The following is a 54460-nucleotide window of genomic DNA, read 5'->3' on the forward strand; positions in this document are numbered from 1 at the left end:
GTCAACGCCACAAAATCGAAAACATGTTCGGCAAACTGAAGGACTGGCGCCGCATCCACACCCGTTACGATAGATGCGCCCACACCTTCATGTCCGCTATCTGCATCGCCGCAACCGTGATCTTCTGGTTGTGATCAATGAGTCCTGAGCCTAGGTCTTGCGATATTGCTTAATGAAGTAATGTAGCGTCACTGATGCCAGCACGAGAATGGACTATGGCTAAAGCTCAATTCGCCGTCATGTTCGGCGATCGTTTCGTTCGGGCCATGGCGGCCTGATGTTCAACCGCCACCCCGCACACGAAATTCCTGACACTGCCGTATCGAGCCGATCTGCCGCGAACTGGCGGTCGCCCCTTCGTCGTACCACGAACACGCCGCCCGGCTTGCCGACCCCGCCAAACGGTCGGCCCGTGCCCGGCGCGATGACGAGATCAAGCAGCAGATCGGTCAAGTCCATGAAGCCAGCTCGGGTCTCTATGGCACGCGCAAGGTCTGGCGTCAGATGCTCCGCGAGGGAAACAAAGTGGCCAAGTGCACGGTCGAGCGGCTAATGCGGACCATGGGCTTGGCAGGGGTAAGGCGCGGAAAGACAACGATTACAACCGTCAGCAATCCGAACGCTGCATGCCCGCTCGACAAGGTGAACCGCAAATTCCGGGTCAGCCGGCCCAACGCGCTGTGGGTGGTCGATTTTACCTACGTCCACACCTGGGCGGGCTTTGTATATGTGGCGTTTGTGATCGATGCCTACGCCCGGCGGATTGTTGGTTGGAAAGTCAGCACGGCACCCACAGCCAGTTTCGTCCTGGACGCCTTGGAACAGGCAATTCATGCCCGTAGGCCCGGACCTGAAGACGGCCTGATCCACCACAGCGACCGGGGTGTGCAATACCTCGCCATGAACTACACCCAGCGCCTGGCCGAGGCCAAACTGGTGCCATCTGTTGGCAGCGTCGGCGACAGTTATGACAACGCCTTGGCCGAGACGATCAACGGCCTCTACAAAGCCGAGGTGATCTGGCGGCAACGATCGTGGCCGACGGCATCGGCAGTCGAGATGGCAACCCTGCGCTGGGTCGACTGGTTCAACAACCATCGCCTGTTCGGCCCAATCGGATACATCCCACCCGCCGAGGCCGAAGCCAATTACTATGCAGCCATTGAGAACCTCGATATGGTCGCATGACTCAAACCAAATAGCCTCCAGGAAACCCGGGACGCTTCATTTCCGCATTGAGAGCGTCAACTCTAAGACTTATTGCCGCCTTCTGGACTTCAAGTTTCGCGATCTCGACGCGCGCGCTGTTACCAAACGCCATCAGCAACCTGAAAACAATCACGAAGACTGTCCACATGACTGCCACCAGCCCGATAGAAATCACAGGCAACCAAAAGCGCACAGGCACGACAGCCCGAAAGCCTAACACAAGCGCGCACGCGCTACTTATCCCCGCCCACAGGACCCAAGTTGGGAGCGTACCATTCCTTTTTGCTGCAATGGCCAAAGGCATACTCCAAGTAGCTGTGTGAACCCACATGGTCGAAAATGCCTCAAGAGTATCCTTCAATCAAGCATGAACCATCGCATTATAACGTCGATCCTGGCAAAAAATGGAAATAATCTCAATGTGATATGACCGATCGGAGGTGCGCACTCGTGCAAGGAGATGCGGGCTATGCCCGACGCCATTGCCAAGCATAGCGCAAAATATATCGTTCTCTTCAGAATTCAGCGCGAATAATAAACCATCTTGTCGCCAGGCTACACAGCTAACGGGCCGAAACCCGGGTAATTTCGACGATCGCCTGTCTCATTCGCAACTGGGCACTATTACTATCGGACAGCAGGGCGCGGTGCAGCAGTGCCAGCCGATTCAGCAGTCGTTCAAGCTTTGCACCCCGCCATTTGTGCAACTGCACCATGAGATCGGGCTTGTCGCGAAAGAACACGCGACGTGCCTGAATTTCGGCATCAAGAAAGCCGTTCAGATTGCCGCCCGTGCCAGCCCGGGCCGCCAATTGCGCCAGTTGCACCGCGCGGCGTTCGAAAGCCAGCAGCAGCCCGACCGGATTGATATCGCCCGAGGCCAGCCGACCCAATTCATCGCCAAGCCGGTCGACCATCCCACCCAGTGCAGCATTGACCAGCGGTCCCATGCTGTCATCGATGGTGGCGGTGCCTATGGCCGCGAGATCGGCGGGAGTCGCAGTGCGCGGGCTTTCGGGGCTGGCATCGAGATAGAGCGCCAGCTTGTCGATTTCACTGCGCACGATGCGGGTGTCGAGCCCGGCGGCCAGCGCGATGGTTTCCACCATGGCACCGCCCAGCCGAACGCCGGCCGCATCGGCCATTGTGCGCACGGCCTCACTCGCACTGCGCAAGTCGGGCGGATAGAACACGCTGACCAGCGCATCATCGCGATCGGCGAGCAGCTTGGCCACGCGCGACTTGTCGGTGGCACCGCTGGCGATGACCAGCACCGGCCACCCGGCTACGGGATCGGCAATCAGCGTTGCGATCGCCTCGTAGGCCTCGTCGCCCGACATCGTGACGACAATCAGGCGCTTGTCGCCAAACAGCGATGTCGAACGAGCCTCGTCCGCCAGCCGGATCGGATCACGTTTCAGGTCTGCGCCGGTGAAGTCCTGGCGTTCGGCAGCGCCCAACCGCGCCGCAACCAGCGCCGCCGCATCGGCCGCCCCGGCCTCATCCGCGCCGCAGAAATAGAACACCCTGGCCTGTTGCAGCACACGACCCAGCATCCCGGCAAAGGTCTTTTGCGTGGCCTTCATGGGTGCGGCCCGGAAGCTCCCTGTCGCAGCCGCGTGGCGATCCGGGTCACGATCTGGTTGGCAATGTCGCGGGCCAGGTTTTCCTGCGCGGTCTGTTCGGCCGCGATCACGGCATATTCGCTCGATACGATATCGATGCCGGCATCGGCATCGGCCGTGGCATCGAGCAGGATCGCGCCGGTCGACAGATCGACAAGCTGGTAGCGCGCGCGCATCACACTGCGTTCGCGGCTGACCGCGTTGTCGGGCGTGACGATCATTCCCGTCAGCTTTTCATCCAGCCGCACGTCGAGCCGATAGCGCGCGGTGGTGCGCGCGGCCTCGCCCAACCGGTCGGTCAGGGCGCTGTGCACCAGATAGCCGGCCTTGCCTTCGATCGATGACACAGTGACCGCGCCGACATCGCGCGCAACCACGCCCGCACTGCCGCCGGCATAGAGCGGCTGAAGCCCGCAGCCCGACACCAGCCCGATGGCGCTGACCATGCCGCAAGCCAGCGCCACCAGCGCGGCGCGGCGCAGGATGCGCGGATCAGGCGACAACATTGACCAGCCGGTCGGGCACAACGATCACTTTCTTCACAGCCGCCCCGTCAAGCGCACGCTGCACTTTTTCCGATGCCAGGGCCAGCTGTTCCAGGTCTTCGCGCGACGTGCCCTTGGCAACCGTCAGCGTGTCGCGCAGCTTGCCCTTGACCTGCACCGCAACGGTGACCTCGTCATCGATGAGCAGTGCCGGATCGACAGCCGGCCACGCGGCATCGGCAATCAGCCCGCCCGATGCGGTGCGGATGGTTGCCCAGGCCTCTTCGGCCAGGTGCGGCATCATCGGTGCGACGAGCAGCAGGATGGTATGGATCGCGCGGGTGCGATCGGCAGATGAGGCGGCCTTTTCGGTTGCACCGGTCAGTTCGTAGATCCGCGCGACGGCCTTGTTGAAGCTCAAGGCTTCGATATCGGCGGCGACCGCGTGCACTGTCTGGTGTGTCTTGCGCGCCAGCGCCGTGTCTTCACCAGTGGCGCTGGCATCATAATGGGCAAACAGGCGCCACAGCCGCTGAACAAAGCGTGCGCAGCCTTCGATGCCAGCCTCGGACCATGGCAAATCGCGTTCGGGCGGGCTGTCAGACAGCATGAACCAGCGGATCGCATCGGCACCGTGGCGCGCCACGATGTCGTCGGGATCAACCACGTTCTTCTTCGACTTCGACATCTTGATCACGCGGCCGATCCTGAGCGGCTGATCGGTGCCTTTGACGAACACCTGTCCGTCGCTTCGCTCCACGTCGGCGGGCGAGAAGTATTCGGTAACCGACGATGTCGACCCATCGGCTGCGGTGTGCAGTTTCAGTCGCTCGTAGGTCTCGTGCGTGACCATGCCCTGGGTAAACAGGCTGGCAAACGGTTCGGTCAGGTCGATCAGGCCGATATGCGCAAGCGCGCGGGTCCAGAACCGGGCATAGAGCAAGTGCAGGATCGCATGTTCGATCCCGCCGATATACTGTTCTACCGGCAGCCATTGCGCCACCACCGCCGGATCAAACGGACGATCGGCGGGCTGGCTGGCAAAGCGCAGGAAATACCACGACGAATCGACGAACGTGTCGAGCGTGTCGGTCTCGCGCCGCGCGGGCACGCCGCATTGCGGGCAGGGCACATGTTTCCACGTGGGGTGGCGGGCAAGCGGATTGCCCGGCACCGAAAAATCGACATCGTCGGGCAACACCACGGGCAGCTGCTTTTTGGGCACCGGCACCACGCCGCACACTTCGCAATGCACAAACGGAATCGGCGTGCCCCAATACCGCTGGCGCGAAACGCCCCAGTCGCGCAGCCGCCAAACGGTCTTGCCCTGGCCCCAGCCTGCGGCTTCGGCACGCGCGATCACCAGCGCCTTGGCCTCGTTTACGCCCAGGCCATCGAGGAACCGCGAATTGACCAAGATGCCATCGCCGGTTTCGGCTTCGCCGGCGAACGGCCGGTCGGCCTCCTGCGCGCAGGGTGCGACGACCCGGGTAATGGCCAGGCCATATTTGGTGGCAAATTCGAAATCGCGCTGGTCGTGCCCCGGCACGCCCATGACCGCACCGGTGCCATAGTCCATCAGCACGAAATTGGCGATGTAGACCGGCAGCGTCCAGCCGCTGTCAAACGGATGCAGCACTTCAAAGCCGGTGTCAAAGCCCAGCTTTTCGGCGGTTTCCAGCTCGGCCGCGGTGGTCCCGCCCTGCTTGCACAGCGCGATGAAGGCGGCTGCCTCGGCATTGGAGGCGGCCAGGGCTTGCGCAACCGGATGATCGGCGGCGATGGCGACAAAGCTTGCGCCAAAGATCGTGTCGGGGCGCGTGGAATAGACCGCGATCGGGTCTTGCAGCGGCGCCAGCGGGGCAAAGCTGAATTGCAGCCCTTGCGATTTGCCGATCCAGTTTTCCTGCATCAGGCGAACTTTTTCGGGCCACTTGTCGAGCGCGCCAAGGCCGCTCAGCAGTTCATCGGCAAATTGCGTGATTTTCAGGAACCACTGGTTCAGCTTGCGCTTTTCCACCAGCGCGCCCGAACGCCAGCCGCGCCCGTCGATGACCTGTTCGTTGGCCAGCACGGTCTGGTCGACCGGGTCCCAGTTCACCGCCGATTCGCGGCGATAGACCAGGCCTGCGGCATAAAGGTCGAGGAACAGCGCCTGTTCCTGCCCGTAATAGTCGGGATCGCACGTGGCGAGTTCGCGGCTCCAGTCGAGCGCGAAGCCCAGCCGTTTGAGCTGCGCCTTCATGTTGGCGATATTGTCTCGGGTCCAGCCGCCGGGGTGGACGCCCTTTTCCATCGCGGCGTTTTCCGCGGGCATGCCGAAGGCGTCCCACCCCATCGGGTGCAGCACTTCGTGGCCGATCATCCGCTTGTAGCGGGCCAGCACATCGCCCATCGTGTAATTGCGCACATGCCCGATGTGAATGCGCCCCGAAGGATAGGGAAACATTTCCAGCACATAGCTGCGCGGCTTGGCCGAGGCATCGTCGGCGCGAAAGGTCTGGGCGTCGTCCCAGGCTTTTTGCCAGCGGAGATCGGCGCTGGCCGGATCAAAACGGTCTGAAGTCATTACAACCCTCTACGCGAGACGTGCGTCAGGACGCAACCGGGGCGTTCCCGGTTGATAATGGTCCGGCATTGCGGTGTTGAGGCGCGCGCGCTTAGCCTCGGATCGTCTTGCGGCGCAGGTCGCGCGCGCGGGTCAGGATCACGTCTTCCAGTTTCTGCACGGTGGCGGCTTCGACCGGGGCATCGACCCACACCGAACCCTGCAGCACCTGCCGGCTGGCGGCAACGCGCACTGCATCGGCGCGCAGATCCTGATCGAGGATCGACACCGTCACTTTCATGCGTTCGCCCGGATTCTTCGGGTTGGCGTACCAGTCGGTCACGATCACCCCGCCATTGCTGTCGGTCTGCAGCAGCGGCATGAACGACAGCGTATCGAGCGAGGCGCGCCACAGATAGGCGTTGACGCCGATCTGGGTCACCTTGCTGGGGGCAAGGACCGCAGCTTCGCGCAGCTTCTTCTTGTGCCGATCGTGATGAGCGCAGGCGCCAAGCGAAACGACAAGCGCACCGATAACCAGACCGCGCAGCGCGGTCGATGCGGTGGAACCGAGGGTCTTGGGGCTGGCGCTCAACGTCACTGTCAATCCTGTCCTTCGCTGGTGCGGCGCTTGCAGAGAACTGCGAAGGCCGGCCATAAACCGCAAACGGGCCAAGATGCGCCTGCCCTTTGCGGTGAACCGGGCGCACGACGCACACGATCACCGGGGCAAGGGCGGCACCTGGCCGTTCCTGAATTGGCCTCTAACACCCTGTCGCGCATCGCGGCAAGCGCATTGCGGCAAGTGACGGATCGAGCCGGCTGTGGACTGGCTGCAACAGTGGCGACACGAACCGCCACGCCATGCGCACAGAACTGGAAACATACCGGCTTTAAGACTATATACAGATTCGAAACGGTGCGCCTGGGGCGGATCGGCCTTGTCTGGCAACCATTTGCGGGATCGGGCCGGAACGCGGGCGCAACATCGCAGGGTGAGCAGGATACAATGCGTGCAGCAGGCGGCAAAGCGGGGAAAAACGGCGGGTTCCGCCGGTTTTTGCGCGCGCCCGTCATCAGCGCGGTTTGTGTTCTGGCTTCGGCGATTGTGGCGCCCACGGTGGTCAAGGCTTTTGCCAGTCATGGCGAATCGCTGTCGGTCAGTCTGGCCGCGCGCGGCGCGCTGGGTTCATTTACCCCGGCCTCGGTTGATCCGCGACTGATCGGGCAAAGTTCCTTGCAAGCGTTGTCGCACGGTCATCTGTTCCGGTTTACCCCTGCGGGGATGGACAACCGCCGTGATCGGTCGGTTACCGTGGCGGTGCGCGTTCCCGATCTGCACGGTCGTCTGATCGCATCGCGCGCCCCGCAAGCCGAACCCGGTGCGGGCTTTGCCGCAGTGCGGATCACGCCTGTTGCCTATAACCTGGGTCTGGCGCGCGGATACCAGAGCTTTGCGCTGCCGGCCAACAGCCCGGTGCACGATCTGGCCCGCGACGGCAGCGAATTGCGCGCGTTCTCGCTTGCCACGACGGGCACTGCTTCGGCCTCGGTATCGTCTTCGCCGCGGCTTTCGCCCGATATCGCGCTCGATGAACAATCGGCGCCTGGCCGTACCCCGCGCACATTGGGCACGCAAAGCGATTATCAGGTCAAGATGGGCGGCAGCTATCGCCTGGTGGGCAATCTCGATGTCACGGCGGGCTTGCGCTATGCCTCGGATCGCGAACGCCTGCGTGCATTGACAGACCATCGCCAGGACAGCCAGGCGATCTACGTCGGAACCCAGATCCGGTTCTGACCGCGTCCGTCGTGCTGCGGACACATTTTTTCACGCCAGCGCCGGATAGATGTGCACCGTGTCGTGCAATGCTGTCCCCGTGGCGGCGTTTTTTGCCTGTCCGGAATTGATCTCGACCAAAGCGCGCATTGCCGCATTCGTATAGTTGCCCCAAGGGTTTGGGCGTGGCTTGCCGCAACACCGGCATGGTCGTAGCCTGTTGCGGTGTCGAACCGGGCACAATCGATCGGGGAAAGGATCTGACATGGCGCGTGTGGCGATTGTGACGGGTGGGACACGTGGGATTGGTGCGGCGATCAGCATCGCGCTTCATGCCCAGGGGCGCACCGTGGTGGCGAACTATACCGGGAACGCGGCGCGGGCCCGCGCCTTTACCGAGGCCACCGGCATTCCCACCGCGCGCTGGGACGTAGGCGATCATGAAGCGACACTGGCCGCGGTGACAGCCGTTGCCGAGACGCACGGGCCCATCGACATCGTCGTCAACAACGCCGGGATCACCCGCGATGGCGTGCTGCACCGGATGAGCTTTGACGACTGGAACGAAGTCATGCGCGTGAATCTGGGGGGCTGCTTCAATATGGCCAAAGCCACGTTTTCAGGCATGCGCGAACGCGGCTGGGGCCGCATCGTCAATATCGGATCGATCAACGGCCAGGCCGGGCAATATGGCCAGGTCAACTATGCCGCAGCCAAATCGGGCATCCATGGCTTTACCAAGGCGCTGGCGCAGGAAGGCGCGAAATACGGCGTGACCGTCAACGCCATCGCGCCGGGTTATATCGACACCGATATGGTCGCGGCGGTGCCCGCGCCGGTGCTGGACAAGATCGTCGCGAAAATTCCGGTCGGACGGCTTGGCGAAGCAGACGAAATCGCACGCGGCGTTGCGTTTCTGACTTCGGAGGAGGCCGGTTTTGTGACCGGCTCGACCATGTCGATCAACGGCGGGCAGCACATGTACTGAGTGGCCGCAATGCCGGATCTGTTCCACCCCCCGGTCAAGCGCTCGGTCGAGATCGCCGGGCACAAGACGTCGATCAGTCTTGAACCGCTGTTCTGGGACTGGCTGCGTGCGGCCGCCGTCGAACAGGGGGTGCCGATCAATGCGCTGGTCGCGCGCATCGACGCCGAACGGATCAAGGCCGCAACGCCGCCTGGCCTGGCCGGCGCCATCCGCCTGTGGCTGGCGGCACGCGCCCTGCCGGCGGGGGATTAATCCCCGCCGGTGCGTTCCACGTCTGCGCCCAGCAGCACCAGCTTTTCCTCAAGCCGTTCATAGCCCCGGTCAAGGTGATAGACGCGGTGAACACGGGTTTCGCCTTCGGCGGCAAGCCCGGCGATGATCAGGCTCATCGAAGCGCGCAGGTCGGTGGCCATGACATCGGCGCCGGCCATGCGGTCAACCCCGTGGACAATCGCGGTCCGCCCCTTGGCATCGATATGCGCGCCCATGCGGTTCAGTTCGGGCACATGCATGTAGCGGTTTTCAAAGATCGTTTCGGTCAACACCGAGGATCCCTTGGCCATGCACAGCATCGCCATCAGCTGCGCCTGCATGTCGGTGGCAAAGCCCGGGTAAGGCGCGGTGGACAAGGTGACGGGGCGCAACGGGCCATTGGCGGCAACATGAACGCCTGCGCGCGTCGCTTCGACATGCACCCCCGCCTCGGTCAGCGCCTGGATCGTGGCCGCCATGTCATCGATCCGCGCACCCGCGAGCGTGACTTCGCCGCCGGTGATCGCCGCGGCACAGGCATAAGAACCGGCCTCGATGCGATCGGGCATGACCATATAGGTCGCCCCGTGCAGGCGCGGCACCCCGTGGATAATCAGATCGGACGATCCGATACCTTCGATCTGGGCACCCATCGCCACCAGCAGATTGCACAAATCGACGATTTCGGGTTCGCGCGCGGCATTGTGCAGCAACGACGTGCCGTTGGCCAGCACCGCTGCCATCAGCGCGTTTTCGGTGGCGCCGACCGACACCACCGGAAAGGTGTACGACCCGCCGGGCAATCCGCCATCAGGGGCATGCGCACGCACATAGCCGGCCGCCAGTTCGATGATCGCGCCAAATGCTTCCAGCGCTTTCAGATGCAGGTCGATCGGGCGATTGCCGATCGCACAGCCACCGGGCAAGGACACCGTCGCTTCGCCCGCGCGCGCCAGCATCGGCCCCAGCACCAGGATCGAAGCGCGCATCTTGCGCACCAGGTCATAGGGCGCCACGGTCGAAGTCAGGCGGGTGGCCTGCAAAGTCATGACCCGGCCGAAATCCTCGGGCCGCGCGCCGGCGATCGAGGTCGATACCCCGAACTGGTTGAGCAGGTGTTGAAAGCTGTCGATATCCGCCAGCCGCGGCAGATTGCGCAGCGTCAGCGGCTCGTCGGTCAGCAGCGCGCAGGGCAGCAGGGTCAGCGCTGCGTTCTTGGCGCCCGAAACCGGCACGGTGCCCGAAAGGCGGTGGCCGCCACGAATGATGATCTTGTCCATCGGCGCGATTTACCGAGATTTGACGGCGGCGCAATATCGGCGTGGCGTGTCGCCATCAAGGAAATCGCAGCCGAGGCGGGTAATCAAACCAAAACAGGCACAAAACAGATGTTGCATCACAAGTTTGCCGTCGCATAACGAGCCCGCAACATTTCCAGGGGTATCATCGGGCATGACTGACGCGACCAACCGCAAGCCCATCCGCAAGGCGGTATTCCCTGTCGCCGGACTGGGCACCCGCTTTCTGCCCGCGACCAAGGCCATCCCCAAGGAAATGCTGCCGATCATCGATCGCCCGTTGATCCAGTATGCGGTGGACGAGGCGCGCGAGGCGGGCATTGAACAGCTGATCTTCGTGACCGGGCGCGGCAAAGTTTCGATCGTCGAACATTTCGACACGGCCTTCGAGCTTGAAGCGACGATGAGCGGGCGCGGCAAACAGCTTGACGTGCTCGACGCAACGCGCATCCAGCCGGGCAATCTGGTGACCGTGCGCCAGCAGGTGCCGCTGGGGCTGGGGCATGCCATCTGGTGCGCCCGCGCGATTGTCGGCGATGAACCCTTTGCCATTTTCCTGCCCGACGAACTGATGATCGGCGTGCCCGGCTGCATGAAGCAGATGGTCGAGGCCTATAACCGGGTTGGCGGCAATGTGATTTCGGTGCTCGAAGTGCCGCGCGAAGATGTGTCGAGCTATGGCGTGATCCAGCCGGGCGCGCAGGTGGCGCATGGCCTGACCGAGGTGCTGGGTCTGGTCGAAAAGCCGCGGCTGGAAGACGCCCCATCAAACCTGATCATTTCGGGCCGCTATATCCTGCAACCCGAAGTCATGCGCACACTCGAGGGCCAAGGCAAGGGCGCCGGTGGCGAGATCCAGTTGACCGATGCCATGGCGCGGATGATCGGCCACCAGCCGTTTCACGCGGTGACATTTGCCGGGCGCCGGTATGATTGCGGCAGCAAGTCCGGCTTTGTCGAGGCCACGCTCGAACTGGCGCTGGCGCGCGAAGACATGGCGGCCGATATGACCGCGCTGATCAAGCGGCTAGCGGCCACGCTGGACTGAGCAGGGGGAACCCGGCGCTTGGACCATCGTGCAACCAGGCGGGCACCGTTTTTTGCAACAAACGATGCGCGTCAGGCCGCCTTCCACCGCAGTGGCAGGCGCTTCAGTCCGCCGACAAAGGTTGATTTGGCGCGTGCCGGTTCGCCCGCCAGTTCGATCCTGTCGATCCGGTCTAGCAGCACTTCGAACAGGATGCGCATTTCCAGCCGGGCCAGGTGCAGGCCCAGGCACTGGTGCGCGCCGGCGCCGAAGGCGACGTGGCGATTGGCTTCGCGCGTGGCGTCAAACCGGCGCGGATCGGGAAATTGCGCCGGATCGTGGTTGGCCGCGACATAGTTGATCATCAGCCAGTCGCCCGCGGCGATACGCTGCCCGCCCAATTCGCTATCGGTGGCGGCGGTGCGCATGAAATGCTGCACCGGGGTGGTCCAGCGGATCGCCTCTTCGACAATGCCCGACAACAGCGCGCGGTTGGCCTTGACCAGCGCAAACTGCGCCGGATCCTGTGCCAGCGCCAGCATCGCGCCCGCGGTCGAGGCCGAGGTGGTGTCGTGCCCCGCGCTGGCGGCAATGATGTAATATCCGGCGGTGTCGCGATCGCTGATCGGTGCGCCGTCGATCGTGCCATTGGCAATGACCGAGGCCAGATCGTCCACCGGGCACTTGCGGCGTTCGGCGGCCAGGGCTGCGAAATAGGCTTCGAAATCCTTGACCGCGCCCGCCACGATCTGGGTAATCATCTCTGGCGGCAGGTTCTTGATGCCCGACTGGTTCAGCTCTTCATCCTGCCCGCCGAACATCTGCTGGGTCAAAACCAGCATGCGCTGTTCATCGGATTCGGGCACGCCCAGGATCTGCATGACGACATGCAGCGGATATGGGCTCGACACCAGTTTGGTAAAATCGCCTTCTCCCCCGGCGTCGAGCATGCGCGCCACGCTCGCCTCGGCAATCGTGCGGATCTGTGCCTCAACATTGCGCAGGTTCTTGGGCATGAACCAGTCCTGGGTCAGGCGGCGCAGCTTGGGATGTTTGGGTGCGTCCATCTGCACCAGCGATTCGACAAGATGCGGGCTGCCCCCGGTGATCGCCTTGGCCAGCGCCTCGGTGCTGCGCAGCGCAAACACCGCGCTTTTGGGGTTGTTGAGATAAGTCTGGTTGTCCTTGCTGACCTTCATCACCTCATCGAAACCCGCGATGTGCCAAAACGGTTCGTGGCTGTCATCGGGCGCGACAACTTTGCCAACGCGCAGGCCGTTGTCGCGCAACCAGTCGAACTGGTCGAGCAGCGGGCTCCACGCGGCATAGGCATTGGGATCGATGACGGCGGCACCGATGTGCGGCGGGATCAGGGCTTGGGTGGTGGCCATGGTGGGACGGTCCTTGAATGGATCAGGCGCTGGCGGTTGCGGCGGTCTTGTATTCGTCGCGCAACAGCCGCTTGAACAATTTGCCGGTGGGTTCGCGCGGCAGATCGGCGCGAAAATCGATCTGGCGCGGCATCTTTACCCGGCTCAGTTGCGGTGCCAGCCAGGCCTGCAATTCCTCGGCCAGCGCAGGGCCTGCGGCCTTGAAATCCACCGGCTGCACCACCGCCACCACGCGTTCGCCCATGTCTGCATCGGGCGCACCGATCACCGCGACATCGGCGACCTTGGGGTGCGTCACCAGCAGGTTTTCGATCTCTTGCGGATAGATATTGACCCCCCCTGATATGATCATGAAGCTTTTGCGGTCGGTCAGGAACAGATAGCCGTCGTCATCCTGCCAGCCGACATCGCCCAGGCTGGTCCAGCCGTGCCGGTTGGTGGCATCGCGGGTCTTTTCGGGATCGTTGTGATAGGAAAAGGTGCTGGCGCCTTCGAAGAACACCTGCCCCTCGGTGCCGCGTGGCACTTCGTCACCGTGGTCATCACACACGCGCACAATGCCCAGCAGCGCGCGCCCGACCGAACCCGGCCGTTGCAGCCATTCCTCGCTGGAAATAAAAGTAAAACCGTTGCCCTCGGTGCCGGCGTAATATTCGCGCAGGATCGGGCCCCACCAGTCGATCATCGCGTGTTTGATCGGCACGGGGCAGGGGGCAGCGGCGTGCACCGCGCATTTCAATGAAGACAGGTCGTACTTGTGCCGCACCGCCTCGTCCAGTTTGAGCAGGCGCACGAAATGGGTGGGCACCCATTGGCTTTCGCTGACGCGATGGCGCTCGATCAGTTGCAGCGCCAGTTCGGGATCGAACTTTTCCATGCAGACCACGGTGCCGCCGAGCCGGTGCACGGTCAGGCTCCAGCGCAAGGGGGCCGCGTGATAGAGTGGTGCGGGCGACAGATAGATGGTGTCGGAATGAAACCCGAAGGCCCCGCGCGCCAGATCGAGCAGGCCATTGCCCGCGCCGATCGCGGGATCTTCGGGCAGGGGCACCCGCACGCCCTTGGGCTTGCCCGTGGTGCCCGACGAATAGAGCATGTCCACGCCGGCGCGTTCGTCCGCGATCGGTTCGGCCGGCATTGCTGCCAGCGCGGCAGTCAGGTCGTGCGCGCCGTGGCCGTTCAGCCGCAATTGCGGCAGTTGCGGCGCGGCCTGTAACACCGCGTCGAGCAGGGGGGCAAAGGCCTGGTTGCTGACCAGCAGGCGCGCGCGGCTGTCCTGTGCGATATAGGCAACCTCGGGTGCGGTCAGGCGCGAGGAAATCGCGACATAGATCACGCCTGCCCGCTGCGCGCCCCAGCACAAGGCAAAGAACACCGGATTGTTGTCGAAACACAGCGCGATCGTATCGCCGATCTGCACACCGCGTGCGCGCAGCAACCGGGCAAAGCGATTGCTGGCGGCATCGAGTTCACGATACGTCACCACTTCGCCGCTCGATCCCATGATCACGGCGGGCCGGTCGGGGTGGGTGCGGGCATGGACGCTGGGGTGAAAATGCATCGCAGGTGGCCTCTCGTTGGTGCGCGCGCCGCGTGGCACAGCGCGAGTCTGCCGTTTTCGGCACTGTTTCACGAAGGTTTAACCGTGCGATTAAGAATTGCAACGGGAATTGGCGGCATCGCGCAGCAGTGCACCGCGGGGGTGCAAATTGGCGCTTGCCTGCCTTGCCCGGCCGCTCCACTCTTGCCCTGCAACCGGGAGAGGCGGCTATGACGAGCAACAGAATTTTACAGGCCGGGCTGGCGGGCGCGGCTGCACTTGCGCTGTGCGCCGGCCCACAGGCGGCGTCGGCACAGACGGCACCGCCCGCACCCGCACCCGCAACCGTGGCCGCAGAGGCGGCGCCGGTCGATCCGGCGCGGCTGGCAGCGGCGCGTATCACCATCGATCACATCTTTCCGTCGGGCACTTATGCCCGCATCCTCAGCGGCCCGCTGGACAAGATGATGGACAGCATGCTGGGCAATATCGGGCAGATGCCGCTGGGCAACCTCGCCGCGATGGGCGGTGCCAGCCCCGATCAGGTGGCCAAGATGCCAAAGGGCACGCTGGAAGAGATCATGGCGATCTATGACCCGGCCTATCACCAGCGCATGACGACTGCGACGCATGCGATGATGAACGAAATGCTGGTCCTGATGAACCAGGTCGAGCCCGTCATCCGCGATGGTCTGGCCCATGCCTATGCCGGCCGGTTTACGCTGGATCAGCTGACCGAGATGAACCGCTTTTTCGCCACGCCCACCGGCGATGCCTATGCCAGCAATGCGCTGGTGATCCAGATGGACCCGCAAGTGATGGCCAAGATGCAGGGCTTTATGCCGCTGCTGATGAAGGCGATGCCCGACATGGTCAAAAAGGTCGAAGCGGCGGTCGCCGCGCTGCCCAAGCCGCGCCAATTGTCCGACATGACCCCGGCCGAACGCGCCAGACTGGCCAAACTGCTGGGTGTGTCTGCCGCGTCTCTGAACAAAGAGGCGGCCAAGCAAAAGAAGTGACGTGCCCCGCCGGCCGGGGCAATTACCGGTCGGCGGTGCGGAACACCCGGTTGAGATAGGCGGCGATACGCACCCCCGCCATCGACAGGCGGGTGTCGATCGTCTGCCGGTTCTGCCAGGCATAGGTGAAGGACAGCTTCGGGTCTGCGGGATAGATGGTGTCGCGCAAGGCCACGCTTTCGGCGATCCATGTGGCGGGACGCGGGTCGTCCCAGGCGATCACCTGTGCGGGCGTGATCGCGCGTTTCAGGAACCCGGCCATTTCCGAATACGACAACTGCCGGTCATCGATCATCGCCGAATCCCACACCGCGTGCAGATTGGTCGGCTTGCCGAACCAGGTGACGGCTACGTCGTTGCCGCCGCGATCGCCCGGCCGTCCGGCATGCAGCGGCTGATGCAGATCGCCGATGATATGCACGATGAACCGCAGCGCCAGCTGCTTGTCCTCGCGGCTGGCATGGGGATCGTGCAACGTGGCGGTAAACCGGGCAAGCGCGGTCACCGCATCGCCCTCGGCCGGCGCCAGCGCGGTGGAATAGGGCGTGCCCGCAGGCACTGTCACATAATGCCAGGGTGACGCGGTCTTCTGCCAGAACGGCGCCGGGTCGGAGCGCTGTTCATCGGGCCAGGTCGATGCCTGCGCCAGCGATTCGTCCCCCAGGATCAGCCGCACCTGCGCGCGCGCCACCCCATCCAGATTGTCCTCGGCAATGGCGCCTGTCACCCGATGGCCGATTGGCCCCCAGGCAAAGGCCGGACCCTGCGGTACGAACACGATCGTCGCCGCCACGAACAAGGAAAGGATACGCATCGTGTTGTCTTAACCCGCAATTGTGACGGAACAAGGTGGGGCTGCGCCGTTTTTTCGGCCGAACGGCGCGCCCGCGGCACTCAATACCGCCAACTTGTCAGATCGGCGCCGGGCGGTGCCGACCGGGCGATGCGGTCAAGGATTTTGGGCAGATACTGGGTGTTGTAATGCAGCCGCGAATAGGCGTTGGGCTGGGTCGGATCGCCGTTCCAGCAATGTTCGGCGCGATCGCCATAGGCGACTTCGCCGTCATAGGCAGGCTTCAGCGATTCCAGGCGGTCCTGCGCGAAATAGACGCTGTCGGTCAGGTAATAATTGTCGCCATTGCCGACATAGACATGGATCTTGCCCTTCAGCTTTGGCGCAAGGCTGGCCCAGTCACGCTGAATGATCCACGACAGGTCATAATGGTCGCGCCAGTACGCCACCGTGTCGTGGTCGATTTTTCCGGTCAGCTTGTCGAACACGGGGCGGGGATAGCCATCGGCACCGGCCGGCCCGAACACCGCCTGCCAGATGTCGTATTGCTGGCCCGAACGGCTGTGATCGCCCTGGACCAGTTCCATGTAATTCATGTCGCGCTGGGTTGCGGTCACTTCGCCCAGATAGTTGCGAAATGCCGGCCGCTCGACACGCGACGCTTCGCCTTTCAAGGCATAGGCGTTGTCGTCGGCATAGAGATTGATCAGCGTATAGGCGCGAAAATCGATCGGATCGGGGCACGCGGCAAAGGCGCCGTTGTACATGTCGGGATAGAACACCTGGGTCGCCAGCGCCTCCCACCCGCCGGTCGAGCCGCCATAGGTAAATCGCGCCCAACCCTGCGCCAGGCCCCGGAACCGCTTTTCGATTTCGGGGATCAGCTCTGTGTTGATGGCATCGCCATAGGGGCCGAGATTGGCAGAGTTTACCGCATAGCTGTCATCGAAATAGGGATTGGCGTGGGCGATTTCGATGACCAGGAAACGGGGGAATTTCGCCGAAATCCAGCGCTGGTAGAACGCATAGGCCTCTTGCTGTTCGATCCGGTTATACCCCGCCAGATGAAACCTGTCCGAATAGACCGGCGCCAGGTCGGGATCGGGCGGGGTCGTTCTGAATTCCGAAATGTCTGCGGGAAAATGGCCGTGGAACACCATCAGCGGATAATGCGCAGCGGGGTGCGTGGCAAAGCCCGCCGGCAGCAGCACATGCGCGCCGATATAGACATCGCGGCCCCAGAATTTTGACAGCAATGCGCTGCGCATGCTCACATGCCGCACAAATTCGCTGTCGGCAGGCGGTGTGACCGGCCCCACCACCTGATCAAGCACCAGACGCACGGTTTCAGGATGCGCGGGATCGAGGTGGATGCGCACAGGCCTGGAAAAGAGATTGCCGGGTTTCGAAGCCCATTGCTGGCCTTCGCCCTGATCGGGCGGCAATTTCAGAATCCGGCCGTCGGCCAGGTGATAGGTTTCATAGCGATTGAGCACCGCCTGCACCAGATAATCACCCTCTGGCAGGCCAGACAGCGCGCGCGCGGGCCAGCCAAAGGCGCCGTCACCCATTATCACCGTGGCATCGGGTGCCCAGCCATCGACGGTCTGGCCGAACATGTATGGCGCATCGAGCGGCGCATTGGGCGCGACGTGGCTTTTGGGTTCGCGGTTAAGGTCGCGGCTGACCAACAGGATCAACCTGCCATCGAGCGGTGTAGACACCGCCGTTGCGGGAAAGCTTGCGGCAAAGGTCTCGGCGGCGCGGGCCTGGCCGGCAGTGGTGACGAGCAGTGCCAACAAGGCGGCAAACAAGGCTGGCCCGAATCGCAACGGCATGGATGATCCCCCTCTTGCAGGCGCCAAGCTTGGCGCGGCCGGACCAAACCGGCAAGCCTGCGGATGCCAGGCCGCGCAAATCCCTGGATCCGAAGGCTTGCGCCGCGTGCGCAGCAACGGCATGGAACGCCGATGCGGATTGCCCTGTTTGAACCTGAAATTGCCGGAAACGTCGGCGCGGTGCTGCGGCTGGGCGCCTGCATGGGCGCGGGCGTCGATCTGATCGAGCCGATGGGCTTTGCCTGGGATGATCGCCGGGTGCGCCGCACCGCGATGGATTATATCGACCATGTCAGCATCGCCCGCCATGCCGGATGGGCTGCGTTCCACGCCACGATCGGCGCGCGGCGGCTGGTCCTGTTTAGCACCAAGGCGCAGCAATCGGCCTATGACTTTGGCTTTGCGCCCGATGATGTGCTGCTGTTCGGCAAGGAAAGCGCCGGCGTGCCGGGCGCGGTGGCCGACATCTGCGATGCCCGGCTGCGCATTCCGATGCGGCCCGCGGTGCGATCGATGAACCTGGCGACCTCCGCCGGTCTGGCGCTGGGCGAGGCGTTGCGCCAGACCGGGCGTCTGCCGGAATGAACTCTGTCCGTGGTTCGGAACGGGTGGTGGATGCCGGTCGACAGGCCCCAGCGCATAATGGCCGATCGCCGGGCTGATCGTCGTCGATCGCCCCTGTAGGTCACTTGCCAGGCACACGTCCCGGCTGCACGTGGTGACGTCATAGCAAAGGAGCAGGTGATGCGACCAAGGCCTGATCCCGCACGCCACGGCCAGGAAAGTGTGTGGGCCTATCCGCGCCCGGCCATTGCCGAGCCGACGACCGCGCGCATCGTGATCGAACACCGCGGCATCGTGGTTGCCGATACCCGCGCCGCGGTACGCACGCTCGAAACCAGCCATCCGCCCAGCTATTACATCCCGCGCGACGATATCGCGCCTGGCCTGTTGCGCCGCGCCGACGGCAGTTCGCGGTGCGAATGGAAAGGCGCCGCGGTCTATTGGGACGTGGTGATCGGCACGACAGTGCTGCCCCACGTCGGGTGGAGCTATCCCGATCCGACCGCCAAATTCATGATCCTGCGCGATCATGTCGCGTTTTATGCTGCGCCGTTTGACCGTTGCAGTGTGAATGGCGAAACCGTGATCCCGCAATCGGGCGAATTTTACGGCGGCTGGATCACCAGCGACCTGGCTGGCCCGTTCAAGGGCGTACCGGGCAGTTTCGGATGGTAGGGCGATGATCTACATCGTGCTCAACGCACAGGCGATTGTGATGGCCGCGATCGCCGGGCTGATGTTCGGCGTGGCCGGACACGCGCTTGCCGGGCGCCGACGGGGCACGACAGGCACCGCCGTGGTCACGCTGTTCACGGCCTTCGTGGCGCAGGCGTGGCTTTGCGCGATCCTTGCCGGCGCGCTGATCCTGGCGCCTGCCAAGGGCAGCGTATGGACGATGACGCTGGGCAGCGCGTTTGTCATCTGGATCGGATTTGTCGCCCCGGCGCTGATCGCATCCTACCGGGTTCACGCAATCGCATGGCGCAGCGCGCTGTTCGACTGTGCGCTGTGGCTTGGCACGATGCTGGTTCAGGCGGTGGTGCTGCGCGTGATCGGTCTGGCCGCACCACCGGGCTGATCGCGCGCCCTATCCGGTGTGGCCCAGCGTCCACACGTAGGCTGCCACCGCGTGGACATCGTCCGGGGACAAGGCCACGCCGCCCATCGCGGGCATCGCGCCGCTGGCCTTTTTGGGTTGGGCGACGCCCTTGGCGATGGTCGCCGCCAGGCCGTCGACCGAACCGTCGCTCCACAAAAACGCGGGGCCGATCAACGATCCGCCGGCCATGCTGCCGTGTCCGTCCGAACCGTGGCAGCCGGTGCAGGTGGCGCCTTTCGCTTCGCCGCGATAGATCGCGCGGCCCAGCGCGACTTGCGCCGCGGTGACGCCGGGCGGCAGCGCGCCGGCCGGAGCGGCGGCAGCTTCGACCCCGGCCGTTTCAGCCTTTGGTGCCGCGGTCAACGCGGCACCCGCCGCGCCGTGATAGGTTACCCGCCAGATCCGTCCGCGCACGTCGTCCGAAATATACAGTGCACCATCGGGCCCCACCGCCAGCCCGGCCGGGCGATGCAGCGCGCGCCCCGGTTCCTTGTAGGCGCCGGCAAAACCGTCGGCAAAGCGGATCCAGGCACCGTTGGCCTTGCCATCTTTCAAGGGCTGAAACGCGATCAGATATCCGTCCTGCGGGGCAGGTGCGCGGTTCCACGATCCGTGAAACGCGATGAACGCGCCCTGGGCATAGACCGCGGGAAAGGCCGCGGCGTTGTAGATCGCGGTGTCGTTCGGCGCCCAATGCGCAGGGAACGCGGCAACCGGGTGGGTGGCTTTGGCACACAGCCCCTGTGTCTTGCCGCCATCGCCGCCATATTCCGGCGCCAGCACATGGCGCCCGGCCAGTCCGTCGTAATAACAGGTGGGCCAGCCATAATCTGCGCCTTTGGTGGGCGAAAACAGGATCTCGGCGGGCCGTTCGACGCCTTGTTCGGTGGTGTAGAGCGCGGGCCAGTTCTGGCTCAGCTGGTCGCGCCCGTGCTGCACGCCAAACACGCGGCCGGTGCTGTCAAAGCTGATCCCGCCGGTGTTGCGGATGCCGGTCGCCCAGCGGTTTGCGGCGGAAAACACCTGATCGGTGCGGTCGGCGCGATAGGCCCAGATACCGGCGCGGGTGTCCTGTTCCACGCATGGCACAGCCCCTTTGGCGCCGGGTTTGCGGTTGGGGCTTTCGCAGGTGTTGGTGGCCGATCCCGAATTGATCAGCAGCGTGCCATCGGCGGTGATCGCAAAGGGATGCATCGGATGATCGCCGCTGAGCGGCATGCCCGACAGGATCGTGGTGGGCGCACCTGCCGGAACCAGCTGACCCGGCACCAGCGCATAGCGCACGATCCGGTCGGTCTCTTCGACGAATAGCCCGCCGTGCCACAAAGCGATCCCCGTGCCGCCATGCCCGCCGTTGGGTTCGGTCGGGCCGAAGCGTTCGATGCTGTCGGCATAGCCATCGCCATCGCGATCCTTCAGCGCGACGATGAACCCGCCGCCAGGTGCAGCCGGGGCATTGCGGAAATAACGACCCGACCATGTGTTGACATAGACGGTGCCGTCGGCCGCCACCGTCATGTGCCGCGAGTGCCCCAGATTGTCGGCAAACACGGTCGCACAAAATCCGGGCGGCAGAGCAAGGCCGCCGTTGTCACCGGGGCAAGCGTTGCCATCGGGCGCGGCATTGGCCGATTTGAGCACCAGACCGCCCGCCAACAGGGCCGGCGCGACAACAAGGGCGATACGCAAACGCGACATGGGACTGGCAGCCTTATCAAACCGGGGATTGGAATACGGTGGTCGTTCTAGCCTGATTTCAGCCGGGCGAAAGATGGCTGATCGTACCGCACACGGCGGCGCGTCGCCCGGCGCAAAAAGGGGCGCCGTTGCGGGCGCCCCTTTTCGTATTTTCGCATCCTCTCCCAAATGCGAACCGGCCGGTTTCCGGCCTGGATATAATGCTTATTCTTCGGGGCTTTGCGGTGCCTGCGCCGGGGCGGCACTGCTGGCCAGCACGACCACCGGGTTTTGGCCCGACGCGGCTTCGGCCACTTGCAGATAGGGAACTGGGTTCACCGCTTCGCCACCGATGCGCACTTCGTAATGCAGATGCGGGCCGGTCGAACGGCCGGTCGATCCGACATAGCCGATCACATCGCCCTTGTGCACGTGCTGCCCTTCGGCAACGGCAATGCGCGACATGTGGCCATAGCGCGTTTCGAGATTGGCACCGTGTTCGATTTCGACGCACAGGCCATAGCCGCCAAACCAGTCGGCGCGGCCGATGACGCCATCGGCGGTGGCATGGATCGGGGTGCCGGTCGATGCGGGCAGGTCAACGCCTTTGTGCATGCGGAAACCACCCAGAACCGGGTGCACGCGCATGCCGAAATTGCTGCTCATCGAACGGCTGGTGGTAACAGGTACCAGCATCGGGATCGAGGCAGAGCCGGTGTCGGCGATGTTGGTCGATGCCCTGCCGTTGTAGGGACGCCCGGTGTCGAGCGCGCGCCAATTGGCAAAAAGCTGGCGAAATTCGGTGTCGCCCGGGGCAAAGGTGGTGCCGTTGCGGGCGGCTTCGGCGGCGCGCAGCGGCGACGTGATGTCTGCCGAAGCGGCGCTGCTGGCCAGGGCCGGTTGAGCGATCAGGCCAGCGGCCATGCCCAGCGCGAGAAGAAGGAACCTGTTCACCAGCATTATGACCTGTGCGTACCCTTTTGTCCCGCCCCGCTGCCGCGATTGCGGCTTGGCCAAGGCCTTTCCGGACGGGGCCGGGGTTGATCCGGCCGCCTTGCAGGGGGCGTATAAACCCCTGCTCCGGCTGCGTTCGAGGGGTTAGGGGCAAGTGTTGCGATCAGGCAACCCCCTTCATGAAATCGTACGACAGACCGGCTGATCGACGCGCCGAGTCGTTGAACGGAGGCTTAATGGCGCCCCGGAAGTGGCGGGCGACAAGCGTTTGCCAGGCAGATGGCGGCGAATCCCCGCGTTCCAGACACACTTTGGTGAAATGGGTGGTGCCCAGCCCGACATGGCGCACTTCGTCGTCAAGGATTCGTTGCAGCACGCGCGCGGTGCGCAGATCGCCTGCCGCTTCGAACCGGGTGATCGTCATCGGCGTCACGTCAAGCCCGCGCGCTTCGAGCACCATTGGCACCACCGCCAGCCGTGCTGCCACATCGTGCGCGGTTTCGCGCGCGGCATCCCACAATCCGTCATGCGCGGGCAGCGCGCCGTATGCGCTGCCCAGCGTAACCAGCCGCCGTGCCAGCAGGGCAAAATGCATCGCCTCGTCCGCGGCCACGCCCAGCCAGTCGGTGACGAAATCCGCCCCCCGTTCGCCGCCGAACCGCCCGGCGGCATCAAGCGCCAGATCGATCGCGACGAATTCGATGTGACACAGCGCGTGGATCAGCGCGATGCGCCCGCGTTCCGATCCGCCGCGCCCGCGTTTGGGCATGGCACTTGGGGGCAGCAGTTCGGGCCGCGACGGGCGCGCAGGCGCGTCGGGCATGGCCACGTCGAACGCCGGGGCCAGTTTGCCCGACCCCCAGGCGCGCGCCACCTCGCGCGTGGCCATGGCCTTGGCGCGCGGGTCGGCGGTCAGGATCGCGTCGCGGATGGCGTGCGCAACGCTGCGGCGCGGTTCAGGCATTCAGTGCGGTTGCCGCGGCCAGCACTTCGGCGGCGTGGCCCTTGACCTTTACCTTGTTCCAGATCCGCGCGATCCGGCCATCGCTGCCGATCAGGATGGTGGTGCGTTCCATCCCCATATAGCTGCGGCCATACATCGATTTTTCGGTCCAGATGCCCAGCGCATCCGACAGTCCGCCGGTTTCGGCGTCGGTTGCCAATGCAGATTTCAGCCCGTGCTTGTCGATGAACCGCTGGTGCTTTTGCGGGGTATCCTTGCTGATGCCCAGCAGCACCGTGCCGGATGCGGCAAAGCGGTCGGCCAGCGTGGAAAAATCCTTGTTTTCGGTGGTGCAGCCCGGGGTGTCATCCTTCGGATAGAAAAACAGCACCAGCTTTTTCCCGGCAAAATCGGACGGGCGCACGGGTTCGCCATCGGGGCTGATCAGCGCGATGTCGGGCAGGGTTTCACCCGGGGCAAGTGTCATGGCTCGATATCTCCAGCGGTTCGTCAAAAACGGTCTGCCACGCGGCGGCAATCGTGCAGCGCGCGGCGGCGATGGCGGCAAGCAGGCTGTCCCAGTCGCGCGCGCCACACGCGGCAGCAACAGTGCCACGGCTGGCCGGCGGCGGATAGGCACCATCGGGGGCAACCAGGCGCACCACGACCAGCAACCGCGCCAGCAGATCATGGCTGTCGCGCACGGCATGCGGCAAAAGGCCGGCATTGGCCAGCGCCGTCAGCGCCAGGCCCGCATCGGGATCAAACGCGGTGCATTCGCGCAGCTGCAGATAATGCACGATGAATTCGGCGTCGACCAGACCGCCGCGCGCCAGTTTGACATCGAGCGGTCCCTTGGGCGGTTTGTGCCGCGCCATCTCGCCGCGCATTTTCAAGACGTCTGCGCGCAGCACCTGCGGATCGCGCGGCGTGTGCAACACGCGATCGATGATCGCACAAAGCGCGGCGCGGTCGTCATCGCTGCCATAGACCGGGCGCGCGCGGCACAACGCCATGTGTTCCCAGGTCCACGCTTCGTGCGTCTGGTACCGGGCAAAGCTGTCCAGGCTGACCGCGATCGGCCCTTGCGTGCCCGATGGACGCAGCCGTGTATCGACGTCGTACAACGCGCCCGCCGCAGTCTGGATCGACAGTGCCACCGACACCCGCTGCACCAGCCGCGCATAATACAGTGTGGCGCCCAGTGGCCGCGCACCGTCGGATTCCTGCGCGAAATCGCCGCTGAACAGGAACACCAGATCCAGGTCGCTGGCGTGGGTCAACGCGCCGCCGCCCAGCCGGCCCAGCCCCAGGATGACCAGCCGGCTGCCGGGTACGGTGCCATATGTGGCGGCAAATTCCGCCTCGGTTGCCGCCGCCAGCACGCCGATTGTCGCTTCGGCCACGCGCGACAGCGCGGCGGCGATATCGCGCGCGCCGTTGGCCTGTTCGATCAGTTGCACACCCAGCGCAAAGCGCATTTCGCCCACGCGACGACGCACCGCATCGAGCAGGCACTGGTAATCGTCGCCGCGCTCGGTACGCGCCAGCCGCGTCGTGATCGCCGGCACGCTGCCGGGCAGATCGAACGCGCTCCGGTCGATCAGCGCGTCAAGCAGATCGGCCCGCCGCGCCAGCGCATCGGCCAGCGTGGGCGCGTGGGCCAAAATGCGCATGACCACGTCAAACAGCGCCGGCCGCGCTTCAAGCAGGCGAAAGATATTGATCGCGCTGGGCAGTTGTTCGATCAATTGTTCCCAGCGGACCAGCGCGCGATTGCGATCGGGGGCGGCGGCAAGCGCGCGTAACAGCGGGCCGCGGATGCGGGCAAAGGCTTCGCGTGCGGCTTCGCTGCGCAGCGCGCGGAACCTGCCATTGTTCCATGCCTCGATCCGGGCACCAAGTGCTTCGGGTTCGGCAAAGCCAAGCTCGGCCAGTTCCTGCGCGAGCGGGCGTTCGGTCACCGCCACCGCGCCGCGCGGCGCCCATGCGGCAATCAGCGCGTCGAACCGGGTGCCCACCGCCTCGGAAATATCGGCCAGTTCCGCCACCAGCGCCGCGCCATCGCGCAGGCCGTCAAGCCGGGCGACATTGTCGAGCGCATCGCGATCGTGCGGCAGGCTGTGCGTCTGCTGATCGGCAACCATCTGCAACCGGTGTTCAAGCGTGCGCAGCCGGTCATAGCCATCGCCCAATGTGTCTGCATCTGCGGTGGCGATGATCCCGGCTGCGGCCAGCGCATCCAGCGTGGCGCGCGTGCCGCGCAGCCGCAGCGACGGATTGCGTCCGCCGTGGATCAACTGGTGCGTCTGGGCAAAAAATTCGACCTCGCGAATGCCGCCGCGCCCGCGTTTCAGGTCATAGCCGGGGCCGACCGCCTGGCCACCCGCGTAATGATCGCGGATACGCGTGGTCAGGCGGCCGATTTCGGCAATCGCGCCAAAATCCAGGCTGCGGCGCCACACAAACGGCCGGATCGTGTCGAGAAACGCCTGCCCACGCGCGATATCGCCACTGGCCGCGCGCGCACGGATAAAGGCCGCGCGTTCCCACGCCAGCGCGCTCGATTCGTAATGGGTGATCGCGGCATCGAACGACAGCGCCAGCGGCGTTACTTCGGATTGCGGGCGCAGCCGCAGATCGACGCGAAAGACATAGCCGTCTGCGGTTATCGTCGAAAGGATTTCGACGATCCTGCGCGCCACCATCTGCGCCGCATCAGCCGGATCGTCGCGATCGCGCCGGGGCAGGGCGTCGGGATCGAACAGCAGGATCGGATCGATGTCCGACGAATAATTCAGTTCGCCCGCGCCCTGTTTGCCCAGCGCGATACCTGAAAATCCGGTGTTTTCGGCATCGGGCACGCGTCGGCGGATCGCTGCGCCGATCGCAGCGTCGAGCGCACGATCGGCAAACGCCGACAGGGCGCCGGTAACCTGGCCCAGATCCCACGCGCCTGCCAGATCGGCGATCGCCACGACCAGGCTCAGCCCCAATCGTTCGCGGCGCAAGGCCACACCAATATCGTCGCTGCGCCCGTCCGCGCTGTGGTTCAGCGCTGCGTCAATCTGCCCCTGTTCCAGCAATTGCGCCAGATCGGGCCGCCGATCGAGCGCGCGCGCCAGAAACGGAGCATGGTCACGGGCGCGCTGCAGGGCGTGGCTGAACGGGGTCATGGTTGATCCTGTGCGCCGCGCAGCGCCCATGATCAAGCCGCGGTTGAACTGGTGCGCTGCGTCAAAACCGATTAGGGGCGCGCCGAACGATTGGACGAAAGGTGCACGTGATGACCGGCAATGGCGGATTTCGGATGCCCCCCGAATGGCACGCGCAGGATCTGTTGTGGATCGGGTTTCCGCATCTGGCCGACGAATGGTCGGGTGTGATCGATCGCGCGCAGGAACAGATTGCCGCCTTTGCCAGCGCGGTGGCGGCGACCGGGCAGACGGTGCACCTGATCGTGCGTGATGCCGCCAATGCGGCACGCGCGCGCCAGCTGGCCAGCGATCAGGTGGTTCTGGACACTTGTGTCTATGGCGATGTGTGGCTGCGCGACACCGGGCCGCTGGTGGTCACGGACGGCGTTTTGCGCAAGGCACAACTGTTCGGTTTCAATGGCTGGGGCGGCAAATACCTGATGCCTGGCGATCAGACGATCGGCGCCGATCTGGCAGCCGGCGCGGGGCTGTCGCCCAGGCGTGGCGACTGGGTGCTTGAGGGCGGGGCGCTGGATGGTGACGGCACCGGGCTGGTCGCGACGACCGAACAATGCCTGCTCAATCCCAATCGCAATCCGCAGCTGTCGCGCGATGATCTGGAATTGCGGCTGGCGCGCGATCTGGGGTTCGATCGCGTGTTGTGGCTGGGTGATGGCCTGATCAACGACCACACCGACGGTCATGTCGACAATCTGGCGCGTTTTGTGGCCCCCAACCGGCTGGCTGTGCCGCGGGCCACCGGTGCGGATGATCCCAATGCCACGATCTATGCCGATGCTGCGGCGCGGGCCGCCGATTTCGGCATAACGGTGATCGAAGTGCCATCGCCGGGACGGATCGAGTGGCACGGTACGGTACAGCCGGCCAGCTACATGAACTTCGTCATCACCACGCATGCGGTCATCGTGCCGATCTTTGGCTCGGTCCATGATGCCGATGGCGTGGCCGCGATCGCCGCGCTGTTTCCTGGCCGTGCCACGATCGGGCTGATGGCCGATGCCGTGCTGATCGGTGGCGGCGGGTTCCACTGTTCCAGCCAGCAGTTGCCGGCCGCCTAGGCCTGCCTGGACCCGTCTATTGCCCGGCCACATTGACCGGCACTTTGGCCGGGTCGATGTTGCTTTTCATCGTTTGCGACTGGGTCTTGGTGCCGGTTGCGCGCAATTTGGCGATGTAGTTCAACTCGTTGAGTGCGACCGGGTGCCCCGGCGCCAGCGCCAGGCTTTGGCGATAGGCTTCTTCTGCGCCATCCAGATCGTTCTGTTCGGTCAGCACGTAGCCGACGCCGCGCAAGGCTGCGGCCTGATCCAGCGCATAATTTTTCCGGGTCGCGGCCAGATCTGCGGCATGACGATATGTCGCCAGCGCGGTTTTCAGATCGCCGGTCTGGCGCAGCGCAGCGGCATATTCGAGCCAGACATGCGGAAAATCGGGCTCCAGGTCGATCAGCGCGCGCAACTGTGCAACGGCTTCGGGCAGGCGGTGCAGATTTTCCAGCACATACGCGCGCATGAACAGCACCGAACAATCGCTTGACGGGATAAGGATGGCGGACGGGCCATTTTTCGCAGCGCGCATCAAAAACAGCAATCCGTCCGCCTGCGATTGCGGGCAGTACGCGGCGCCTTTGAATTTGGCGCGGCGCGCGTTCACCTCTGCGGCCAGTGGGTCGAGCGCGGCCAGTGCAACGTCGTTCTGGCCCGCGCGAACCTGCGCCATCACCGCCTTGATGATCTGGTCGGTCTGATCGGGCGTGGTGGCGGCGGCAGGCGCGGAATCGGCGCCTGCCAGCATCATGGCGATTATCATGGTCAGCATGGCTCACCCCCTGTCGCTTCAGCCCGGCGCAGCAGCGCCATCGGTGCGATCGTATCGGTCTAGCCCGGCGCTGTCGATCACCGCCAGGATTTTTGCCGCGTAATCGGGGGCGGTGGCATAATGCGGGGCCATCAGCGCGACGAACCGGCGCGTGTCGGGCAACGCCGCAAACGCGGCGTGGTACACCGGTGCCGTGGCCAGCAGGCGGGCGTGGCAATCGAACGCTTCGTCCAGGCTGGCAAAGGCGGCAAAGCGCTGTTCGCAGGGCACGAGATGGCCGTGGATCGATTCGTGGGTGGCAAAGCGTTGCACCGCGTGACCGGGCATTGCCTTGATACCGAACGGGTTGTTGCCCGGCATATGCGCGCCCCAGCCGGATTCGAGCGCCCATTGGGCCAGGCTGACACTGGCCGGAATGTGCCACTGACGGTCCGCCGTCCGGGCCGCGGCGACGATCGGATCAGGAACGGGATGGGGGGTGGGGGTCATTGTCAAAGCGCTCCGTGCAAGCGCGCGCCACAAGCGGCATGCGCGGGCCGGTGGATGCCAGCCAGGCGCGCGAAATCGGATCGCGGTGCATCCGACGGGGCCAAGAGGGACCGTGTCGACGCTGCCGTTCGTCCCGGTTTTGGGTGATTTCGCCGTGCAGCGTTTGACTCGGCTTGGACGCATTACCTACCCGCCTGGGCAACTTGATGCGTGTGCCGATGATTCGATGGGCCCGTTGACGGTAAGACGTGGGGAAGTCTGCAGACACACGCATATTGGTATTTTCGTGTCTGCCAGCCGACCTTGCGCCGATGTGAATTGTTGGAATGAAGCGTTTAATTGTGCCTTATCTTTTGCTGCCCCTGTCTGTTGCCACATTCGGGTCAGGGCTTTATCCAGCCAGCTACGCACAGGCTGCGGATCCGAAGCTGGAAACCCCTGCAACAGACGCGACGGTTCCTGCCGCCGCACCGATCACACCCGATAATCACACCCCCGACAGCCACACCCCCGATACCGCAACGACCGGCGCGGTGCAGGCGATGACGCCCGCCGCCGAACCCGACCGGCGTCAGGTGGAATGCATGGCCAAAGTCATTGTTCACGAAGCCGGCAACCAGGGCCGCCGTGGGCAGATTGCGGTGGCACAGGTCATTCGCACCCGTTTGCAGCGTGTCGGCACCGGCAGCGATGTCTGCCAGATCGTCAAGCAGCGCGGCCAGTTCTTCAACGTCGACCGCTATGCCCCGGCGCGCACCAGCGCGACGTGGACCAATGCCGTGGCCGTCGCGACCGAAACGCTGAAAGGCGGCGGCGAGGATGTCGTGCCCGGCGCGCTGTTTTTCCGCGCCGCCGGCCATCCGATGCGGGGCCGGGTGCGCGTTGCCCAGATCGAAAATCAGGTCTTTTACCGCTGATCACCCGTTGCCGGGCGTTGTGCCGGATCGGCTGATCGGGTTTGACCGAACGGCTGCGGCCATTGCGCATCGCGCATGGCCGCAGCCGCCCGTTCGACCCGGCTGACCACATCGTTCAGGCCCAGCTGTCCGGCACGGGAATGCCAGTCGTCGGCCATCGTCACCAGCGGTGCGGTCAGCGGCGCCACGGGCAATTGATCGGCCCAATTGGCCAGCGCGTGCGAATTGAACACCAGCAACATCAGCGAACTGGTGGCGACCGCACCGACGGTCCAGCCCACCCCGCTGGGCCTTGGCGCAGGCAGATCGGTGCTGCCATCGGGTTCATGCACCACCTGCGGCGCGTCACCCGGCAGATCGATGGGCGATGCGTCCCAGGGCAGGACATGATCCATGGCGCGTTCCTAAAACTGGAAATAGATAAATGGCGCAACGCCTGCGCCGCGCAAGCCTTCGACCACCAGCAACACCGCAGTACCCAGCGCCGCCACCCCCAGGAACGGCACGCGCGCCAGCGCAAGGCCAATCCGTTCCAGCGCGCGTTGCGGGCCGAACTGGCAGGCCATGCCGATCGCGATCATGCCGACGGTCCAGGGCGATGCGATGAACTTGCCAGGCTCCAGCGCGATGATCCGGTGCACAATGGCCATCGCGTCGTCGAACCGCGCCGAACGGAAAAAAATCCAGGCCAGCGTGACAACGTGGAATGTGAACACCGTGCGGACCCACACGGGCAGCACCGGCAGTGCCTGCGGACGAACCAGTTTCCACAGCCGTTCAGCCACCAGCATCGCGCCATGCAGCGCGCCCCAGATCACGAAATTCACCCGTGCCCCGTGCCACAGGCCGCCCAGCACCATCGTGCCGAACACCGCCGCGCACGTGCCCAGCAGGCGGTGACGCGAACCGCCGAACACCGCAATGTACAGGTAATCGCGCAGCCAGGTCGACAGGCTGATGTGCCAGCGCCGCCAGAAATCCTGCAACGATGACGCGCGATAGGGCTGATTGAAATTGCGCGGAAACCGCAGTCCCAACAGCCCGGCAAGCCCGATCGCCATGTCGCTGTATGCCGAAAAGTCGCAATAGATCTGGATGGCATAGCCATACGATGCGATCATCAGGTCGGCGGCGGAATGCACCTGCGGGTCGCGGAACACCGGATCGACCAGATGGATTGCCAGTTCGTTGGCGATCACCGCCTTCTTGATCAGGCCCCACCCGATCAGCACCAGGCTGGCCGCTGCCATGCGCCGGCTCATGTGCGGCGGTTCGCGCAATTGCGGCAACAGATGTGCCGGGCGGACGATCGGCCCTGCCACCAGATGCGGGAAAAAGCTCATCAGAAAAGTCAGTTCGAGCAGGCGCGCCGGCTGGCTGCGACCGTTGCGCACATCGACGACATAGCTGATGCCCTGGAACGTAAAGAACGACACGCCCACCGGCAGGATGATATCGAGCGGGCGAAACGCGCCATGCCAGCCCGCATCGACCAGCAATGCATTGGCCGCTTCGGTAAAAAAGCCATAGTATTTGAAAAAGCCCAGGATCAGCAGATTGCTCCACACCCCCAGGATCAGCCACAGCCGGGCACGGTGCGGCTGCGCCACGATCAGCCGCCCGGCCGCCCAATTGAGCCAGGCGCTGGCCAGCAACAGCACGACAAAGCGCGCGTCGAACCAGCCATAGAATATCCACGACGCGACCAGCAGCATGATCAGCCGCCAGTCCCCGGCACGGCGCAGCAGCAGCCAGTTGATCAGGAACACGATCACGAAAAAGACGTGAAAGATCAGTGTCGGAAACAGCATGGCTGCGCGTTACAAGGCCGGGTTCGCGCGGGCCCGGTCGAGATCGGCGGCCAGCGCGTTGCCCATCAGTCGGCCGCCATCCACGGTGAAATGCACGTGATCGCCGCGTTGCAGCCCCTGCGCGACCCAGGCCATCGTCGAACAGGGCCCGCCCATCGCCGATTGCCAGTCCCAAAAGCCAAGGTTCAGCGTCTGCGCCAGGCGGATCTGCAATTGCCGGACGCGTGCCAGGTTGCCCGGAACATACCACCCGCTGCCGCAATTCACCGTTTCGGCCATGCCGGGCAGCGCCACTTCGGGACGGTTGCTCGCCGCATCGGGCGGGCCGATCAGCAGGATCGGCACATCATGACCGATCAGGCGGCGAAGCCGGGCGATCTGGGTGCGCAACACCGTTTCGGCCTCATCGAGTTTCAGCGACGGATCGAACCCTTCATTGGTGCCAAACGCCACCACAAGCAGATCGGGCCGTGCCTGTCGCAGTTCCAGCGCCAGCACCTGATCGTCGTTGCGCGTGAAATGGGCCAGCCGCGCGCCGACGACCCCCAGGTTGGACACGATCACCCCGCCCGCGCTGCGCGTGCTTGACCACGAGGTCAGCTGAACCGGTCGATCGTCAAGCGTGGTGATCGCGGCCGCGCTCGACGGCGTGGGGGCGGCCAGGTTGAAGCAGGCGGATCCAGGCACCGCGGCGGCAAAGCTGTATAAGCTTGTGGTTTGGACAGCACCCGGGCTGACCGGGGTCAGGGTGATGCGCACGCTGCCCTGGTTGGGTCCGGTCAGCCCGCACAGACCGAACTGGTCGAACGTAAAGTCCGGCCCGTCGGCACGCAGTTGCAACCAGGCACCGGCGTGCGCGGCGGTGGCGGTGAAACCCGACAGGCCCAGCAGCGCGCCGTTGGCAACCCGCGCCTTGCCAAACAGGGCATTGGTCATCCATTCGGGGCTTTGCCGCGCGGTCACGCCCCAGGTCAGGTATCCCTGGTACGGCCGCCCGACCGCGCTCGTGCCGCGTCCGCCCGAACCGTATTCGGCCTGCCAGCGTTTGCGCCAGCCGTTGGTGAACATGTCGCCCGCGGTGTGGCTGTCACCGATCTGCACGATCGACAGCGGCGGGGTGGATGCCGCGGCCTGCGTCAGTTTTGCCAGAAAAGGCGCCAGCGCCCGGGCATTGACCAGTTCGCTGCCCAGCGGATGCGCCGGCGCATAGGCGGGCCCGGGTGCATCGGGCATGGTCTGCGCGCAGGCCGGGCCGGCCGTCAGCAGCATTGCGGCCAGCCGCAGGTGCGCAAGGCGCCGCATCGTCAATTCCTTCCGCCGACCTGATCGCTGCCCGACGTGGCGTTGTCGGCTTCGTCCTGGTTCGGCGTGGCGAGCACGGCAATGCGCTGCAGCAGGGGGCGCGCAATCACTTCATAGCCGTGAAAGGTCATGTGGATGCCATCGTCGGCGCGGGCAAGATAGCTTTGCCCCGTTTCGGGATCGACGAGTTCCTTGGCGAAGCCGTGACCGGCATCTTCGCTTGCCCGCACCGGATTGACGAACGGCACGTGCAGCTTGCACATCAGGCTTGCGTAAAATCCGTTCATCGCCTGGATGTCGTTGTCGAACGCGCTGCGGCGCATGCGCGGCAGGCCGACCCAGCCGATCGCCACGCCGCGATCGCGCAAATAGCCGACATAGGCCGAAACTTTATCGCCGATCGATTTCTGCCACTGCGCCGACATATAGGCAGCGCCCTTGCCGTCCTGCCAGATGCCCTGGGTGTCGTTGGCGCCGAAATCGATCAGGGCGATGTCGATCGGTTGTTTTTCCAGCCGGGATTTCAGATCCTGCAGCAGATCGAGGCTGCGATACCGGGTAAAGCCGGTGGCCTCTTTCGACATGCGATAGACCGCAAAATCGCGGGTGGCGTGGAAATGCTGGTTGGTCGCAGCCCACACGCCTTCGCCGAAACTGTCGCCCAGTACGCCGATGCGCAGCGGCCGGTTTGCACGCAGACCGGCCAGAACATTGCGCGAAAACGGAAAATCGTCATGGCAATCGGGCGCCACCGATCCTTTGGTGGCGCTGGTGCGGCGCGCTGTGGCCGGGGGTGGCAGATCCGCAACCTTGTCGGTGCCGCCGGACAACAGCGGGGCCAGCGGCTTGCCATCGGTCTGAAACGCCAGCAGCAGCACCGCGCCCACCGCGATGCCGATGAACAGCACCGCACCGCGATCGATCAGATCACCCGGCCGCATCAACCGCGCAAACCGATTGCGGCATCGCCATGGCAATTGTCCCGACGTGAATGCCCGGCAAGTTGATCCGCCATTGTGTCCAGTTTTCAGATGAAAAAAACCGGCGACAATCGCCGGGTTCGGGTTGGTTGCATGGTAAACGGCTAATTGCTCGCCACCCCTTTCGCAAGGGTTTTTGAAGCGTGCGTCCGCGGGTGTTTTCGGCCCGAAAAGTGTCGGCGATTATCAGGCCGTTAACCTTGCCGGGCTAGGGGCGGTGCATGACCGATAGCCCGGCCCGACAGACCGTTCTCATCGTCTTTGGCACTCGGCCCGAAGCGATCAAGATGTTTCCCGTGGTCCACGCCCTGCGCGCCGATCCGCGCTTTGCCGTGCATGTGTGCATTTCGGCGCAGCACCGCGGCATGCTTGATCAGGTGATGGCGATCGCCGGAATCGTGGCCGACCATGATCTGGATCTGATGCGGCCCGATCAGACGCTTGACGGACTGACCGCCGCGCTGCTGACCGGGCTGGGCCGGGTGATGGACACCGTGCAGCCCGACTGGGTCGTGGTGCAGGGCGATACTGCCACGGCCATGGCCGGCGCGCTGGCCGCCTATTACCGCAAGATCCGCGTTGCCCATGTCGAGGCGGGCCTGCGCAGCCACGACATTTATCACCCCTGGCCCGAAGAGGTGAACCGCAAGATCATCGGCACGATCGCCGCGCTGCATTTTGCCCCCACCGAAACCTCGGCGGCGGCGTTGCGCGCCGAAAACGTTGCACCTGCCACCATCCATGTGACGGGCAACACCGTGATCGACGCGCTGCAATGGGTGACCGCGCGGATCGCCGCCGAGCCAGCGCTGGCCAGTGGTCTTGGCGATCTGGAAACACGCTTTGCCGGGCGCCGCGTGATCGGCGTAACCAGCCATCGCCGCGAAAATTTCGGGCAGGGACTGCAATCGATCGCCAGCGCCATCCGCACGATTGCACAGCGAACGGATGTGGCGCTGATCTTTCCGGTCCATCCCAATCCCAATGTGCGCCGGGTCATGGATGCGGAATTGGCCGGGCTTGACAATGTCGCGCTGATCGAACCGCTCGACTATCCGCATTTTGCGCGTCTTCTGGCGATTGCCGACATCATGCTGACCGACAGCGGCGGCGTGCAGGAAGAGGCCCCTGCGCTGGGCAAGCCGGTGCTGGTCATGCGCGAAACCACCGAACGCCCCGAAGGCGTGGTGGCCGGAACCGCGCGGCTGGTCGGCACCGATCCGGCGCGCATCGTTTCCGAAATTTTCACGCTGCTCGACGATAAGCATGCCTATGCCGCAATGGCACGCGCGCACAATCCGTTTGGCGATGGCACGTCCGCGCAACGCATCATGGAGCTGATAGCCAATGCAGGGTGATTCAAAACCACAAGTCTGCGTTGTCGGGCTTGGCTATATCGGTCTTCCCACTGCGGCGATCATCGCGCGCGCCGGATGCCCGGTGCTGGGCCTGGATGTCACGCAACACGTGGTCGACACGATCAACCGCGGCGACATCCATATCGAGGAAGTCGATCTTGACGGTCTGGTGCGCGGGGTGGTGCAGCGGGGCCTGCTGCGTGCATCGACCCGTATCGAACCCGCCGAAGTGTTCGTGATCGCGGTGCCCACACCCTTTGCCAGGGACGGCCACCACACGCCCGATGTGTCCTACGTGATGGCCGCCGCCACCGAAGTCGCCGCGGTGATCAAGCCGGGCGATACCGTGATCCTTGAATCAACATCGCCGGTGGGCACGACCGAGGCGATGCGCGACCTGATGGCAGGCCTGCGGCCCGATCTCAAATTTCCCGGCCAAACCCGCGAAACCCCCGATGTGGCGATCGCCTATTGCCCCGAACGCGTGCTGCCCGGCCGCATTCTGGAAGAACTGGCCAACAACGACCGTTCGATCGGCGGGATCACGCCGCGCTGCGCGCGCAAGGCGCTGGCGTTCTACAAACGCTTTGTGCGCGGGGCCTGCATCACCACCGACGCGCGTTCGGCCGAAATGACCAAGCTGGTCGAAAACGCCTATCGCGACGTCAACATCGCCTTTGCCAATGAATTGTCGATTGTGGCCGATCGCATGGGGCTTGACGTGTGGGAAGTGATCCGGCTGGCCAACCGCCATCCGCGCGTCAATATCCTGCAACCAGGGCCCGGCGTCGGCGGCCATTGCATTGCCGTCGATCCTTGGTTCATCGTCCATGGCGCACCCGAAGACACCCCGTTGATCCGCACCGCGCGCGGCGTCAACGATACCAAGATGCACCACGTCATCGACCATGCCGTTACGATTATCGAGGCCAATCCCGGTGCAAGGATTGCCTGCCTTGGCCTGGCTTTCAAAGCCAACATCGACGATTTTCGCGAAAGCCCGGCGCGCTTTGTCGCCGCGCGTATCGCCCGCCGCTTTGGCCCGCGCGTCCACATTGTCGAACCCTATGCGGCGCAATTGCCGGTCGAATTCACCGACACCGGCGCCAGCCTGATCGACATCGATGCCGCGCTGGAAACCTGCGACGTGCTGATCGTGCTGGTCGACCATGACCTGTTCCGCGTGGTGCCGCTGGCCGAACGCGCGGGCAAAGCGGTCTATGACACGCGCGGCATCTGGCCCGATCAACCCGCCGATGGCGTGGCGGCGGGGTTGCGGCTGGCGAGCTGATCCGCGCCGGGATCGCCCTGGTCTTCGGCGTGTCCCGCCTGCCAGCGCGCACGGATCATGTCCGAGGTATCGCGCCTGCCGTCGTGGCTCCAGCCCGGCGCACGCAGCAGATAGCCGGCTTTGGCCCGCCACGGCGCGTGCCACAGGTCGCGCGCGATACTGGCCCATTCGTGGAACGCGACGGTCAGCACCGAGAACGTGCCCAGCTGGTGGACGATGCCATAACGCACGGGATCATCGTCGCGTTCGGGGGTAAAGGTGCCCAGCAGGCGGTCCCACACGATGAACACGCCGGCATAGTTGCGATCGAGATAACGCGGATTGGTGGCGTGGTGCACGCGGTGGTGCGATGGTGTGTTCATCACCGCTTCGAACCAGCGCGGCATGCGCCCCACTGCTTCGGTATGAACCCAGAACTGATAGACCAGGTTGATCCCGCCCACGGTCAGCAGCATGCCGGGCGCGACGCCGATGAAGGCCGGCCAGATGCGGAATGCGAACGACAGTGCGGGAAACCCGGTCCAGCTCTGGCGCAGCGCGGTCGACAGATTGTAGTGCTGGCTGGAATGGTGGTTGATGTGGCTTGCCCAGAACCAGCGCACGCGGTGCGCGGTGCGGTGGAACAGGTAATAATTGAAATCATCGAGCACGAACACGCCGATCCAGGTCCACCACAGCACCGGTATCGTCGCCACGCGGTGGGCATAGAGCCACCCCGCGCCCAGCGCGATCAGCCCTGCGACCAACGCGCCGGCCACCGTGCTGCCCAGACCCATCAACAACGAGGTCAGCGTATCGCCCGGTTCATAGGCGGTGGGCGCCTTGCGCGCGGCCCAGACCATCTCGATCATGATTGTCGCCACAAACAGCGGCACCGCAAAGGGCACCACGTCCAGTCCGTCGGTGGCAGCGCGTCGGGCAATATCGGCAAGCGAGGGCAGGATCATGCGGCATGCTCCATGGCGCCAAGCCGGCGCAGGCTGGCGGCCCAGATCTGGGCATCTGCGCCCAGATCGATGGTCAACGCGCCAAACCGGCGATCACCGGTTTCCAGGGTCAGCGAATGGCGATCGAGCCGGATGCCGGCGTGCGAGGTGACTTCGGTGCCGACAAAGCGTGCGCCGTGGCGACGGATCAGCAAGACACGGCCCGCGCGATCACGCACCAGCGCACCGATTCGCGCACGGTCGAGTGTCACCTCTTCGGCAACGAAGCCGGGCACGGCGGCCTCGGCCAATTGCGCGGCGTGGTCTTCGTCTTCGATCCGCACATCGCCACCCAGACCCAGCAGCCGGGCAAAGCCATACAACGCCCAGACCATCACCAGCGACACCAGCGTTTCAGCGCCGATCACCAGCGCCGGGCCGATACCGGGTCGGGCCAGCAACGCGCCGACCACTTCGACAACCTTTGCGCTCATGCTGCCGACCCGCGCCCCCCGGATGCGGCAAGCATGTCGATCTGGGCGCGAATCGGTGAAACGTCATAGCCTGCGCCCGCTGCCTTGGCGGCGATTTCGTGCGGCGGCATGCCGCTGCGCGCCATCGTCAGCGCCCACAACAGCGTCGAACGCGTGCCCGAACGGCAATAGGCCAGCACCGGGGCATCGCCCGCAGCCTGCAGCGCGGCATCGAGCGCGGTGACCTGGTTGAGCGAAAACCCGGCATGGCCGACGGGGATGGCGACATAATCGATGCCGGCCGCGGCGGCCGCGGCGGCGATTGCATCGCCGGGTGTCTGGTCGTCCGATTCGCCCTCGGGCCGGTTGTTGACGATCAGGCCCACGCCCAGTGCCTTTGCCGCAGCCACATCTGCGACATCGATCTGCGCGGCAACCAGAAGACGGTCATCAAGTGTGCGAAACATGAGATTGCAGGACCTTTGTTGCGGATACTGGCAGGCGTGATCCGGCCTGCAACTACGCTGTTTGCGGGCATAAGGGAACTCTTGGTGCAGATGTGGTAAAGCCATGATTCATCGGCAAGGATGTCACACTTTGTACAGCAAAACCGGTTTTTGCGTCGATTCCGTTTTCGATTCGGATTTTTGTCGGGTATAGTCAGCTTGCAATGGACCAAGCCCGCCTTCGTGACGTGCAAGGTTTCCGTGTCGTGCCGCCGGCTCCCGCGTCCGGCTTGCGGTGCCGAGGAACGCTGGAGCGGAAACAAGGTTTATTGATTTCTATGGGTTTTGATAGAGGGCGGCGTCGCGGACGCGACAAGCGCGACGGTTTCGGCGAAGACAATTTCGATCCCTACGGTGGCTTCGGCGGCGGTGGCCGTGGAGGCTTTGGCGGTGGCGATCGCGGTGGTTTCGGCGGCGGTGATCGCGGCGGCTTTGGCGGCGGCGATCGTGGCGGTTTCGGCGGCGGTGATCGTGGCGGCTTCGGCGGCCCGCGCGGCGGCGGTGGTGGTGGCGGCTTCGGCGGTCCCCGCGGCGGCGCTGGCGGCGGCGGCGGCGGCGGTGGTCTGCCCGCACAAGTTGTCGGTACCGGCAAGGGCGTGGTGAAGTTCTTCAACGCGCAAAAGGGTTTCGGTTTCATCCAGCGTGAAGACGGCGGCGAAGATGTGTTCGTGCACATCAGCGCGGTCGAACGCGCCGGGCTTGAAGGTCTGGCCGAAGGTCAGCAGCTGGAATTCAACCTGGTCGATCGCGGCGGAAAGATTTCCGCGGCCGATCTGCAGGTTCTGGGCGACGTGATCGCAGCTCCGGCCAAGGCGGCAACCCCGCAGCGTGAGCTGACCGGCGAAAAGGCCACCGGCACGGTCAAGTTCTTCAACGCCATGAAGGGCTTTGGCTTTATCACCCGCGACGACGGGCAGCCCGATGCGTTCGTGCACATCAGTGCAGTAGAACGGTCCGGGATGCGCGAGCTGAACGAGGGTGACAAGCTGGAATTCGACCTCGAAGTCGATCGACGAGGCAAGTATTCTGCGGTCAACCTGGTGCCGCGCCAGGGCTGATGCAGTTGATTGCCCTGTCCTTCCGGTCAGCTTGATCGGATAACAGCAAAACATGACACGCGTGCAAATGGCGGCCCTTCGCGGGGCCGCCATTTGTCGTTTCGCTTCTGGCGTCGATGATTTTCCCACGATGCCGTCTATATCGGTTGCGAATTTTTCGGAGTTTTGACGATGACGATCACCCCGTTGATGCCCGTTTATCCCCGGTGCGGCGTGCGTCCGGTGCGCGGCGACCATTGCCATCTGATTTCCGAAGACGGCACGCGCTATCTCGATTTTGCCAGCGGCATTGCGGTCAATCTGCTGGGCCATTCCAACGAACACCTGATCGGCACGATCCAGCGTCAGGCCGCCACGCTGATGCACGTGTCAAACCTCTATGGCAGCCCGCAGGGCGAAGAGCTGGCGCAACGGCTGGTCGATCTGACCTTTGCCGACACCGTGTTCTTCACCAATTCGGGGGCCGAGGCGGTTGAATGCGCGATCAAGACCGCGCGCGCCTATCACCAGCATGCCGGCAACACCGACCGCTACGAACTGATCACCTTCAACAACGCCTTTCACGGCCGGACGATGGCCACGATCAGCGCGTCGGATCAGGACAAGATGCACAAGGGCTTCATGCCGCTGCTGCCGGGGTTCAAATATGCACCGTTCGATGATCTGGCTGCGGCCGAGGCGCTGATCGGCCCGCACACCGCCGGGTTCCTGGTCGAACCGATTCAGGGCGAAGGCGGCATCCGCGATGGCTCTGACGCCTTTATCCAGGGCTTGCGCGCGCTGGCCGACACGCATGGCCTGATGCTGATTTTTGACGAAGTGCAATGCGGCGTGGCGCGCACCGGTACATTCTATGCCTATGAGCAATATGGCGTGAATCCCGACATCCTGGCGACGGCCAAAGGTCTTGGCGGCGGTTTTCCGCTGGGCGCGTGCCTGGCAACCGAACAGGCCGCGCGCGGCATGGTGTTCGGCACCCACGGCAGCACCTATGGCGGCAATCCGTTGGCCATGGCGGCAGCCGGGGCGGTGCTCGACGTGGTCGGCAACGCGGCGTTTCTTGAAACTGTGCGCGCCACCGGCGCCCGGCTGCGCGCGCGGCTGGAACAGTTCATCGGCAATTATCCCGACATGTTCGAACTGGTGCGCGGCAAAGGGCTGATGCTGGGCCTGAAAATGCGCATCGAACCGCGTCCGTTCGTTGCGCATCTGCGCGACAATCACCAGTTGCTGGCGGTTGCGGCGGGCGATCAGACGATGCGGGTCTTGCCGCCGCTGGTGATCGACGACAGCCATATCGACGAATTCATGGACAAGCTGTCGGCCGGCACCGCCAGCTATGCGGCCAAAGGCAATGGTGCATGACCCGGAATTTCCTCAACCTGTCCGATGCCGGCGCCGAGGCGCTCGACGCCATCCTGCACGACGCGGTCACGCGCAAGGCGGCGCGTGCGCATTGGCCCAAGGGCCAGGTCGATGCCGATGCGCCGTTGGCCGGCCGCGTGCTGGCCATGGTGTTCGAAAAGAATTCGACGCGTACGCGCGTGTCGTTCGACGTGGCCATGCGCCAGCTGGGTGGCAGCGCGGTGATCCTTGAGGCGGGGTCGACCCAGCTGGGGCGGGGCGAATCGATCGCCGACACCGCGCGTGTGCTCAGCCGCATGGCCGATGCGATCATGCTGCGCACCGATGACCATGCCAAGGTCGAGGAATTGGCGCGCCATGCAACGGTGCCGGTCATCAACGGGCTGACCGACCTGTCGCACCCGTGCCAGATCGTCGCCGACCTGGAAACCGTGATCGAACACGGCAAATCGTTGGCGGGGCTGGAATGGGCCTGGCTGGGCGATGGCAACAATGTGCTCAATTCGATTGTCGAGGCGGCGGGCCTGACCGGGTTCAATCTGCGCATCGGCGTGCCCGACGGCTATGACAGCGATCCGGCATTCATCGCCCGTGCCCGCAGCCTGGGCGCGCGCATAACGATCGAGCGCGATCCGGCGGCGGCGGTGGGCGGGGCCGATGTCGTGGTGACCGACACCTGGGTGTCGATGGGGCAGCCCCACGCCGAGGCAAAGCTGGCCGCAATGGCGCCGTATCAGGTCAATCCCGCGCTGATGGCCCATGCGCAGCCCGACGCGCTGTTCCTGCATTGCCTGCCTGCGCATCGCGGCGAAGAGGTTACCGATGCGGTGATCGATGGCCCCGCCTCGGTCGTGTGGGACGAAGCCGAAAACCGTATCCACGCGCAAAAGGCGATCCTGCGCTGGACCTTTGGACAGATCTGATGGCAACCCACGACGCAACCGGATTTGACCAGACGCTGTTTTTCACCGTGCCGCACCGCGATGCCCGCGGACGCGTGGTGCGGCTGGGCCCGGTGCTCGATACGGTGCTGGGCGCGCATGCCTATCCTGCATCGCTGCGCAATCTGCTGGCCGAGGCGCTGGTGCTGGCGGCGTTGCTGGGATCGTTGCTGAAGGATGATGATGGCCAACTGACCCTGCAGGCGCAGAACAGCGAAGGCGTGGTCGACCTGCTGGTCTGCGACTATCGCGCGGGCGAATTGCGCGGCTATGTGCGCCATGATCGCGCGCGGCTGGACGAACTGGGGCCCAATCCTTCGCTCCACGCGCTGTTTGGCGACGGGTTTCTGGCGGTCACGTTCGATCTGGCAAGCAGCGGGCAACGCTATCAGGGGATCGTCCCACTGGAAGGCGAAACGCTGGCGCAGGCCTGCGAAAGCTATTTCTTCCAGTCCGAACAGGTGCCGACGCTGATCCGTGTCGCGGTCGATTGTTCGGGTCCGAACGCGGTCGCGGCAGGTCTTTTGCTGCAACACCTGCCCGAGGGTGAAGAAGGGCGCGAACGCCTGCATGCGCGGCTCGATCATCCCGAGTGGGACCATATGGCGATCATGGGCGGATCGGTGCGCCGCGATGAACTGCTCGACCCGGCCTTGTCGCTTGAACAACTGATCTGGCGCCTGTTTCACGAAGAACAGGAGGTGCGCGCCGATCGTGGGCCGCCGCTGGTGCGTGGATGCCGCTGCACCGGCGACTATTACCGCCAGGTGCTGGCCCGGTTCGGCACCGCGGAGCGGCGCGAAATGGTCGACGAACGCGGAGCAATCGTGGTCGATTGCGCGTTTTGTTCGCGCACCTTCGATATTCTGTTTGATGATCTGACGTGATTGCCAAAGGGTTCGGTCGTCGCTAGCCACCAGATTATGACGGCAAACAAACAGCGGCGCGCGGTGGTCCTCTTGTCCGGGGGGCTCGATTCGATGGTTTGCGCCGCCCTGGCGCGCGAACAGGGCTTTGCCGTGCTGGCACTGACCTTCGATTACAACCAGCGGCACCGGATCGAACTCGATGCGGCGCGCAAAGTGGCGGCGCGCGTGGGTGTCGAACGCCATGTCGTGCTGCCGCTCGATCTGCGTGCCTTTGGTGGATCGGCGCTGACCGACGACATTGCCGTGCCCAAGGATGGGGTGGGGCCCGAAATTCCGGTAACCTATGTCCCTGCGCGCAATCTGGTATTCCTGTCGCTGGCGTTGGCCTGGGCAGAGGCGGCCGGGTCTGCCGACATCTTTATCGGGGTCAATGCGCTGGATTATTCGGGCTATCCCGATTGCCGTCCCGAATTCATCGGCGGGTTTGAACAGCTTGCCCGCGTGGCGACGGCCTATGGCGATCGCGGCGGATCGGTGACGATCCACGCCCCGCTGCAATTTCTGAAAAAAGCCGACATTGCCCGAGAAGCAGTGCGGCTGGGGCTTGAGCCTGGGGAAAGCTGGTCGTGTTACGATCCTTTGCCCGATGGCCAGGCCTGCGGGTTGTGCGACAGCTGCCGGTTGCGCCGTGCAGGGTTTGCCGAAGCGGGGATCGAGGATGGAACAATCTACGCCGAAAACGGCGCCGACGGCTGAAACGCAACCCAGTGATACAGGCGGGCCGGGCACAGGCTATGCCTGGTATGCGCTGGTCGTGCTGGTGCTGGTCTATACGCTCAACTTCATTGACCGGCAGCTGCTGACGATCCTGGCACCCGACATCAAGCACGATCTGGGTATCACCGATGCGCAGTTCGGCTTTCTCTATGGCACCGCTTTTGGTGTGTTTTATTCGGTGTTCGGTATTCCGCTGGGCAAGCTGGCCGATCGCTGGTCGCGCAAGCGCCTGTTGGCGCTGGGGCTGGCCACCTGGTCGACGATGACCGCGCTGTCGGGGCTTGCGGGCAATTTCACCCAGCTTGGCGTGGCGCGGATCGGTGTGGGCGTGGGTGAAGCCACCGCCGGCCCGTGCGGCTTTTCGCTGCTGTCCGACCTGTTCCCGCCGCGCCGGCGCGCAACGGTGATCGCGATCTTTACGTCGGGCATCTATCTGGGCGGTGGGTTGGCGCTGTCGATCGGCACCGGTCTGGCCCATGCCTGGGACCACGCCTTTGCCGGAACGAAGCCGCCGTTGGGCATTGCCGGATGGCAGGCGGCGTTTCTGGGCCTGGGCCTGCCGGGGCTGGTCATGGCGCTGTGGGTGGCATCGTTGCGCGAACCGCGCCGGGGGCGGTTCGAGGCCACGGCGATGGCCCCCGATCCCAGCCAGGCTGATGCGTTCGCCGCGTTCGGCCGCGATGTGCTGGCGATTGTGCCGCCGTTCACGCTGCTGGCGGCGGGGCGGCGCGGGATGGCGGGATTGCGCAACAATATCCTGGCGCTGCTGGCAATCGCAATGATCGCGGTCTGCCTGACGCGCGCGCTGGGCGATCAGGTGCAGTGGATCGTGCTGGGCACCGGCATCTACGCGGTCGTGTCATGGGCACAGGCGATGCGCCACGATGATCCCGCAGGCTTTGCGCAGATCTGGCGCAATCCGGCACTGATCGGGGTCAATGTCGGCTATGGCTTGTCGTGCGCGCTGGCCTATTCGGCCAGCGCGTTTGGTCCGCTCTATGCGATCCAGACATTCCATGCCCCCCCTGCGCAAGTGGCGCTGTTTGTCGGCGGTGGCGCTGCGGCCGGCGGGGCGCTGGGCACTGTTGCCGGGGGTTGGCTGGGTGATTGGCTGTCGGGCGGGCTGCATCACGCCCGGCGGGTGGCGGTTGTCATGACGATGATGGTGCTGGCGCAAATCCCCGAGGCGGTGATCATGACCACACGTTCGGTCACGGTGTTTTATTGCGGGGTGTTTCCGCTGTGGTTCCTGTTGAGCGCAACGCTTGGCAGTTCGGCCGGCACCGTGGTCAATGTCGTGCCGCCACGGCTGCGGGCCACGGCCAGCGCGTCGTTTTTCCTGTGCGCGTCGATGCTGGGGCTGTCGCTCGGGCCTTATGCGGCAGGGCGCATTTCGCTGGCCACGCATTCGCTGTGGACCGGGATGATCGCGATCGTCGCGGTGGTTCCTGTCGCGCTGGTGTCGCTGGCCTATGCCTGGCGGCACCTCGCACGACAGGAACGGTAAATCACAGCGTCTTTTCGTAGATCGTGTATTGCTTGTTCACGTGGCTGTTGATCGCATCGGCGATGGCCACCATCCCCTGGTTGTCTTCCAGGATCCAGCCGATTTCGCCGCGGCTGGCGCCGTAACGCGCCACCGCGTTGCGGCGGATATATTCGATCATCATGAAGGCCAGCTGGCTGGCTAGGCGCGACGATTGCAGTTTCTTGCGCACGCCCATCAGTGGCACGCGCATCGTGCGCACGCGTGGTTTGCGCAGCCACATCAACAGCTTGATAAAGTTGAACGGGAACAGCTTGCCCCCCATCGGCTGAATCACTTCGTTCAGATCGGGCAGCGTCATCATGAAGGCAACCGGTTCGCCATCGTATTCGGCCACCATGATCAGGTCATTGTGCACGATCGGTTTGAACTTCTTGCCGGCATAGCTGATCTCGGTTTCGGTGAATGGGACAAAGCCCCAGTTGTCCGACCAGGCATCGTTGAGAATGTCGAGGATCAGGCGCGCTTCGGTGTCAAACTTTGACTTGTCGACATTGCGGATGCGGATGCGCGGATTTTTCTCGCCCGATTGCACGATGCGCTGGATCAGCGGGGGGAATTCGCTGGTGATGTCCAGTTCATACGTCAGCAACTGCTTGGCCGGGGTGTAATCGCCCAACGCCAGGATGTAATCGTTATAGCGTTCGGGCTGATGCCCCATCATCACCGTGGGGGGATGGTCAAACCCCTTGGTCAGCTGACCCGGTTCTTCCCACACCGACATCGACATCGGCGCCAGCACGCGGGTCATGCCGTGCTGGCGCAACCATGCTTCGGCCTGTGCGATCAGGGCGTGGGCAATCGTTTGGTCTTCGGCTTCGAGCAGGCCCCAGTTGCCGGTGCCAGGTCCCATGCCCTGGCCGGGGTCCATTGCCACCGCCAGGCGGTCGATATGCGCGGAAATCCGCCCGACGATGCGCCCGTCGCGGCGCGCCAGGAAAAACTGGACATCGGCGTGCTCGAAAAACGGGTTCTTGCCCGGGGTAACCAGTTCGACCGCTTCCATATGCAGCGGCGGCACCCAGTTGGGATCATTGGCGTTCAGGCGATAGGCCAGATCGACGAAATCCTTGCGCTCTCGCGGGGTTGAAATCGCCTCGATCTTCAGATCGCCCATAGCCGTTCCTTTTCGTCCGTTTCATGGCCAAAGACCAACGCGCCCGGCCATGCCCGGCTTTGCCGAATCAGGCAAGTGCCCGGACCGGCGCCCTTTTTTTCAGGCACAAAAAAGGCCGGATTGCTCCGGCCTTTCGTATCTGGTTCGAGCCACCGGGACCGGCATGGCCGATCCCGGCAGAACCCGATTACATGCCCGCGTGCGGACCGTAGGTGATTTCCACGCGACGGTTCTGCAGTTCGCGAACGCCGTCGGCGGTCGGAACGCGGGGGTTGGCCTTGCCCCAGGCCTTGGTGGCGATTTCCGCAGCCGGAATGCCGTGTGCGGTCAGATAGGTCTGGACCGAGGTGTTGCGGCGCGCCGACAGGGCAAGGTTGTACTTCACCGTGCCCGAAAGGTCGGTGTAGCCATCGAGCTGGATCGGAACGCTGGCGCAATTGCCATAGGCCGTGATCGCGTTGTCGAGGATCGACGCGGCTTCGGGCGTGATGTCCGACTTGTCCCAATCGAAGAACACGATGTACGGACCCTTGTTGCACACCGGCGCGGGCGGCGGCGGAGGCGGTGGGGGCGGCGGGGGAGGCGGCGGCGGCGGCGGGGGCGGCGGCGGCGGAGCAGCCGGAGCCGGTGCCTCGGCACCACCAAAGTTGTAGGTCAGCGTCGCAAGGAACGAATGCTGGCGATACTGACCGGCCAGGTTCGCACCGGTCCAGTTGCTGCCGCCACCAACCTGGCGCACGCTGTCGACGTTGAAGTACGAATAGCGCAGGCCCACATCGACATGCTTCGAGATCGGCGCGCGGATACCCGCGATGATCTGCCAGGCAAATTTGCTGGTCGAACCGTCGATCGTGTAGTTGGCATCGGGCAGGTACTGCGTCACCCGGGCAACGCCCACGCCGCCGCCGATAAAGCCCTGCAGGCCGTTGTCGGGGCCAAAGTCAACCAGGCCATTGGCCATCGCGTCCCACACGTGGGTCTTGCCCCCTTCGGCAGTGGTGACGCCGCTGACAGTCAGGTTCTTGTTGCGGTTGGTGCGATAGCCGGTTTCGGCTTCCAGGCGGAACATGCCGAAATCGTAGCCGATTTCGCCGTTGAAATCCGCGCCGGTCTTCGACGTCAACGAACCATCTTGGCCGATGCCGCTGGCAATGTTCTGTGTTTCCAGAATGGACGGGCCAGCTTCGCCTTCGACATACCATTGCCCACTCCGCGCAAACGCGGGAGTTGCGATGGCGGTAGTCGCCAGGGCAAGGCCCAGGACCAGTTTCCGCATTATCATTTCCCCTTTTTAGGTGATTTAGCCACGTCGTTGGCCACGCTCTACCGGTTTCGGGCTATTTTCGCAAGCGCGAGAATGCCAATTGTGTTGCATTGTGGCCACTATTGAACGGGATGCGTTCATCAAAACAGGGTTAACCAGTGGTTAAGAGTCACTTACGTGAATTTGCTGATCGCCGATCCGGCGTTGGTGCCGTTGCGGTTAGGTTCGCCATACCGGCACCGACCGCATCCGATTCGCCACAGCGCGCGGCAATAAAGGAAATAACCGGCGCATTTAGCTCTGGCCCTTGAAGCACGGCTGACCTAATCAGCGCCGGCTTTCCGATCCACTTTGCCTGCAACGGGACGTTTCATGCTGCGCCGACTTTATGACTGGACGATGGCCAAGGCCGAGCATCGCCATGCCCAATGGTGGCTGGCGCTGTTCGCCTTTGCCGAAGCCAGTTTCTTCCCGGTCCCGCCCCACCCGCTGCTTGGCCTGATGTGCCTGGCCAATCCGAAAAAGGCGGTGCGCTATGCGCTGTTTGCCACGCTAGGTTCGGTTGCGGGCGGTCTGCTGGGCTATGCGATCGGGCATTACCTGTTCAAAAGCGTCGGGGTGCAGCTGCTGACCCTGCTCCATCTGCAATCCAGCTTTCCCTATGCTGCATGCCAGTTGCGCGCGAATGCGTTCCTGCTGATCGTGGGCAAAGGGGTCACCCCGATCCCGTTCAAACTGGTAACGATCACCGCCGGATTTGTCGGTGTGCCGCTGGGCGTGTTCGTGCTGGCCAGCGTGATTTCGCGTTCGATCAGTTTCATGATCGTGGGCGTGCTGTTCCGGTTGTTCGGTGCCCCGATCAAGGCCTTTATCGATCGCTATCTGGTATGGGTTACGCTGGGCTTTGTCGCGCTGGTGGTCGGCGGATTTCTGGCGGTGTCGGTGTTTGCCGGGCATCATGGCGCGGCCCATGACGCCTGCGCGGGGGCGCAGGTCGGCGGCAGTTTCAAGGCCTGATTGCGCGGCGTTCCGCCTCTGCCAGGGCGGCCCGTGCAATCGGTTCCATGATCGCATAGCCGGCCTGGTTGGGGTGTACGCCATCGGCGGACAGCCCCGGCTTCATCGCACCGTCGGGGGTGGCCAGCGCGGTGTGATAATCGGCATAGACCAGGCCGCGCTGATCGGCCAGCGCGCGCAACCAGGTGTTCAGCGCGATGATCTCGGCCGCCGGACGATATCCGTCGCGCCAGCTGAATAGGCCGGCAGGGGGGATCGACCCCAGCACCACGGCAATGCCGTTGGCGCGCGCCATGTCGGTCATCGCCAGCACGGCATTGGCAAAGTCGTCGGGGCTGGTCGGGCCGGTGTTGCCGGCAATGTCGTTGGTGCCGCACATGATCTGCACCACCCGCGGTCGCAGGCGCACCACATCCTGATAGAATCGTGCCGCGATCTGCGTGCAGGTCTGTCCCGACACGCCGCGATCGACCACGCCACCTGCAAACAGTGCAGGCGCGGTGGGCAGCCAGAATTCGGTGATCGAATCGCCGGTCAGCACCGCGCGGATGCCGGGATCGATCGCGCGGTTGGCATCGCGATAATGGCATAGCGCTGCCCAGTCGGTCTGCGCCGCGCTGCCGGCGGTGCAGGGCAGGGCGGTCATCGCCGACACTGCCCCTGGCGCAGGCGGCGGGATGGCGGGCGGCAGTTGCGGCTGCGCCAATGCGGCCGCCGGTGCCACCAGCACCAGCGCCGCAGCCGCCCCCACACGCCGCATCAGATGATCCCGACGGCCTTGCCGGCGCGTTCGAACATACCCAGGATCGTCTGCACCTGCTCGGCCGAATGTTCAGCGCACAGCGAACAGCGCAGCAGCGTCATGCCCGCCGGTGTGGCCGGCGGACGCGCCAGATTGACGTACAGCCCTTCGTGCAGCAGCGCTTCCCACATGGCCGCGCCCCGTTCCAGATCGGGCATGATTACCGCGATGATCGCGCTTTGCGGGGTTTCGGTGCCCAGCTTGAACCCGCGTGCGCGCATTCCGGCGTGCAAAGTGCGCGAATTTTCCCACAAATGCGCACGCTTGTCGCCGGCATGCATCAGCTTGCGGATTGACGTTGCCGCGGTGTGCACCACGCTGGGCGGCAGGCTGGCGGTAAACACATAGGGACGGCAGACCAGCCGCAGGATTTCGAATTTCGGGTGGTTCGACACGCAGAACCCGCCCACGGTGCCAACCGATTTGGAAAACGTGCCGATGACGAAATCGACATCGTCGAGCACGCCCAGGTCTTCGGCCACGCCGCGGCCGTTGGGCCCGATAAAGCCCATCGAATGCGCTTCATCCACCAGCACCATTGCGCCATGCGCCTTGGCCACCGCGATCATCTCTTTCAGCGGGGCGATATCGCCCAGCATCGAATAGACGCCTTCGAGAATCACCAGTTTGCCCGCACCTTCGGGAATGCGGCGCAGGCGCTTTTCCATCGCGTCGATGTCGTTGTGCTTGAACGGCACGACTTCGGCATCGCCCATCTTGCAGCCGTCCCAGATCGAGGCGTGGCTGTCGATGTCGAGCACGATGTAATCGCCTTTGCCCGCCATCGTGCTGATGATGCCCAGGTTTGCCTGGTAACCGGTGGAAAACACCATGGCATGGTCCATGCCATAAAATTCGCGCAAGGCGTCTTCGACCGCACGGTGCCCGGCATATGTGCCGTTAAGCACGCGGCTGCCGGTGGTGCCCGATCCGAAATCGTCGAGCGCCTGTTTGCCGGCGGCGACCACATCGGGATCAAAGGTCATGCCCATGTAGTTGTAGGTGCCAAGCAGGATCGTTTCGCGCCCGTTGCAGATCGCCCGCGTGGGCGACAGCACCTTTTCCATCACTAGGTTGAACGGATCGGTCAGTCCGGTCGACAACAGCGCACGGCGCTGTTCGATCAGCGGATCGAATTTGGAAAACAGGTCGGTGGTCACGGTGGCAGTGTCGGTGTGGGTCATCGCGGTTCTCTTCAGCCCCTGAGCTTGGTCACGGCGTCGACCAACTGGCCATAGGTTTCAATTTCGGCCTGCTGGTTCATGCTGATGATGATGTCGAAATCGTCTTCGATGGCGGCGACGAAATCCATCACCGTCAGGCTGTCCCATTCAAGATCGCCGGCAAAGGTGATGGTGTCGGTGATCGCGATGCCCTTCTTGTTGAACGGGGCGATCAGGTCGGCAATCCGGGCGCTGGTTTCGGCGCGATCCATGGGTATCTCCAATTGGGCAGGACAGGCCCCTGCCAGACGATTGCGGCGGAAAAGCGGCCTTGTGTCGATCTTGTCAAGCCCGGCGCATGCACCGGCGTGTTGCCAGCACGCCGAAAACGGCTATGCGCCGGGCCTGAACGGCGATGAATGTTGCCATGCTTGTAACCGCAGGGATACCCCGATGCCGTCACCCGACACGCTCAAGTCCATCCTGACCCGCTTCATCGCGACTGTCTGGGATGACGGCGATGTCGATACAGCCCGGCCGTGGCTTGGCGATACGTATACCGTGCATCACGATCCGGGCGATCCGTGGGATGGCATGGTGCTTGATTTTGCCGGGTTCAAGGACCGGGTCATCCGTTCGCGCGCGGCATTTCCCGATCAGCGTTTCGACCTTCAGCACGTGTTCGCCGACCAGGGTGCCGTTTCCGTCACCTGGTTGTGGGCGGCAACGCACCGGGGCGATCTGCCCGGATTTCGGGCATCGGGGCAAACCATTCGCATGTCGGGTGCCACGGTCTATCTGTTCGAGGGCGAACGGATCACCGGTCATTGGCAGATCGCCGATCGCCTGGGCGTCTATCAGCAGTTGCAGCGCCACGCGGCGGGCGGACAGTAAAGCGGCCGGGCCGCGGTTCAGATCAATTGCCCCACCGCCTGCAGGAACGGGGTTATCGATACCGGCTTGGCCAGATAGCCCTCGGCGCCCGCCTCGCGGATGCGTTCCTCATCGCCCTTGCCGGCATAGGCGGTAACGGCCAGCACCGGGATCGAACGCAAGGCTTCGTCGGCTTTCAGCGCCTCGATCAGTTCCAACCCCGAAATCCTGGGCAGCTGGATGTCCATGATGACCAGATCGGGGGCAAAGGCGCGGGCGCGTTCGATCACGGCAAAGCCATCGGCCAGCGGTTCCACTTCGAACCCTTTGGCTTTCAGCAAATCGCCGAACAGTTTGCGGTTGAGGTCGTTGTCCTCGACAACCAGTATTCTTTTTGCCACGGACCGATCATATTCCTCTACATGCATGGCCACCGGTCTATGCGCCGGAAAGGACGCTGGCAATCATTCGCGAAACACACTCCCCCGCCGACCCCATGGCACTGGCTTTGCAGGCACTGGTTTTCGTGCTGGGCGATCCGCCGCGCACCGACCGGTTTCTGGCGCTGACCGGGCTGACGCCCGATGCACTGCGCGCCGGCATTGGCGATCGGGTGATCATGGGCGCGGTGCTGGAATTCCTTGCCAATCACGAAGCGGATCTTGTCGCGGCCGCAGCGGCGCTCGATGTCCCGCCCGAAACGCTTGCCGCTGCGTGGGAGACTTTGCGATGAACCGCTCGCTGATCATCAGCGACTGCGACGAAGTGCTGTTGCACATGGTCGCCCCGTTCGGAGGCTGGCTGGCGGAATGCCACGGCATCGATTTCGTGATGAAGGACAACGATTTCGGCAAGGCGATGCGCTATGCCGACGACGGCCGCCAGGTCGAAGGCCCGGAAATCTGGCGCCTGCTCAATCTGTTTTTCGACACCGAAATGTATCGCCAGCACCCGGTCACGGGCGCGGTCGAAGGCATCAATGCGCTGGCCCGGCACGCCGACGTGGTGATCCTGACCAATCTGGGCGATGACCGGCGCGAAGCGCGCACGCGGCAACTGGCCGATCACGGCATCCATGCTCGCGTCTTCACCAACCAGGGGCCAAAGGGTCCGGCGCTGCGCGCCATCCTTGACGAATATCGCCCCAGCCGCGCCGTGTTCATCGACGATCTGCCCCAGCACCATGCGTCGGTCGGCGAAACAGCCCCCGAAGTGCAGCGCCTGCACTTGTGTGCCGAACCCCTGATCGCGCCGCATATTGTCTGCGCGCACGAGGCGGGGCATGCGCATGCCCGCATTGACGCATGGCCACAGGCGCTGCCGTGGATCATGGCCCATATCAACGGAGTAACCGCATGACCGATACCGTCGCCGATGCCCTGGCCGCTGCCGGGTATAGCCTGCCGCAGCCTGCCGCCCCTGTCGCCGCCTATGTGCCGACCGTGCTGGTGGGCAACATGTTGTATATTTCGGGCCAGGTATCGTTTTGCGATGGTGCGCTGCTGACCGGGCGGCTGGGCGAAGATGTCAGTCTGGAACAGGGGCAAAAGGCTGCACAGGCCTGCGGGCTGATGCTGCTGGCGCAGGCCAAGGCCGCGCTGGGATCGCTCGACCGGATCGAACGCGTGGTCAAGCTGGGCGCGTTCATCAGTTCCACCCCCGATTTCACCGACCAGCCCAAAGTGGCCAACGGCGCGTCCGAACTGATGATTGCCGCCTTTGGCGAAGCCGGGCGCCATTCGCGCAGCGCGGTCGGGGTGCCGGTGCTGCCGCTGGGCGCGGCGGTGGAAATCGATGCTGTTTTTGCTGTTCGCGCTGTTTGATCGCTGGCTGGTCCCCGCCCCCCGCGCGGGGCGGTGCGACTGGCTGACTGCCCATGTCTATGCCCATCGCGGGCTGCATGACGGGGGCGGGGCGGTGGAAAACAGCCCGACGGCTTTTGCCGCCGCGATTGCGGCAGGCCTTGGCATCGAATGCGACGTACAGCGCAGTCGCGATGGGCAGGCGATCGTGTTCCACGACGAAACGTTGCCCCGCCTGACCGGACAGACCGGCGCGCTGGCCGATCAGACCGCCGCCAGTCTGGCGCGGATACCGCTGACCGGCGGCGCCGACACGATTCCCCTGCTGGATGCCGTGCTGGCGCAAGTGGGCGGCGCGGTGCCCTTGCTGATTGAAATCAAGATCGCGCGCGGCGGGCGGGTGGCGCCGTTGTGCCTGGCGGTGCGCCGTGCGCTTGAGGGTTATGCCGGGCCGGTCGCGGTGATGAGCTTTGACCCGCGTGTGGCGGCCTGGTTTGGCCGCTATGCGCCCCACGTGGTGCGCGGGCTGGTGATGACCGAGGCCAGCTGGCGCACCATGGCGGCAAAGGCGCGGCGGCATCTGTCGCTGTGGCGCGCCCGACCTGATTTCTTGGCCTATGACATCGACGACATTGCCGGATCGTTTGCGCAAGCGCAGCGCCGACGCGGCATTCCGCTGCTGACCTGGACGGTTGACGATGCGGCGCGCGCATCGCGCGCCCTGGCCCGCGCCGATGCCCCGATTGCGGAAGGCGGCGGCCTGGCCACGCTAATCGCGCAGAAGGGGGCGGCATGACCTATACCGCGCGGATCCACCAGGGCGTCGGCGCGATTGCTGCGGATGACTGGAACCGGATGGCAGGCACCGACAACCCGTTTGTCAGCCACGCCTTTCTTGCGCTGCTGGAAGAATCGCGCTCGGTTGGCGGGCGCAGCGGGTGGAGCCCGCTGCCGATCGTGATCGAGGATGCCGCGGGCCGCCCGCAGGCCGCCGTGCCGGCCTATCTCAAGACGCACAGCCAGGGCGAATACGTGTTCGACCACGCCTGGGCCGATGCGTGGAGCCGCGCAGGCGGAGCCTATTATCCCAAATTGCAGATCAGTGTGCCGTTCACGCCTGCCACCGGCCCGCGCCTGTTGCTGGGCGATCGGCCCGATCTGGCGCCGGTCGTGCTGGCGGCTGCGGCGCAAGTGGCCAGCGAACACGGCCTGTCATCGGCACATGCCACCTTCATCGCGCCCGACCAGGTGCCCTTGTTCGAAGCCGCGGGGTGGCTGCTTCGCGCCGATATCCAGTTCCACTGGGAAAACCGGGGCTATGCCTCGTTCGACGATTTTCTGGGCGTATTGTCTTCGGCCAAACGCAAGAACCTGCGCAAGGAACGCGCCGCCGCGCAGGCGGGGGTAGAGATCAAGGCGCTGACCGGCGATGCGATCGGGCCCGAACACTGGGATGCGTTCTGGGTGTTCTATCAGGACACCGGCGCGCGCAAATGGGGTCAGCCCTACCTGACGCGCAAGGCGTTCGATCTGATGGGCCAGCGGATGGCGGCGCAGATCCTGCTGGTGATGGCATTCATCGACGGGCAGGCGGTGGCCGGCGCGCTGAATTTCATCGGCCGCGATGCGATCTATGGCCGGTACTGGGGATCGGTGATCGACAAGCCGTTTCTGCACTTTGAACTGTGCTATTATCAGGCCATTGATGCTGCCATCGCGCTGGGCCTCAAACGGGTCGAGGCGGGCG

55 protein-coding genes and 1 pseudogene (1 of these 56 cut by a window edge) are annotated in these 54460 nt (G+C 64.2%); 27 read left to right on the top strand and 29 right to left on the bottom strand.

The genetic code is table 11. The annotated features are described in order from the left end of the window. Window positions 1-134, top strand: a 134-nt coding sequence (locus tag G404_RS19200; protein ID WP_036521596.1) for a transposase, incomplete at its 5' end; no start/stop codon positions are given. A 187-nt stretch (window positions 135-321) separates the two neighbouring features. After that, window positions 322-1188 (top strand): annotated as a pseudogene (locus G404_RS19205) (IS3 family transposase); the annotation flags it as partial. A gap of 584 nt (window positions 1189-1772) precedes the next feature. Here G404_RS19205 and holA read toward each other — a convergent pair. From holA to G404_RS0114680, 4 genes are all read right to left on the bottom strand, one after another. Next, window positions 1773-2795: a DNA polymerase III subunit delta gene (holA, locus tag G404_RS0114665; protein ID WP_028641757.1), complete on the bottom strand. Its 1023-nt coding sequence runs from the start codon at window positions 2793-2795 to the stop codon at window positions 1773-1775. Beyond that, window positions 2792-3340 (bottom strand): LPS assembly lipoprotein LptE, encoded by a 549-nt coding sequence (lptE, locus tag G404_RS0114670; RefSeq protein WP_051280754.1) that lies wholly within the window; start codon window positions 3338-3340, stop codon window positions 2792-2794. The genes holA and lptE overlap by 4 nt, the downstream gene beginning before the upstream one ends. After that, window positions 3327-5888, bottom strand: a complete 2562-nt coding sequence (leuS, locus tag G404_RS0114675) for a leucine--tRNA ligase (RefSeq protein ID WP_028641759.1) — start codon at window positions 5886-5888, stop codon at window positions 3327-3329. The genes lptE and leuS overlap by 14 nt, the downstream gene beginning before the upstream one ends. Window positions 5889-5979: 91 nt before the next feature. Next, window positions 5980-6468, bottom strand: a complete 489-nt coding sequence (locus tag G404_RS0114680) for a DUF3576 domain-containing protein (RefSeq protein WP_036521598.1) — start codon at window positions 6466-6468, stop codon at window positions 5980-5982. A gap of 408 nt (window positions 6469-6876) precedes the next feature. Between G404_RS0114680 and G404_RS0114685 the strand changes: the two genes are divergently transcribed. The 3 genes from G404_RS0114685 (at window position 6877) to G404_RS0114700 (ending at window position 8887) form a co-directional block, all read left to right on the top strand. Then, window positions 6877-7668, top strand: a complete 792-nt coding sequence (locus tag G404_RS0114685) for a hypothetical protein (RefSeq protein ID WP_028641761.1) — start codon at window positions 6877-6879, stop codon at window positions 7666-7668. Between the two features lie 244 nt (window positions 7669-7912). Beyond that, window positions 7913-8635, top strand: coding sequence for an acetoacetyl-CoA reductase (phbB, locus tag G404_RS0114695; RefSeq protein WP_028641762.1), 723 nt, complete (start codon window positions 7913-7915; stop codon window positions 8633-8635). A 9-nt stretch (window positions 8636-8644) separates the two neighbouring features. Continuing rightward, window positions 8645-8887: a ribbon-helix-helix domain-containing protein gene (locus G404_RS0114700; RefSeq protein ID WP_028641763.1), complete on the top strand. Its 243-nt coding sequence runs from the start codon at window positions 8645-8647 to the stop codon at window positions 8885-8887. Here the strand turns inward: G404_RS0114700 and murA are convergent. Next, entirely contained in the window at window positions 8884-10167 is a 1284-nt protein-coding gene (murA, locus tag G404_RS0114705) for a UDP-N-acetylglucosamine 1-carboxyvinyltransferase (RefSeq protein ID WP_028641764.1), read from the bottom strand. The genes G404_RS0114700 and murA overlap by 4 nt on opposite strands. 172 nt (window positions 10168-10339) lie before the next feature. On the opposite strand from murA, the gene galU reads away from it, so the two are divergent. Beyond that, on the top strand, window positions 10340-11233 hold the full coding sequence (gene galU, locus G404_RS0114710; protein WP_028641765.1) for a UTP--glucose-1-phosphate uridylyltransferase GalU: 894 nt from the start codon (window positions 10340-10342) through the stop codon (window positions 11231-11233). Between the two features lie 71 nt (window positions 11234-11304). On the opposite strand, the gene G404_RS0114715 is transcribed toward galU, so the two are convergent. Both G404_RS0114715 and G404_RS0114720 read right to left on the bottom strand, forming a co-directional pair. Then, the gene (locus tag G404_RS0114715; protein ID WP_028641766.1) at window positions 11305-12603 is read right to left on the bottom strand and encodes a cytochrome P450; all 1299 of its coding nucleotides are present in this window, start codon (window positions 12601-12603) and stop codon (window positions 11305-11307) included. A 22-nt stretch (window positions 12604-12625) separates the two neighbouring features. Continuing rightward, window positions 12626-14164: an acyl-CoA synthetase gene (locus tag G404_RS0114720; RefSeq protein ID WP_028641767.1), complete on the bottom strand. Its 1539-nt coding sequence runs from the start codon at window positions 14162-14164 to the stop codon at window positions 12626-12628. Window positions 14165-14373: 209 nt separating this feature from the next. Between G404_RS0114720 and G404_RS19210 the strand changes: the two genes are divergently transcribed. Beyond that, window positions 14374-15162 carry a DUF2059 domain-containing protein gene (locus G404_RS19210; protein WP_051280756.1) on the top strand — a complete coding sequence of 263 codons (789 nt, stop codon included), beginning with the start codon at window positions 14374-14376 and terminating at the stop codon, window positions 15160-15162. Between the two features lie 22 nt (window positions 15163-15184). On the opposite strand, the gene G404_RS0114730 is transcribed toward G404_RS19210, so the two are convergent. Continuing rightward, a complete protein-coding gene (locus tag G404_RS0114730) occupies window positions 15185-15976 on the bottom strand; it encodes a S1/P1 nuclease (RefSeq protein ID WP_028641768.1) in 792 nt (263 codons plus the stop codon). Between the two features lie 80 nt (window positions 15977-16056). Next, window positions 16057-17754, bottom strand: a complete 1698-nt coding sequence (locus G404_RS0114735) for an alpha/beta hydrolase (RefSeq protein WP_211230793.1) — start codon at window positions 17752-17754, stop codon at window positions 16057-16059. Between the two features lie 171 nt (window positions 17755-17925). On the opposite strand from G404_RS0114735, the gene G404_RS0114740 reads away from it, so the two are divergent. From G404_RS0114740 to G404_RS0114750, 3 genes are all read left to right on the top strand, one after another. Beyond that, window positions 17926-18378, top strand: coding sequence for a tRNA (cytidine(34)-2'-O)-methyltransferase (locus tag G404_RS0114740; RefSeq protein ID WP_028641770.1), 453 nt, complete (start codon window positions 17926-17928; stop codon window positions 18376-18378). Window positions 18379-18537: 159 nt separating this feature from the next. Next, complete coding sequence (locus G404_RS0114745) at window positions 18538-19032, top strand: DUF427 domain-containing protein (RefSeq protein ID WP_028641771.1); 495 nt, start codon at window positions 18538-18540, stop codon at window positions 19030-19032. Between the two features lie 4 nt (window positions 19033-19036). Then, window positions 19037-19435, top strand: a complete 399-nt coding sequence (locus tag G404_RS0114750; RefSeq protein ID WP_028641772.1) for a hypothetical protein — start codon at window positions 19037-19039, stop codon at window positions 19433-19435. A gap of 9 nt (window positions 19436-19444) precedes the next feature. On the opposite strand, the gene G404_RS19215 is transcribed toward G404_RS0114750, so the two are convergent. The 5 genes from G404_RS19215 to G404_RS0114775 all read right to left on the bottom strand — a co-directional run bounded on the left by G404_RS19215 (window position 19445) and on the right by G404_RS0114775 (window position 26236). After that, on the bottom strand, window positions 19445-21154 hold the full coding sequence (locus G404_RS19215) for a PQQ-dependent sugar dehydrogenase (protein WP_051280760.1): 1710 nt from the start codon (window positions 21152-21154) through the stop codon (window positions 19445-19447). Window positions 21155-21358: 204 nt separating this feature from the next. Continuing rightward, entirely contained in the window at window positions 21359-22090 is a 732-nt protein-coding gene (locus G404_RS19220; protein ID WP_051280778.1) for a M23 family metallopeptidase, read from the bottom strand. Window positions 22091-22250: 160 nt separating this feature from the next. Then, window positions 22251-23051 (bottom strand): ferritin-like domain-containing protein, encoded by an 801-nt coding sequence (locus tag G404_RS0114765; protein WP_028641773.1) that lies wholly within the window; start codon window positions 23049-23051, stop codon window positions 22251-22253. After that, window positions 23044-23517: a peroxiredoxin gene (locus G404_RS0114770; protein ID WP_028641774.1), complete on the bottom strand. Its 474-nt coding sequence runs from the start codon at window positions 23515-23517 to the stop codon at window positions 23044-23046. Before G404_RS0114770 ends, G404_RS0114765 begins: the two co-directional genes overlap by 8 nt. Further along, entirely contained in the window at window positions 23498-26236 is a 2739-nt protein-coding gene (locus G404_RS0114775; RefSeq protein ID WP_245584545.1) for a bifunctional [glutamine synthetase] adenylyltransferase/[glutamine synthetase]-adenylyl-L-tyrosine phosphorylase, read from the bottom strand. The genes G404_RS0114770 and G404_RS0114775 overlap by 20 nt, the downstream gene beginning before the upstream one ends. A gap of 80 nt (window positions 26237-26316) precedes the next feature. Here G404_RS0114775 and G404_RS0114780 point away from each other — a divergent pair, with 80 nt between their 5' ends. After that, entirely contained in the window at window positions 26317-27306 is a 990-nt protein-coding gene (locus tag G404_RS0114780) for an agmatine deiminase family protein (protein ID WP_028641776.1), read from the top strand. A gap of 16 nt (window positions 27307-27322) precedes the next feature. Here G404_RS0114780 and G404_RS19890 read toward each other — a convergent pair whose 3' ends face one another. Both G404_RS19890 and G404_RS19230 read right to left on the bottom strand, forming a co-directional pair. Continuing rightward, window positions 27323-28066 (bottom strand): tetratricopeptide repeat protein, encoded by a 744-nt coding sequence (locus G404_RS19890; RefSeq protein WP_028641777.1) that lies wholly within the window; start codon window positions 28064-28066, stop codon window positions 27323-27325. A gap of 18 nt (window positions 28067-28084) precedes the next feature. Further along, the gene (locus tag G404_RS19230) at window positions 28085-28555 is read right to left on the bottom strand and encodes a glycoside hydrolase family 73 protein (RefSeq protein WP_036521602.1); all 471 of its coding nucleotides are present in this window, start codon (window positions 28553-28555) and stop codon (window positions 28085-28087) included. Between the two features lie 326 nt (window positions 28556-28881). On the opposite strand from G404_RS19230, the gene G404_RS19895 reads away from it, so the two are divergent. After that, on the top strand, window positions 28882-29472 hold the full coding sequence (locus tag G404_RS19895) for a cell wall hydrolase (RefSeq protein ID WP_051280764.1): 591 nt from the start codon (window positions 28882-28884) through the stop codon (window positions 29470-29472). On the opposite strand, the gene G404_RS19240 is transcribed toward G404_RS19895, so the two are convergent. From G404_RS19240 to G404_RS19245, 4 genes are read right to left on the bottom strand one after another with little or no spacing between them, the layout of a single operon-like run. Continuing rightward, complete coding sequence (locus G404_RS19240) at window positions 29463-29867, bottom strand: hypothetical protein (protein WP_036521604.1); 405 nt, start codon at window positions 29865-29867, stop codon at window positions 29463-29465. The genes G404_RS19895 and G404_RS19240 overlap by 10 nt on opposite strands. Window positions 29868-29876: 9 nt before the next feature. Further along, window positions 29877-31283: an MBOAT family O-acyltransferase gene (locus G404_RS0114805; RefSeq protein WP_028641778.1), complete on the bottom strand. Its 1407-nt coding sequence runs from the start codon at window positions 31281-31283 to the stop codon at window positions 29877-29879. A 9-nt stretch (window positions 31284-31292) separates the two neighbouring features. Then, a complete protein-coding gene (locus tag G404_RS0114810) occupies window positions 31293-32585 on the bottom strand; it encodes a GDSL-type esterase/lipase family protein (RefSeq protein WP_051280766.1) in 1293 nt (430 codons plus the stop codon). 2 nt (window positions 32586-32587) lie between these two features. Next, window positions 32588-33526, bottom strand: a complete 939-nt coding sequence (locus G404_RS19245) for a DUF459 domain-containing protein (RefSeq protein WP_051280768.1) — start codon at window positions 33524-33526, stop codon at window positions 32588-32590. A 260-nt stretch (window positions 33527-33786) separates the two neighbouring features. On the opposite strand from G404_RS19245, the gene wecB reads away from it, so the two are divergent. After that, on the top strand, window positions 33787-34923 hold the full coding sequence (wecB, locus tag G404_RS0114820) for a non-hydrolyzing UDP-N-acetylglucosamine 2-epimerase (RefSeq protein WP_028641780.1): 1137 nt from the start codon (window positions 33787-33789) through the stop codon (window positions 34921-34923). After that, complete coding sequence (gene wecC, locus G404_RS0114825) at window positions 34913-36214, top strand: UDP-N-acetyl-D-mannosamine dehydrogenase (protein ID WP_028641781.1); 1302 nt, start codon at window positions 34913-34915, stop codon at window positions 36212-36214. The genes wecB and wecC overlap by 11 nt, the downstream gene beginning before the upstream one ends. On the opposite strand, the gene G404_RS0114830 is transcribed toward wecC, so the two are convergent. The 3 genes from G404_RS0114830 to G404_RS0114840 are packed head-to-tail and all read right to left on the bottom strand — an operon-like array spanning window position 36169 to window position 38080. Then, complete coding sequence (locus tag G404_RS0114830; protein ID WP_051280770.1) at window positions 36169-37161, bottom strand: sterol desaturase family protein; 993 nt, start codon at window positions 37159-37161, stop codon at window positions 36169-36171. The two genes, wecC and G404_RS0114830, sit on opposite strands and share 46 nt — an antisense overlap. Further along, on the bottom strand, window positions 37158-37634 hold the full coding sequence (locus tag G404_RS0114835) for a hypothetical protein (RefSeq protein ID WP_028641783.1): 477 nt from the start codon (window positions 37632-37634) through the stop codon (window positions 37158-37160). The genes G404_RS0114830 and G404_RS0114835 overlap by 4 nt, the downstream gene beginning before the upstream one ends. Continuing rightward, the gene (locus G404_RS0114840) at window positions 37631-38080 is read right to left on the bottom strand and encodes a protein tyrosine phosphatase family protein (RefSeq protein WP_028641784.1); all 450 of its coding nucleotides are present in this window, start codon (window positions 38078-38080) and stop codon (window positions 37631-37633) included. The genes G404_RS0114835 and G404_RS0114840 overlap by 4 nt, the downstream gene beginning before the upstream one ends. 317 nt (window positions 38081-38397) lie before the next feature. Between G404_RS0114840 and G404_RS20950 the strand changes: the two genes are divergently transcribed. The 6 genes from G404_RS20950 to G404_RS0114870 all read left to right on the top strand — a co-directional run bounded on the left by G404_RS20950 (window position 38398) and on the right by G404_RS0114870 (window position 44636). Beyond that, window positions 38398-39177: a cold-shock protein gene (locus G404_RS20950; protein ID WP_028641785.1), complete on the top strand. Its 780-nt coding sequence runs from the start codon at window positions 38398-38400 to the stop codon at window positions 39175-39177. 171 nt (window positions 39178-39348) lie between these two features. Then, a complete protein-coding gene (locus G404_RS0114850; protein WP_028641786.1) occupies window positions 39349-40542 on the top strand; it encodes an aspartate aminotransferase family protein in 1194 nt (397 codons plus the stop codon). Further along, complete coding sequence (argF, locus tag G404_RS0114855) at window positions 40539-41465, top strand: ornithine carbamoyltransferase (protein ID WP_028641787.1); 927 nt, start codon at window positions 40539-40541, stop codon at window positions 41463-41465. The genes G404_RS0114850 and argF overlap by 4 nt, the downstream gene beginning before the upstream one ends. Then, window positions 41465-42370, top strand: a complete 906-nt coding sequence (gene hslO / locus G404_RS0114860) for an Hsp33 family molecular chaperone HslO (RefSeq protein WP_028641788.1) — start codon at window positions 41465-41467, stop codon at window positions 42368-42370. Before argF ends, hslO begins: the two co-directional genes overlap by 1 nt. 36 nt (window positions 42371-42406) lie before the next feature. Then, window positions 42407-43108, top strand: a complete 702-nt coding sequence (queC, locus tag G404_RS0114865) for a 7-cyano-7-deazaguanine synthase QueC (protein WP_028641789.1) — start codon at window positions 42407-42409, stop codon at window positions 43106-43108. Then, entirely contained in the window at window positions 43071-44636 is a 1566-nt protein-coding gene (locus G404_RS0114870; protein ID WP_156906316.1) for an MFS transporter, read from the top strand. Before queC ends, G404_RS0114870 begins: the two co-directional genes overlap by 38 nt. Before the next feature lies 1 nt (window position 44637). Here the strand turns inward: G404_RS0114870 and G404_RS0114875 are convergent, their stop codons facing one another. Both G404_RS0114875 and G404_RS0114880 read right to left on the bottom strand, forming a co-directional pair. After that, window positions 44638-45792 (bottom strand): GNAT family N-acetyltransferase, encoded by a 1155-nt coding sequence (locus tag G404_RS0114875; RefSeq protein WP_028641791.1) that lies wholly within the window; start codon window positions 45790-45792, stop codon window positions 44638-44640. A gap of 187 nt (window positions 45793-45979) precedes the next feature. Continuing rightward, entirely contained in the window at window positions 45980-47068 is a 1089-nt protein-coding gene (locus G404_RS0114880; RefSeq protein WP_028641792.1) for an OmpA family protein, read from the bottom strand. 360 nt (window positions 47069-47428) lie between these two features. On the opposite strand from G404_RS0114880, the gene G404_RS19250 reads away from it, so the two are divergent. Then, a complete protein-coding gene (locus G404_RS19250) occupies window positions 47429-48073 on the top strand; it encodes a YqaA family protein (protein WP_245584546.1) in 645 nt (214 codons plus the stop codon). Here G404_RS19250 and G404_RS19255 read toward each other — a convergent pair. Genes G404_RS19255 through G404_RS0114900 form a run of 3 tightly spaced genes read right to left on the bottom strand, consistent with a single transcriptional unit; the run spans window position 48063 to window position 50310 of the window. Beyond that, window positions 48063-48833, bottom strand: a complete 771-nt coding sequence (locus G404_RS19255; protein ID WP_036521608.1) for a GDSL-type esterase/lipase family protein — start codon at window positions 48831-48833, stop codon at window positions 48063-48065. The genes G404_RS19250 and G404_RS19255 overlap by 11 nt on opposite strands. Next, entirely contained in the window at window positions 48833-50059 is a 1227-nt protein-coding gene (spt, locus tag G404_RS0114895) for a serine palmitoyltransferase (protein WP_028641793.1), read from the bottom strand. The genes G404_RS19255 and spt overlap by 1 nt, the downstream gene beginning before the upstream one ends. Window positions 50060-50070: 11 nt before the next feature. Next, window positions 50071-50310 (bottom strand): acyl carrier protein, encoded by a 240-nt coding sequence (locus G404_RS0114900; protein WP_028641794.1) that lies wholly within the window; start codon window positions 50308-50310, stop codon window positions 50071-50073. A gap of 181 nt (window positions 50311-50491) precedes the next feature. On the opposite strand from G404_RS0114900, the gene G404_RS0114905 reads away from it, so the two are divergent. Beyond that, window positions 50492-50932 carry an ester cyclase gene (locus tag G404_RS0114905; protein WP_028641795.1) on the top strand — a complete coding sequence of 147 codons (441 nt, stop codon included), beginning with the start codon at window positions 50492-50494 and terminating at the stop codon, window positions 50930-50932. Window positions 50933-50949: 17 nt separating this feature from the next. On the opposite strand, the gene G404_RS0114910 is transcribed toward G404_RS0114905, so the two are convergent. Next, window positions 50950-51312 carry a response regulator gene (locus G404_RS0114910; protein WP_028641796.1) on the bottom strand — a complete coding sequence of 121 codons (363 nt, stop codon included), beginning with the start codon at window positions 51310-51312 and terminating at the stop codon, window positions 50950-50952. Between the two features lie 95 nt (window positions 51313-51407). Between G404_RS0114910 and G404_RS0114915 the strand changes: the two genes are divergently transcribed. The 5 genes in view from G404_RS0114915 to G404_RS0114935 are tightly spaced (each overlapping or abutting the next) and all read left to right on the top strand, a layout consistent with a single transcriptional unit that may run on beyond the window. Beyond that, window positions 51408-51644, top strand: coding sequence for a DUF3572 family protein (locus G404_RS0114915; RefSeq protein ID WP_051280773.1), 237 nt, complete (start codon window positions 51408-51410; stop codon window positions 51642-51644). Then, window positions 51641-52270, top strand: a complete 630-nt coding sequence (locus G404_RS0114920; protein ID WP_028641798.1) for a hypothetical protein — start codon at window positions 51641-51643, stop codon at window positions 52268-52270. The genes G404_RS0114915 and G404_RS0114920 overlap by 4 nt, the downstream gene beginning before the upstream one ends. After that, window positions 52267-52734 carry a RidA family protein gene (locus G404_RS0114925; RefSeq protein ID WP_028641799.1) on the top strand — a complete coding sequence of 156 codons (468 nt, stop codon included), beginning with the start codon at window positions 52267-52269 and terminating at the stop codon, window positions 52732-52734. Before G404_RS0114920 ends, G404_RS0114925 begins: the two co-directional genes overlap by 4 nt. Then, a complete protein-coding gene (locus tag G404_RS0114930; protein WP_028641800.1) occupies window positions 52706-53509 on the top strand; it encodes a glycerophosphodiester phosphodiesterase family protein in 804 nt (267 codons plus the stop codon). The genes G404_RS0114925 and G404_RS0114930 overlap by 29 nt, the downstream gene beginning before the upstream one ends. Next, window positions 53506-54460, top strand: partial view of a GNAT family N-acetyltransferase gene (locus G404_RS0114935; protein WP_028641801.1) — the 5' portion only. The gene runs 182 nt beyond the window's last position; 955 of the gene's 1137 nt are visible here — the first part of the coding sequence; its start codon is at window positions 53506-53508; its stop codon lies off the right edge, out of view. The genes G404_RS0114930 and G404_RS0114935 overlap by 4 nt, the downstream gene beginning before the upstream one ends.

Source organism: Novosphingobium acidiphilum DSM 19966 (assembly GCF_000429005.1).
Lineage (GTDB): Bacteria > Pseudomonadota > Alphaproteobacteria > Sphingomonadales > Sphingomonadaceae > Novosphingobium > Novosphingobium acidiphilum.

What these genes read in the sequence shown, in the direction of transcription:
- holA (WP_028641757.1), bottom strand. Translation starts at nt 2,795, where the DNA reads ATGAAGGCCACGCAAAAGACCTTTGCCGGGATGCTGGGTCGTGTGCTG.
- lptE (WP_051280754.1), bottom strand. Translation starts at nt 3,340, where the DNA reads ATGTTGTCGCCTGATCCGCGCATCCTGCGCCGCGCCGCGCTGGTGGCG.
- leuS (WP_028641759.1), bottom strand. Translation starts at nt 5,888, where the DNA reads ATGACTTCAGACCGTTTTGATCCGGCCAGCGCCGATCTCCGCTGGCAA.
- G404_RS0114685 (WP_028641761.1), top strand. Translation starts at nt 6,877, where the DNA reads ATGCGTGCAGCAGGCGGCAAAGCGGGGAAAAACGGCGGGTTCCGCCGG.
- phbB (WP_028641762.1), top strand. Translation starts at nt 7,913, where the DNA reads ATGGCGCGTGTGGCGATTGTGACGGGTGGGACACGTGGGATTGGTGCG.
- G404_RS0114700 (WP_028641763.1), top strand. Translation starts at nt 8,645, where the DNA reads ATGCCGGATCTGTTCCACCCCCCGGTCAAGCGCTCGGTCGAGATCGCC.
- murA (WP_028641764.1), bottom strand. Translation starts at nt 10,167, where the DNA reads ATGGACAAGATCATCATTCGTGGCGGCCACCGCCTTTCGGGCACCGTG.
- galU (WP_028641765.1), top strand. Translation starts at nt 10,340, where the DNA reads ATGACTGACGCGACCAACCGCAAGCCCATCCGCAAGGCGGTATTCCCT.
- G404_RS0114715 (WP_028641766.1), bottom strand. Translation starts at nt 12,603, where the DNA reads ATGGCCACCACCCAAGCCCTGATCCCGCCGCACATCGGTGCCGCCGTC.
- G404_RS0114720 (WP_028641767.1), bottom strand. Translation starts at nt 14,164, where the DNA reads ATGCATTTTCACCCCAGCGTCCATGCCCGCACCCACCCCGACCGGCCC.
- G404_RS19210 (WP_051280756.1), top strand. Translation starts at nt 14,374, where the DNA reads ATGACGAGCAACAGAATTTTACAGGCCGGGCTGGCGGGCGCGGCTGCA.
- G404_RS0114730 (WP_028641768.1), bottom strand. Translation starts at nt 15,976, where the DNA reads ATGCGTATCCTTTCCTTGTTCGTGGCGGCGACGATCGTGTTCGTACCG.
- G404_RS0114740 (WP_028641770.1), top strand. Translation starts at nt 17,926, where the DNA reads ATGCGGATTGCCCTGTTTGAACCTGAAATTGCCGGAAACGTCGGCGCG.
- G404_RS0114745 (WP_028641771.1), top strand. Translation starts at nt 18,538, where the DNA reads ATGCGACCAAGGCCTGATCCCGCACGCCACGGCCAGGAAAGTGTGTGG.
- G404_RS0114750 (WP_028641772.1), top strand. Translation starts at nt 19,037, where the DNA reads ATGATCTACATCGTGCTCAACGCACAGGCGATTGTGATGGCCGCGATC.
- G404_RS19215 (WP_051280760.1), bottom strand. Translation starts at nt 21,154, where the DNA reads ATGTCGCGTTTGCGTATCGCCCTTGTTGTCGCGCCGGCCCTGTTGGCG.
- G404_RS0114765 (WP_028641773.1), bottom strand. Translation starts at nt 23,051, where the DNA reads ATGCCTGAACCGCGCCGCAGCGTTGCGCACGCCATCCGCGACGCGATC.
- G404_RS0114770 (WP_028641774.1), bottom strand. Translation starts at nt 23,517, where the DNA reads ATGACACTTGCCCCGGGTGAAACCCTGCCCGACATCGCGCTGATCAGC.
- G404_RS0114775 (WP_245584545.1), bottom strand. Translation starts at nt 26,236, where the DNA reads ATGGGCGCTGCGCGGCGCACAGGATCAACCATGACCCCGTTCAGCCAC.
- G404_RS0114780 (WP_028641776.1), top strand. Translation starts at nt 26,317, where the DNA reads ATGACCGGCAATGGCGGATTTCGGATGCCCCCCGAATGGCACGCGCAG.
- G404_RS19890 (WP_028641777.1), bottom strand. Translation starts at nt 28,066, where the DNA reads ATGCTGACCATGATAATCGCCATGATGCTGGCAGGCGCCGATTCCGCG.
- G404_RS19230 (WP_036521602.1), bottom strand. Translation starts at nt 28,555, where the DNA reads ATGACCCCCACCCCCCATCCCGTTCCTGATCCGATCGTCGCCGCGGCC.
- G404_RS19895 (WP_051280764.1), top strand. Translation starts at nt 28,882, where the DNA reads ATGAAGCGTTTAATTGTGCCTTATCTTTTGCTGCCCCTGTCTGTTGCC.
- G404_RS19240 (WP_036521604.1), bottom strand. Translation starts at nt 29,867, where the DNA reads ATGGATCATGTCCTGCCCTGGGACGCATCGCCCATCGATCTGCCGGGT.
- G404_RS0114805 (WP_028641778.1), bottom strand. Translation starts at nt 31,283, where the DNA reads ATGCTGTTTCCGACACTGATCTTTCACGTCTTTTTCGTGATCGTGTTC.
- G404_RS0114810 (WP_051280766.1), bottom strand. Translation starts at nt 32,585, where the DNA reads ATGCGGCGCCTTGCGCACCTGCGGCTGGCCGCAATGCTGCTGACGGCC.
- G404_RS19245 (WP_051280768.1), bottom strand. Translation starts at nt 33,526, where the DNA reads ATGCGGCCGGGTGATCTGATCGATCGCGGTGCGGTGCTGTTCATCGGC.
- wecB (WP_028641780.1), top strand. Translation starts at nt 33,787, where the DNA reads ATGACCGATAGCCCGGCCCGACAGACCGTTCTCATCGTCTTTGGCACT.
- wecC (WP_028641781.1), top strand. Translation starts at nt 34,913, where the DNA reads ATGCAGGGTGATTCAAAACCACAAGTCTGCGTTGTCGGGCTTGGCTAT.
- G404_RS0114830 (WP_051280770.1), bottom strand. Translation starts at nt 37,161, where the DNA reads ATGATCCTGCCCTCGCTTGCCGATATTGCCCGACGCGCTGCCACCGAC.
- G404_RS0114835 (WP_028641783.1), bottom strand. Translation starts at nt 37,634, where the DNA reads ATGAGCGCAAAGGTTGTCGAAGTGGTCGGCGCGTTGCTGGCCCGACCC.
- G404_RS0114840 (WP_028641784.1), bottom strand. Translation starts at nt 38,080, where the DNA reads ATGTTTCGCACACTTGATGACCGTCTTCTGGTTGCCGCGCAGATCGAT.
- G404_RS20950 (WP_028641785.1), top strand. Translation starts at nt 38,398, where the DNA reads ATGGGTTTTGATAGAGGGCGGCGTCGCGGACGCGACAAGCGCGACGGT.
- G404_RS0114850 (WP_028641786.1), top strand. Translation starts at nt 39,349, where the DNA reads ATGACGATCACCCCGTTGATGCCCGTTTATCCCCGGTGCGGCGTGCGT.
- argF (WP_028641787.1), top strand. Translation starts at nt 40,539, where the DNA reads ATGACCCGGAATTTCCTCAACCTGTCCGATGCCGGCGCCGAGGCGCTC.
- hslO (WP_028641788.1), top strand. Translation starts at nt 41,465, where the DNA reads ATGGCAACCCACGACGCAACCGGATTTGACCAGACGCTGTTTTTCACC.
- queC (WP_028641789.1), top strand. Translation starts at nt 42,407, where the DNA reads ATGACGGCAAACAAACAGCGGCGCGCGGTGGTCCTCTTGTCCGGGGGG.
- G404_RS0114870 (WP_156906316.1), top strand. Translation starts at nt 43,071, where the DNA reads ATGGAACAATCTACGCCGAAAACGGCGCCGACGGCTGAAACGCAACCC.
- G404_RS0114875 (WP_028641791.1), bottom strand. Translation starts at nt 45,792, where the DNA reads ATGGGCGATCTGAAGATCGAGGCGATTTCAACCCCGCGAGAGCGCAAG.
- G404_RS0114880 (WP_028641792.1), bottom strand. Translation starts at nt 47,068, where the DNA reads ATGCGGAAACTGGTCCTGGGCCTTGCCCTGGCGACTACCGCCATCGCA.
- G404_RS19250 (WP_245584546.1), top strand. Translation starts at nt 47,429, where the DNA reads ATGCTGCGCCGACTTTATGACTGGACGATGGCCAAGGCCGAGCATCGC.
- G404_RS19255 (WP_036521608.1), bottom strand. Translation starts at nt 48,833, where the DNA reads ATGCGGCGTGTGGGGGCGGCTGCGGCGCTGGTGCTGGTGGCACCGGCG.
- spt (WP_028641793.1), bottom strand. Translation starts at nt 50,059, where the DNA reads ATGACCCACACCGACACTGCCACCGTGACCACCGACCTGTTTTCCAAA.
- G404_RS0114900 (WP_028641794.1), bottom strand. Translation starts at nt 50,310, where the DNA reads ATGGATCGCGCCGAAACCAGCGCCCGGATTGCCGACCTGATCGCCCCG.
- G404_RS0114905 (WP_028641795.1), top strand. Translation starts at nt 50,492, where the DNA reads ATGCCGTCACCCGACACGCTCAAGTCCATCCTGACCCGCTTCATCGCG.
- G404_RS0114915 (WP_051280773.1), top strand. Translation starts at nt 51,408, where the DNA reads ATGGCACTGGCTTTGCAGGCACTGGTTTTCGTGCTGGGCGATCCGCCG.
- G404_RS0114920 (WP_028641798.1), top strand. Translation starts at nt 51,641, where the DNA reads ATGAACCGCTCGCTGATCATCAGCGACTGCGACGAAGTGCTGTTGCAC.
- G404_RS0114925 (WP_028641799.1), top strand. Translation starts at nt 52,267, where the DNA reads ATGACCGATACCGTCGCCGATGCCCTGGCCGCTGCCGGGTATAGCCTG.
- G404_RS0114930 (WP_028641800.1), top strand. Translation starts at nt 52,706, where the DNA reads ATGCTGTTTTTGCTGTTCGCGCTGTTTGATCGCTGGCTGGTCCCCGCC.